Below are 57,010 nucleotides of genomic sequence, written 5' to 3' on the forward strand. Positions count from 1 at the left end.
GTGCAGTGGCTCGGCCCGGCGCTGGTCACCCCGGCGGTGATCGGGGCGTACGTATGGATGTGGGCCGGTTTCGCGTCGTGCGGGAGCCGTGAGGGATCAGCAGGTCGGCTCGGGGTCGGGTCGGCGGGCCGGGGTCAGCAGGCGGGTACGGTGGCCGAGACCGGGACACCGTGCTCGGCGGCGAGTCGCTGGAGGTCTTCCAGCTCCGCCTGTTCCACTTCCGCGAGGAAGTCGTCGCCCGTCTCGCGGGCGTGCATGAGGTCCGACTGCGTGGACCTGATGCGCTGCAGGAGACCCGCGGTGAATGCGTCCATGATGGGTTCGCCCCCTCTTCGTGGGTCGGCGGCGGCACGTGGCTGTCCGCCGTCAGGGAGTGGATGGGGTGTGAGGACGTCCTCCCCGGCACCCTGGGCCCAGAAACCTCTCCAGGCCAGGGAATCCTCACTTCCGCCCCGTGGGCCCCTCCACGAGCCGCCTTACAGCCGGTTTACGGCCGAAACGTGCAGGATGGGCGACGCAATACACGTGTGCCCTTCTGGGCTCGGAGGAAGGAAACGACGTGCGCGTACTCGTCGTCGAGGACGAGCAGCTGCTCGCCGATGCGGTGGCCACCGGACTGCGCCGGGAGGCCATGGCCGTGGACGTCGTGTACGACGGCGCCGCCGCCCTGGAGCGGGTCGGCGTGAACGACTACGACGTGGTCGTGCTCGACCGGGACCTCCCGCTCGTGCACGGCGACGACGTGTGCCGGAAGATCGTCGAGCTCGGCATGCCCACCCGCGTGCTCATGCTGACCGCCTCGGGTGACGTCAGCGACCGGGTGGAGGGCCTGGAGCTCGGGGCGGACGACTACCTGCCCAAGCCCTTCGCCTTCACCGAGCTGACCGCCCGCGTGCGGGCCCTCGGCCGGCGCACGACCGTCGCGCTGCCGCCCGTACTGGAGCGCGCCGGGATCAAGCTGGACCCGAACCGGCGCGAGGTGTTCCGCGAGGGCAAGGAGGTCCAGCTGGCCCCGAAGGAGTTCGCGGTGCTGGAGGTCCTCATGCGCAGCGAGGGGACCGTCGTCTCCGCCGAGCAGCTGCTGGAGAAGGCCTGGGACGAGAACACCGACCCGTTCACCAACGTCGTACGGGTGACGGTCATGACCCTGCGGCGCAAGCTCGGGGAGCCGCCGGTCATCGTCACCGTGCCCGGTTCCGGATACCGGATCTGACCCGCGTGGCAACCAGCCCGGCGCCACCGACGGCGCCACCGAAACCGACCTGGGACCCCGGCCAGCCCGAGGGTCCCTTCCCGTGGCTGCGCCCGACCATCCGGATACGCCTCACGCTGCTCTACGGCGGGATGTTCCTGATCGCGGGCATCCTGCTGCTGTCGATCATCTACCTGCTGGCGGCGCAGGCGCTGCGCCAGGGCAACGCCCTCATGTACGAGATCGTCGACGGGCAGAACGTCCAGGTCACCAGCACCACCTGCCCGGTGTCGCGGATCAACCAGCTCGAACAGTTCAACACCGCGATGAAGGCCTGCGCGCTGGAGCAGCGCCGGCACGCCCTGGACGACCTGCTCAGCCGGTCGCTGATGGCCCTGCTGGGGCTGAGCATCATCGCCTTCGCCTTCGGCTACGCGATGGCCGGCCGGGTGCTCTCGCCGCTGGGCAAGATCACCCGTACCGCCCGCCGGGTGGTCGGCACCGACCTGACCCGGCGGATCGAGCTGGACGGGCCGGACGACGAGCTCAAGGAGCTCGCCGACACCTTCGACGAGATGCTCGACCGGCTGGAGCGGGCCTTCACGGCGCAGCAGAGGTTCGTCGCGAACGCCTCGCACGAGCTGCGCACGCCGCTCGCGATCAACCGGACCCTGCTGGAGGTGCACCTCTCCGATCCGGGGGCCCCGGTGGAGCTCCAGCAGCTCGGCAAGACCCTGCTCGCCACCAACGAGCGCAGCGAGCAGCTGGTCGAGGGCCTGCTGCTGCTGGCCCGGAGCGAGAACCAGATAGTCGAGCGCAAGCCCGTGGACCTGGCGGAGGTGGCCTCGCGCGCCGTCGACCAGGTGCGGGGCGAGGCCGAGGCGAAGGGCGTGGAGATCCGCGGCGAGCGCGCGCCGGCCGTCGTCCAGGGCAACGGCGTGCTGCTGGAGCGGATCGCCCTCAACCTGGTGCAGAACGCCGTCCGGTACAACGTGCCGGAGGACGGCTGGGTGGAGGTCACGACCGAGGCCCAGCACGGTCAGGCGGTGCTCCTGGTATCGAACACGGGTCCCGTTGTTCCCGCGTACGAGGTGGACAACCTCTTCGAGCCCTTCAGACGGCTGCGTACGGAGCGCACGGGCAGTGACAAGGGTGTCGGGCTCGGTCTGTCGATCGCGCGCTCTGTGGCGCGCGCACACGGCGGAAGGATCCAGGCAACACCCCGGGAAGGCGGTGGCCTCGTGATGCGTGTCACTCTTCCCTTGTGAGTGCTGCACTCCGTGTTCGCTGCTGGCTGAACGCTTGTCCTTTGAAAGCAATTGCTCCTGTGTGATCGATCACAGTAGCGAGTGTCGATGCATGTGCGTTCAGTGACCCTGGGGCGGCCGGAAAGCCCGGGAAGTCCGGGTTTCCGGCCCCCCGTATGGCGGGAAATACACGGGGTGGCGTTTGTGCAAGACGGCCCCCGGACCGTGTACGGTCCCGGTCGTCATCCCAGCCAATCGCCCCTTCAGGTGGGCGGCTGGGTGTCGATTGAGTAACAGACCTTGATGTGAGGCAAAATCTCCGCCTCAGGTCGGGCACAAGTCCGGCCTCTCGTGCGTTACGTGCGCTGAGACACCGCTAACACCCAGAGGGGGAGAGCGAACAATGGCAACGGACTACGACACCCCGCGCAAGACCGACGACGACGTCGACAACGACAGCATTGAAGAGCTGAAGGCCCGACGTAACGACAAGTCGTCCTCGGCCTCGGACATGGACGAATTCGACTCGGCCGAGAGCCTGGAGCTTCCCGGTGCGGACCTCTCCAATGAGGAGCTGGCCGTCCGGGTCCTGCCCAAGCAGGCCGATGAGTTCACCTGCATGAGCTGCTTCCTGGTGCACCACCGCAGCCAGCTGGCGCGCGAGAAGAACGGTCAGCCGATCTGTCGCGACTGCGACTGAGAGGCGTCGGCCGTGGCTGGCTCGACACCCTTTCGGAAGCGACGCTTCCGGAAGTCTGGTGATCCGGCGGAGGCGCAGGTGGCACCCCCGGACCCGGAAACGGGTTCCGGAGCCCCCGGCGGCTCCGCCAGTGATGCGATCGCCGTGCCCTCCGACACCGCCCCGGCGGTGCCGTCGGTCACAGAGCCCGGCGAGGGGGCCCGGCCCAGGCCTGGGGCCCATCGGCTGCAAGCCGTCAAGAAGGGTGTACGCAGGGGCGGCGAAAGTGTCCGGCACGCCGCCCTGTACATCACCGAGAGAGTCATGGAGAACGCACCGCGCGTTCCGGTTCGGGACCTCGCGACCCTGCGCGCGCAGTTCCCGGGCCTCGGCCCCGATCAGCTTGCCGACAAGCTGATCTCGGGCGCCGCCAACGCCGCCTCGACCGTCGGCGCCGGGATCGGCGCGGCGGCCATGCTGCCCGTCCCGCCCGCGATGCCGGCGGAACTGGCGGCGGAGATCACCGGGGTCGCCGCGATCGAGCTGAAGCTCGTCGCCGAACTCCACGAGGTGTACGGGCTCCGCGCCCCCGGCAACCTCGGACAGCGCAGCTACGCCTACCTGGCCGCCTGGACGGAGGAACGCGGGGTCGACCTGACCAGGCCGTCGACGCTGAACGTCGCGCTCGGCGGGCAGATGAAGCGCGAACTGCGCCAGCAGATCATGAAGCGGATGTTCCGCAGCCTCCCCAACCTGATGCCGTTCATGGTGGGCGCCGCCGTCGGCGCGGTCATGAACCGGCGCGACACCCGCAAGCTCGCCGAGAAGGTCCGTGACGACCTGCGCAGCAGGGCCGTGGCGTGGGATGCCCTGCCCGCCCTGCCGCCCCTGGAGCAGCCCGCACAGCCCCTTCCCGAGGCCACCAGGGCCGCACTGGAAGGTCGGGATCCGGGCCCGTTCGGCTGAGCCCGGCCCCCGCCGGGGACACGGGTGCTATCCGGCCGGGACGGCCTGGGCCTTCGCCGCGCGGATCGCCGCGACCAGGGCTCCGGGCTCGCGGGTGGAGACGTAGACGTACGGGGTCGGGTCCGCCGGGTCCGTGACCTCGACGCGGACCGCGGTCGGCACGTAGCTGCGCAGCAGCATGAAGGCGCGCGGGTCCGCCTTGTACGTGCGCCAGGCGCGCGACTCCTCGGCGTCCAGGACCTCCGGCTCACCCAGCGCGGTCACCGGGATCCGCGCGTCCCCGACCGCCAGCGCCCCGTTCACGACGCGCACGCGCGCGGAACCGTACGAGCTCACCAGCAGCCCGCTCAGCGCGGTGCCCCCGACCAGGCCGGCCAGCAGCGGCATCGTGCCCAGCGGCAGCAGCATCAGCGCGCACGCGAGGCCGGTCAGTACGGCGATGCCCCACCAGGTGCGGGGGGCGGTCAGGCGTTCGTCGTGGTGCGCGGGGGAGAGCTGCATGCGCTCAAGCCTGCCACGAGGCGACCGGTGGGTAGCCGCGCGGGTAAGGTCTGCGGCTGTGAGTGGACGAAACACAGCGTTGACGCCCCCGGCCGATGCCACCGCACCGGTCCGGCACCCCGATGCCCCGGCACCCGGCGAGCTCCTCGGTGCGCACTACGAGCACTGTTTCGGCTGTGGCGAGGGCCAGCCGCACGGACTCCACCTGGAGGCCCGCGCGGGCGAGGGCGTGCGCATCACCGCGGAGTTCACCGTCAAGCCCGCACACCAGGGCGCTCCCGGCCTCGCCCACGGCGGGGTGCTCGCCACCGCGCTCGACGAGACGCTGGGCTCCCTGAACTGGCTGCTGCGCGTCATCGCGGTGACGGGGCGGCTGGAGACCGACTTCGTACGGCCCGTGCCCGTGGACACCGTGCTGTACCTGGAGGCCGAGGTCACCGCCGTCGCCGGGCGGAAGATCTACTGCACCGCCGTCGGCCGGATAGGCGGTCCGCAGGGCCCGGTCGCCGTGCGCGCCGACGCCCTCTTCATCGAGGTGAAGGTCGACCACTTCATCGACAACGGACGGCCCGAGGAGATCCGGGCGGCGATGGCCGACCCGGACCAGGTCAGGCGCGCACGCGCCTTCGAGGTGAACCCCTGATGTCCCTGAACCACAACGGACCCCGCCACGAGGTCGACGTGCTGATCCGGCGCGTCGATCCGGAGGTCCCCCTTCCCGCGTACGGCCACCCCGGCGACGCCGGCTGCGACCTGGTGACGACCCAGGCCGCGGAGCTGGCGCCCGGCGAGCGGACCGTGCTGCCCACCGGAGTGTCCATCGCCCTGCCCGACGGGTACGCGGCCTTCGTGCACCCCAGGTCCGGACTGGCCGCACGCTGCGGGCTCGCCCTCGTGAATGCCCCGGGGACGGTGGATGCCGGGTACCGTGGGGAGATCAAGGTGATCGTGGTCAATCTCGACCCTCGCGAGAGCGTCCGGTTCGAGCGTTTCGACCGCATTGCCCAGCTGGTTGTCCAGCGGGTCGAGAAGGTGCGCTTCCACGAGGTGGCGGAACTTCCCGGCTCTGCCCGGGCCGAGGGGGGTTTCGGCTCCACCGGCGGTCATGCGGCCGTGGCCGGATCCGGGGCTGGTCAGCAGGGTGGGAATGGCTACGCTTCGGTCGTTACCGACCGGGAAGGACAGTGACGTGTTCGGACGTCGCAAGAAGAACGACTCCGCCCAGGACGGCGGCGCGGCCGAGCAGGTCGTAGACGGCGTCGGCTCCGGTGAGCCGGACGACGCGGGCGAGCAGGACGACGCTGCCACACCGCGCCGGGTGAACCTGCCGCCCGCCCCGCGGCCCGACGGCCCCTGGGACATCTCCGAGGTGCTCGGGAACCCGGCCGACGGCCGGGTCGACCTGGGCGGCATCCTCGTGCCCGGTGTCGAGGGCATGGAACTGCGCGTCGAGGTCGCGGGTGACGCGATCGTGGCCGCGACCGTGGTCCTCGGCGACAGCGCCGTGCAGCTGCAGGCCTTCGCCGCGCCCAAGAAGGAAGGCATCTGGGGCGAGGTCCGCGAAGAGATCGCCGCGGGCATCACCCAGCAGGGCGGCATCATCGACGAGGCCCAGGGTTCCCTGGGCTGGGAGCTGCGCGCACAGGTGCCCGTACCGCTCCCGGACGGGCAGACCGGCGCCCAGCTGGTCCGCTTCGTCGGCGTCGACGGTCCGCGCTGGTTCCTGCGCGGCGTCATCTCCGGCCAGGGCGCGGTGCGCCCCGAGTCGGCGGGCGTGCTGGAGCAGATCTTCCGGGACACCGTCGTCGTCCGCGGCGACGGCCCGATGGCCCCCCGCGACCCGATCGTCCTGAAGCTGCCGAACGACGCCCAGATGGTGCCGGACGGCGTGCAGACGGACGAGCAGGAAGGCTCCCGCTTCGGCGGCGGCATGGGCCAGCTGGAGCGCGGCCCGGAGATCACCGAGGTCCGCTGACCCCGGACGGCCCCGCGCGCACAGGGGGCCGTCGCATGTTTTCGGCCGGTGGGCCCCACTCCCTCGGGGTGGGGCCCACCGGCTTTCGCGTGCCCGCCGGAGAGCCCGCCCGCCCGTGCCCGCCTCGGTCGGCCGCACGGGGACCCCGCCCTCGGCGTCAGGGATCCGTCAGGGATCGCCGCCCTGACGGTCATCGGTGCGTGGACATCCCGGGCGTCCCCGAGAATGGGCGCATGGGACGCGGCAAGCTCAGGATCTATCTCGGCGCGGCACCCGGTGTGGGCAAGACCTACGCGATGCTCTCCGAGGGCCACCGCAGGGTGGAGCGGGGCGCGGACCTCGTCGTCGGCTTCGTCGAGCACCACGGGCGGCCGCGTACGGAGGTCATGCTGCACGGTCTCGAACGGGTGGAGCGCAAGGCCCTCACCTACCGCGGGGCCTCCTTCACCGAGATGGACGTGGACGCGCTGCTCGCCCGCGGGCCCGCCATCGCGCTCGTCGACGAACTCGCCCACACCAACGTGCCCGGCTCGCGCAACGCCAAGCGCTGGCAGGACGTTGAGGAGCTGCTGCGGGCCGGGATCGACGTGGTGTCCACCGTCAACATCCAGCACCTGGAGTCCCTGGGGGACGTGGTCGAGTCGATCACCGGTGTGCGGCAGCGGGAGACCGTGCCCGACGAGGTGGTCCGCCGGGCCGACCAGATCGAGCTGGTCGACATGTCTCCGCAGGCGCTGCGCCGGCGGATGGCGCACGGGAACATATACAAGCCCGAAAAGGTCGACGCGGCCCTGTCCAACTACTTCCGGCCCGGCAACCTCACCGCCCTGCGCGAGCTCGCGCTGCTGTGGGTCGCCGACCGGGCGGACGAGTACCTCCAGCAGTACCGCGGTGAGCACGGCATCCGCTCGACCTGGCAGGCGCGCGAGCGGATCGTCGTCGGGCTGACCGGCGGGCCGGAGGGGCGCACGCTCATCCGGCGCGCCTCGCGGATGGCGGCCAAGGGCTCGGGCAGCGAGATCCTCGCCGTCTACATCGCCCGCAGCGACGGGCTGACCGCGGCCTCGCCGAAGGAGCTCGCGGTCCAGCGGACGCTGGTCGAGGACCTGGGCGGAACGTTTCACCATGTGATCGGCGACGACATCCCGGACGCGCTGCTGGAGTTCGCGCGCGGGGTCAACGCCACCCAGATCGTGCTCGGCTCCAGCCGCCGCCGCTCGTGGCAGTACGTCTTCGGCCCCGGCGTCGGCGCGAGCGTGGCCCGCGACTCGGGACCCGACCTCGACGTGCACATCGTCACGCACGAGGAGGTCGCCAAGGGGCGCGGACTGCCCGTGGTCCGCTCGGCGGCCCGGCTCGGACGGCCCCGGATCCTCGCCGGCTGGCTGGTGGGCGTGGTCCTCCCGCCGCTGCTGTGCCTGCTGCTGACGCATGCCGCCTGGGACCCCGGGCTCGCCAACGACATGCTGCTCTTCCTGGCGCTGACGGTCGCGGCGGCGCTGCTCGGCGGCCTCTGGCCGGCCCTCGCCTCCGCCGCCGTCGGCTCGCTGCTGCTGAACTACTACTTCGCCCCGCCGCTGCACCGGTTCGCCATCTCCGACGCCCGGAACATCGTCGCCATCATCGTCTTCGTCGGGGTGGCCGTCTCCGTGGCCTCCGTGGTCGACCTGGCCGCGCGGCGCACCCACCAGGCGGCCCGGCTGCGCGCCGAGTCCGAGATCCTCTCCTTCCTGGCCGGCAGCGTGCTGCGCGGCGAGACCACGCTGGACGCGCTGCTGGAGCGGGTGCGCGAGACCTTCGCGATGGAGTCCGTGGCGCTGCTGGAACGGGCCGACGACGTGGATCCCTGGAAACCGGCCGGCAGCGTCGGCCCGAGCCCCGCCGAGCGGCCCGAGGACGCCGATGTGGACATGCCCATCGGCGACGACATGGCGCTGGCCCTGTCCGGCCGGGTCCTGCCCGCCGAGGACCGCCGGGTGCTGGGCGCCTTCGCGGCCCAGGCGGCCGTGGTCCTGGACCGCCAGCGGCTCGTCGGCGAGGCCGAGGAGGCCCGCCGGCTGGCCGAGGGCAACCGGATCCGGACCGCGCTGCTGGCCGCCGTCAGCCATGACCTCCGTACGCCGCTCGCCTCCATCAAGGCATCGGTGACCTCCTTGCGCTCCGACGACGTGGAGTGGTCCGAGGAGGACCGGGCCGAGCTCCTGGAAGGCATCGAGGACGGCGCCGACCGCCTCGACCACCTGGTGGGCAACCTGCTCGACATGTCCCGGCTGCAGACCGGCACCGTCACCCCGCTCATCCGGGAGATCTACCTCGACGAGGTGGTCCCGATGGCGCTGGGCGGCGTACCGGAGGACAGCGTGGTGCTGGACGTGCCCGAGACGTTGCCGATGGTCGCGGTGGACCCGGGGCTGCTGGAGCGGTCCGTGGCCAACGTGGTGGAGAACGCCGTCAAGTACAGCCCGCCCGGGCAACCGGTGCTGGTGGCGGCCAGCTGCCTCGGCGACCGCGTCGAGGTACGCGTCGTCGACCGCGGGCCGGGGGTGCCCGAGGAGGCCAAGGACCGGATCTTCGCCCCCTTCCAGCGGTACGGGGACGCCCCGCGCGGGGCCGGCGTGGGCCTCGGGCTCGCGGTCGCCCGCGGGTTCGCCGAGGCCATGGACGGCACCCTGACGGCCGAGGACACCCCGGGCGGAGGGCTGACGATGGTGCTCACCCTGCGCGCGGTGCCCCCCGGACCCGTGGCGGAAGGCCCGATCGAACCGACGGAACACATGGCACGTGATCACAACAGTGATCGGATGACGCGACAGAAGGCAGGACCTCAATGACCCGGGTGCTCGTGGTGGAAGACGAGCCGCAGATCGTCCGAGCCCTTGTGATCAATCTGAAGGCACGCAAGTACGAGGTCGACGCCGCCGCCGACGGCGCGAGCGCGCTGGAGCTCGCGGCGGCCCGTCACCCCGACGTGGTCGTCCTCGACCTCGGGCTGCCCGACATGGACGGCATCGAGGTGATCAAGGGGCTGCGCGGCTGGACCCGCGTGCCGATCCTCGTCCTCTCCGCCCGCCACACGTCCGACGAGAAGGTCGAGGCGCTGGACGCGGGGGCCGACGACTACGTCACCAAGCCCTTCGGCATGGACGAGCTGCTGGCCCGGCTGCGCGCCGCGGTCCGCCGCGCCGAGCCCTCGGCCGGTTCCGGCGAGGGCGAGGTGGTCGTGGAGACCGAGGGCTTCACGGTGGACCTGGCCGCGAAGAAGGCCGTGCGCGAGGGGCGCGACGTACGCCTGACGCCGACCGAGTGGCACCTGCTGGAGGTGCTGGTCCGCAACTGCGGCAAGCTGGTCAGCCAGAAGCAGCTGCTCCAGGAGGTCTGGGGGCCCTCGTACGGCACCGAGACCAACTATCTGCGGGTCTACATGGCCCAACTGCGGCGCAAGCTGGAGGCGGACCCCTCGCATCCCCGGCACTTCATCACCGAACCGGGCATGGGATACCGCTTCGAGAGGTAGTGGGCACGCCGGTAGGCTTCCTTGTATGAGTGCTGAACCGCGTCCCGAGAAGCCCGCGAAGCCGGCCAGGCCGGCGGGCCGGTTCCGCCGGATGATCGAGCGGCTGTCCACCTCGCAGGAGGAGCTGCATTCGGCGGAGCTGCAGGAGGACGCAGAAGCCGCGGGGTGCACGCGGATCTGCGACTGCCACGACCGCCAGATAGTCAAGGTGACCGGAACCCTGCGTACGGTCACCCTGCGGCCGCGGGCGGGCGTCCCCGCACTGGAAGCGGAGCTGTTCGACGGCTCCGCCGCACTGGACGTGGTCTGGCTCGGGCGTCGCTCGATCGTGGGAATCGAGCCGGGCCGGCGCATGATCGCCTCCGGGCGCATCTCGATGAGTCATGGCCGTCGGGTGCTCTTCAACCCGAAGTACGAACTCCGACCGCTCGGACAGGAGCACTGACCGGTGACGTCATTCGACAAACCGACCACCCCGGAACCCGCCGCCACGCCGTCCGAGGACCAGAGCGCGGTGACGCAGGCGGCGCTGTTCGACGCCTTCGGAGGCATCCGGGGCACCGTGGAGACGATGCTCCCCGGGCTGCTCTTCGTCATGATCTACACGATCAACAAGGACCTGAAGTGGTCCGCCTTCGCCGCGGGCGCCGTCGCGGTGCTCCTGGTGATCGTGCGGCTGCTGCGCAAGGACACGGTGAAGCACGCCTTCAGCGGGGTCTTCGGCGTGGGCGTGGGCGTGGCCTTCGCGCTCTTCACGGGCAGCCCGAAGGGCTTCTACCTGCCGGGCATGATCTACGGAGCCGGGCTCGGGGTGGCCTTCACGCTCTCCGCGCTCGTGGGCTTCCCGCTGCTGGGCGTGATCCTGGGCCCGGTGTTCAAGGAGAACCTGTCCTGGCGCACCCGCAACCCCGGGCGCAAGAAGGCGTACACCAAGGCCAGCCTGGCCTGGGGCCTGATCTTCCTCGCCAAGTACGCGATCCTCTTCCCGCTGTACTGGTGGGGTGACGCGACGCAGCTGGGCTGGGTGCTGATCGCGCTGAAGCTGCCGCCGATGGTGCTCGCGGTGTACTTCACCTGGGTCTTCCTGGCGAAGGCGCCGCCGCCGATCGACGTGATCGCGGAGTGGGAGGCGAAGGAGGCCGCGGAGGCCGCCGCCAAGGGGCCGAAGGCCTGACCGCCGCAGGCGGGAAGGGGCGGTACCGGCCACTCGGGCCGGTACCGCCCCTTCGTGCTGCGGGCCCCGCGCGCAGGGCGGGCGGCCCTGCGTGCGCGGCCGGAAGCCCGAAGGGGCGCGCCTCACAGGGCGCGCCCCCTTCGTCGTCGAGCGTGCCCGCAGGGCCAAGGGCTAGCCGCGGGCCTGGAGGAGGTCCTCCAGCTGTTCCTCGCGGGCCTGGGCGGCCACGAAGAGGAGCTCGTCGCCCGGCTCCAGGGTCTCCTCGCCGTGCGGGGTGAGGACCCGGTTGCCGCGGATGATCGTGACCAGCGAGGTGTCCTCGGGCCAGGTGATCTCGCTGATCTGGGTGCCCGCGACCGAGGAGTCGGCCGGCAGGGTCAGCTCGACGAGGTTGGCGTCGCCGTGGCTGAAGCGCAGCAGCCGTACCAGATCGCCGACGCTGACGGCCTCCTCGACCAGGGCCGACATCAGGCGCGGCGTGGAGACGGCGACGTCGACGCCCCAGGACTCGTTGAAGAGCCACTCGTTCTTCGGGTTGTTCACACGGGCCACCACGCGCGGCACCCCGTACTCGGTCTTGGCGAGCAGCGACACGACGAGGTTGACCTTGTCGTCGCCGGTCGCCGCGATGACCACGTTGCAGCGCTGGAGCGCCGCCTCGTCGAGCGAGGTGATCTCGCAGGCGTCGGCCAGCAGCCACTCGGCCTGCGGCACCCGCTCCACCGAGATGGCGGTCGGCGCCTTGTCGACCAGCAGCACCTCGTGGCCGTTCTCCAGCAGTTCGCCCGCGATGGAGCGACCCACCGCGCCTGCCCCGGCGATCGCGACCCTCATGCGTGTGCCTCCTCAGGCCCTTCGGCGAACGCCGCCTCGACCTTGTCGATCTCGTCCGTGCGCATCATCACGTGGACGAGGTCGCCCTCCTGGAGGACGGTCGCCGACGTGGGCAGCATGGCCTCGCCCAAGCGGGTGAGGAAAGCGACGCGGACGCCGGTCTCCTCCTGGAGCTTGCTGACCTTGTGCCCGATCCAGGCGGCGGAGGTGTGCACCTCGGCGAGCTGCACCCCGCCGCTCGGGTCGCGCCACAGCGGCTCGGCTCCCGACGGCAGCAGCCGGCGCAGCATCTGGTCGGCGGTCCACCGCACGGTGGCGACGGTGGGGATGCCGAGGCGCTGGTAGACCTCGGCGCGCTTGGGGTCGTAGATACGGGCGGCGACGTTCTCGACGCCGAACATCTCCCGGGCCACGCGGGCAGCGATGATGTTGGAATTGTCACCACTGCTGACGGCGGCGAAGGCGCCCGCGTCCTCGATTCCCGCCTCCCTCAGGGTGTCCTGGTCGAAGCCGACCCCGGTGACGCGGCGGCCGCCGAATCCGGCGCCGAGCCGGCGGAATGCGGTGGGGTCCTGGTCGACGACGGCGACCGTGTGTCCCTGCTGTTCCAGGGTTTGCGCGAGGGCGGAGCCCACTCTTCCGCAGCCCATAATGACGATGTGCACGGCCGTCCTTCCGGCTGTCAGCGACTCGCTGGTTCCCAGCCTCATTGCATGCTCTGGTTTAACAGGGTCTCAGACCATGGCCCAAGCTACACACGGGTGGTCACCGATGGGACCTCTTCGGTCGCGGTCCCGTGGTCCCGCGGGTGTACAGGCGACGTATGGGCGACGTATGCGCCGCGTATGGGCGGCGCAATGCCGTACGGCGGGGTGCGGGTTCGTCAGGCTGATTTCGAACGCTTACGATCCTCTGCGTGTCCAAACTGACCGACGTGCCCAAACGGATCCTGATCGGCCGGGCGCTACGCAGCGACCGCCTCGGAGAAACCCTCCTGCCCAAGCGGATCGCCCTTCCCGTCTTCGCCTCCGACCCGCTCTCCTCCGTGGCATATGCCCCTGGCGAGGTCCTGCTGGTCCTGTCGATCGCGGGCGTGTCGGCGTACCAGTACAGCCCGTGGATCGCACTCGCGGTCGTCGTACTGATGTTCACCGTCGTGGCCTCCTACCGGCAGAACGTCCACGCCTACCCGAGCGGTGGCGGCGACTACGAGGTGGCCAACACCAACCTCGGACCCAGGGCCGGTCTGACCGTCGCGAGCGCCCTGCTCGTCGACTACGTCCTGACCGTCGCCGTGTCGATCTCCTCCGGAGTCGAGAACCTCGGCTCCGCGGTGCATTTCGTCATCGAGCACAAGGTGCTCTCGGCGACCGTCATGATCCTTCTGCTCACGCTGATGAACCTGCGCGGAGTGAAGGAATCCGGCAAGCTCTTCGCGATCCCGACCTATGTGTTCGTCGCCGCCGTGTTCGCCATGATCGCCTGGGGTGCCTGGAAGGGCATCGTCCTCGGCGAGACCCTGACGGCGCCGACCGCCGACCTGGAGATCAAACCCGAGCAACAGGGGCTGGCCGGCTTCGCGATGGTCTTCCTGCTGCTCAGGGCCTTCTCGTCCGGCTGTGCGGCCCTGACGGGCGTCGAGGCCATCAGCAACGGCGTACCCGCCTTCCGCAAGCCCAAGAGCAAGAACGCCGCGTCCACCCTCGCCTACATGGGCGGCCTGGCGGTCACCATGTTCTGCGGGATCATCGGCCTGGCCATGGCCAGCGACGTCCGGATGGCCGAGAACCCCGCCGAGGACCTGCTGGCGAACGGCGTCCCGGTCGGCCCCGAGTACATCCAGAACCCGGTGATCTCGCAGGTGGCCGAGGCCGTCTTCGGCGACGGCAGCTTCCTCTTCATCCTGCTGGCCGCGGCCACCGCGCTGGTGCTCTTCCTGGCCGCGAACACCGCGTACAACGGCTTCCCGCTGCTCGGCTCGATCCTCGCGCAGGACCGCTACCTGCCGCGCCAGCTGCACACCCGCGGCGACCGGCTCGCCTTCTCCAACGGCATCGTGCTCCTCGCCGGCGCGGCCATCCTGCTCGTCTGGATCTACGACGCGGACTCGACCAAGCTGATCCAGCTCTACATCGTCGGCGTGTTCGTCTCCTTCACGCTGAGCCAGATCGGCATGGTCCGGCACTGGAACCGCCACCTGAAGTCGGAGCGCGACACCGCCGCCCGCCGCCGGATGCACCGCTCCCGGGCGATCAACGCCTTCGGCGCCTTCTTCACCGGCATGGTGCTGGTCATCGTCCTCGCCACGAAGTTCACCCACGGTGCGTGGGTCGCCCTGCTCGGCATGCTGATCTTCTACGGAACGATGAGCGCGATCCGGAAGCACTACGACCGGGTCTCCGCCGAGATCGCCGCCGCCGAGGGCCCCAGCGACGACAGCGTGCGGCCCTCCCGGGTCCACTCCATCGTCCTGGTCTCCAAGGTCCACAAGCCCACGCTGCGGGCCCTGGCCTTCGCCAAGCTGACCCGCTCGGACACCCTGGAAGCGCTCAGCATCAGCGTCGACCCCGCCGAGACCAAGGCGCTGCGCGACGAGTGGGACCGGCGCGGGATCAACGTCCCGCTGAAGATCCTCGACTCGCCGTACCGCGAGATCACCCGCCCGGTGGTCGAGTACGTGAAGGGCCTGCGCAGCGAGAACCCGCGCGACGCCGTCAGCGTCTACATCCCCGAGTACGTCGTCGGACGCTGGTACGAGCACCTGCTGCACAACCAGAGCGCGCTGCGCCTCAAGGGCCGGCTGCTCTTCACCCCCGGTGTGATGGTCACCTCGGTGCCCTACCAGCTGGAGTCCTCGGAGCTCGCCAAGAAGCGGGCGAAGAAGCGCCAGGACTGGAACGCCCCGGGCGCCGTGCGCCGCGGCCCGGTGGACACCCCGAGGCCCCCGAAGGAGCCCGCCTCGAAGCGCTGAGCCGGTTGGTGAACGGCCGGACGAGATCCACGTAAACTGGTGGGTCGGTCGTCCGGCCGTTCCCCGTTTTCAGGTTTTTGGAGTCTCCCCACCATGACGAGCGCCGAGCAGAACGAGAAGCAGTCACTGGTGGGGGAGGAGTACGAGGTCGAGGTCGGCCCCGTCGCGCACGGTGGGCACTGCATCGCCCGTACCGAGGACGGCCGTGTCCTGTTCGTCCGCCACACCCTGCCCGGCGAGAAGGTCGTCGCGAAGGTCACCGAGGGCGACGTCGACTCCCGCTACCTGCGCGCCGACGCGATCACCGTGCTCGACGCCTCCAAGGACCGCGTCGAGGCCCCCTGCCCGTACGCCGGCCCCGGCAAGTGCGGCGGCTGCGACTGGCAGCACGCCAAGCCGGGCGCGCAGCGCCGGCTCAAGGGCGAGGTCGTCGCCGAGCAGCTGAAGCGGCTCGCCGGACTCACCCCGGAGGAAGCCGGCTGGGACGGCACCGTCATGCCCGCCGAGGGCGACAAGCTGCCGGCCGGTCAGGTGCCGCAGTGGCGCACCCGCGTGCAGTTCGCGATCGACGAGGACGGCAACGCGGGCCTGCGCAAGCACCGCTCGCACGACATCGAACTGATCGACCACTGCATGATCGCCGCCCCGGGTGTCTCGGAGCTCGGCATCGAGCAGCAGGACTGGCCGCAGATGGCCACGGTCGAGGCCATCGCCGCGACCGGCTCCCAGGACCGCCAGGTCGTCCTGACCCCGCGCCCGGGCGGCCGCCTGCCCCTGGTGGAGCTGGACAAGCCCGTCTCCGTCCTCCGCGTCGAGGAGAAGGACGGCGGGGTCCACCGCGTCCACGGCCGCCCCTTCGTACGGGAGCGCGCGGACGGCCGTACGTACCGCGTGGGCATGGGCGGCTTCTGGCAGGTCCACCCGCAGGCCGCCGACACCCTCATCAAGGCCGTCATGCAGGGCCTGATGCCGCGCAAGGGCGAGATGGCACTTGACCTGTACTGCGGCGTCGGCATCTTCGCGGGCGCGCTCGCGGAGCGCCTCGGCGAGACGGGCGCGGTGCTCGGCATCGAGTCGACGAAGCGCGCGGTCGAGGACGCCCGGCACAACCTGGCGGACTTCCCGCGGGTCCGTGTGGAGCAGGGCAAGGTCGAGCAGATCCTCCCGAAGACCGGCATCACCGAGTGCGACCTGGTCGTCCTGGACCCGCCCCGCGCGGGCGCCGGCAAGCAGACGGTCCGCCACATCGCGGGCCTCTCGGCCCGCCGCGTCGCGTACGTGGCGTGCGACCCGGCAGCCCTGGCCCGCGACCTGGGCTACTTCAAGGAAGCCGGCTACCGAGTCCGCACCCTCCGCGTCTTCGACCTCTTCCCGATGACCCATCATGTCGAGTGTGTCGCGATCCTTGAGCCCGTTGGGAAGGGCCTCTGACCTGCGCGTTAGGGCAGTGTGCATTATGTGCGCTGTGGGCGTTGTGGGCGATATCTTGACGCTGATTCGACGCTCGTGACGCACGTTTGACGCACGCCGTCGGCGGTGTCTGACGAGCCGTCAGGCGTGGAAGGGCGCGTCCCGCAGCGGATTGTGATCTTGCTGTGGGAGGCGCCCCTTTCCGGTAGTGGGCGACCGATCCGGTCGGTGTCAGGCCCGCGCTCCACCTTCTCTCTCTGATTACGCTCTGCGACAATTCGCGCGAGCAGCACCACGGGGTACGTCCACGTGCCTCGACGTCGGTGGTCAGCAAGCCGCTCATCACCGGTGGCCTGCTCGTTCTGGCCGCGGGCCTGCTGTGGCTGTCGCCGGCCCGCCCGACAGGCACCTTCGTCGTCGACGTCCTGCCCGCCTCCCTGGTTGCGGCCCTCGGCATGGCCCTCGCCTACATCCCGACCCTCATGTCGGCCATGGCCGGCGCACCGCAGGAGCAGGCCGGCCTCGCCTCCGGCATCGTCAACACCACCTACCAGGTCGGCTCCGCCCCCCGGCCTCGCCGCCCTGACCGCTCTCGCCACATCCCAGGGAGCGGGCAAGCTCGGCGACCTGTCCGTCCTGACCGACGGTTTCAGCGCAGCCCTTCTGGCCGCGGGTATCGCGGCCGCCGGCACCCTCGCCCCGATGCGCGGCAAGCCAGGTGCTGTAGATGCGCCGTTGGAGCAGGCTTCGACGGGGGACGGGGCCGAGCGAGCCGGCCGGCTCCTCGACGGGAACTGACTCGGAGGGGACGGCGCGGCAGGACGGCGGTGGCCGCCCGCCGCTGTGCCGTACCTCCCTAGGTTCAGGTCAGGCAGCCACGGCCTGACGTTCCCCCTCGGCCTGAGCAGGTGATAGCCGACCGCTGCGGTGCAGTGCGTACAGTGCGGCCGCGCTTACCAGGCCGAGTGCACCCAGCGATGCCCAGGGCAGGGCGGGGACTCCGGCTTCGCGCGCGGCGTCCAGTGCCATGCCCGTGAGCAGGTTGCCGAGCGTGATGCCGATTCCGCAGATGGTGTTGTAGAGGCCGTAGTGCGTGGCCACGAGACGGTTCTGCGCCAGGCGGACGATGGTGTCCATCTCGAAGGGGTAGGCGATCATCGTGCCGAGGGCCAGCAGCAGGGCGGACGCCGCTGACGGCACGGCGGCCAGCAGCCACAGGCCGGCCCCACCGTTCGGGACCGGCACGGCGGATGCCGCAAGGAGGGGGACGAACGCCGTCCCCATCGCCAGTAGCCCCCAGGTGAGCGCTCGGCCCGGTTCCATCCGGGCCTTGCACCAGGCGGTGACCTTCGTCTGGAGGATGATCGTGCTCAGCCCCGAGACCGCGAAGAGGATCGCCACCGCGGCCGTGCCGAACCGCCCTTCACCCCCCAGACGCCGGACCTCCAGCGGCAGGGACAGGTAGACCTGGAAGGACAGCACGTACGAGCCGATCATGGCCAGGGAGAACAGCAGGAACGGACGGTTCCTGAAGATCCCCCGCCACTGCCGTAGGACACCTTCGCGCGTTCCCTCCGCGGTGTCGGTGTGGTCCGCGCGGCGGGCAGGCAGCACCCGGATCTGGATGATGCTCAGGACCGCGAAGATCGCTGCTGCCGTCAGGCAGGTGACGCTGAAATCGACGCCGGTCAGGACCATGCCGACCAGCGGGCCGAGCAGGATGCCCGCCTGATAGAAGACGTTGAACAGGGCGAACGCCTCCACGCGGCGCTCGCCCGCGTCGGCCGCCAGGTAGGCGCGGGAGGCGGGGTTGAACAGGGCGCCGGCCAGCCCCGTCGCGGCGGAAGCGGCGAGCAGGGCGGGGACGGATTCCACGAGCCCGAGGGTCGCGAAGCCCGCGGTGCGCAGCACGAGCCCGGCGATGATCAAGGGCTTGTAGCCCAAACGGTCGGCCAGCGTCCCGCCGATGAGAAACATCCCCTGCTGGCTGAAGTTGCGCATGCCGAGAATCAGTCCTACCAGCCAGCCCGCCAGGCCGAGCGGCCCGGCCAGATAGGTGGCCAGGTAGGGCATCAGCATGTAGAAGCCGAGGTTGATGGTGAACTGATTGACCATCAACAGCCGGACGCTGCGGTCGTAGGAGCGGACCTCGGCGATCGTGTCCTTCACCGGGCCTGCCCACACTCTTGCGTCGCGTTCTTCACGCCGGTCTCACTGACGGCGTCGGTCCCGCGTTCTCCGTCGAGGGTGAGCGGGTCGACGACTGTGGTGCAGCGGGTCCAGCGGGTGACCTCCTTCTCGTCCAGGCGGCCGATCAGGTCCGGTTCCGGCGCGGGCGCGGAATCGAGCAGGCCGTGGGCGGCGCAGTAGCCGTCGTCGTAGACGGTGCCGAGGTACCGCTGGGGACCGTCGGGGAAAACCGCCGCGATGCGCGCGTCCTTCGGAAGCGACCGGGCCAGCCAGCCGGCGACCAGTGCGACCGCGCCGACGCTCCACCCGCCCGTGGCGTAGTGGGAACCGGCCAGCTGGCGGCAGGTCCACACCGCCTCCGCCGGGGAGACCCAGTGCACCTCGCCGAAGTTTTCGTAGGCGACGTTGCGGGGGTAGATGCTCGACCCCAAACCGCGCATCAGCCGAGGCCGGGCGGGCTGCCCGAAGATCGTCGAGCCGATGGTATCCACCCCCACCAGCGTCAGATCCGGGTAGAGCTGTCGCAGTACGCGCGAGATCCCCCCGGAATGGCCGCCGGTTCCGACACTGCACACCAGCACGTCGATGTGCTTGAGCTCGGTGGCCAGTTCGAGGGCGAGGGGGGTGTAGGCGGAGGTGTTGTCCGGGTTGTTGTACTGGTCCGGGCACCAGGAGTCCGGGTGCTGTCCCATCAGCTGCGTCACGCGGTCGCGGCGTGCCTGTTGCCAGCCGCCGGTGGGGTGCGGCTCGGAGACCACGTTGACCTGGGCGCCGTACGCGACCAGGAGCCGGGTCATGGACGGCTCAAGGCCTGGGTCGGTGACCAGGGTGACCGGGTGTCCGTAGGCCATGCCGGCCAGAGCGAGGCCCAGGCCCAGGGTTCCGCTCGTGGACTCGATGATCCTCGCGCCGGGCTTCAGGTCGCCGCGGGCGCGGGCCCGTTCGACCATGTGCAGGCCGGGACGGTCCTTGATGCCGCCGGGGTTGAAGCCCTCCAGCTTCGCCCAGAATCCGCGTCCTGTCGGCGTGAGGGGTTCGGAGATGCGCAGCAGCGGCGTGTTGCCGACCAGTTCTGACAGGGCCGTGCGGCCGGTGGCTGACGTTTCGGTGGTCGAAGAATGCATGGCTGTGCCTTCGTTCGTGGTGGCGTCGACTACTCGTTCGGAGGGCATGCCGTGTTCGGTGGGCATCAGGAACAGTGGTTCGGGCCCGGGGGACGGCATGCGGCAGCCGTGAGCGGCTGCGGGACGAGCGGTCTAGATCCGCCACCGGCAGACGTCGGCCAGCGTGGAGCGACCGGTGCGGGCTATGGACGATCTACCGGTGGGGGGCGCCGGCGTGCTCGCCGGCTCGGCCCGCACCGTCCCAGGGGCCAAGTCGAGAAGGGCTGCGGTCGCCTCGGCCGGGCGCTGCACCGCGCTTGAGGCCCAAGTGGTCAGGCAGGGAGAAGCGCAGGCGGCACCGTGCTCGTGCTGAGGGCGGTCCGGGAACCGGGGATCGTCGGAGGGCCCCTCGTGTCCGGCCGGCGTGGCCGGCGCGGACAGAGAGAGGTGCTGGTGACCGTCGCTGACGAGGTACGAGGAACAGTGGACGGCAGCCAGCAGCAGCACGCTCAACGCGCAGGCAAGCAGGACGCCCGGCCAGGACGGAACCCGGCGGGGGAGGCGTGGCAGAGGCAGGCGGAGCACAGGTCCTCCGTGCGGCAGTCACTTCCTCGGCCGGCGGACGGGGAAGCGACGTGGGCGGGTGCGCGCGGGGGCAGCGGGATTCAAGCGCCAGAGGCCGAGACGGTTGAACATATCGCCGTCTTGGGGGCAGATCCGTGAACTCCGCAGCGCATGGGGTGTCGTCGGAAGGCTCCGACGCCTACACCTGAAGGACGGCCTGTGATCTGAGGTGCGCCGCGGGCGTGGCAGGAGATCGCTTCGACTGTTCAGCCGGTCGCGCACGCCCCGGGGTCAGGGAAGCCTGCCCCTCGTCCAGTGCGTCGGTGAGGACGGGCTTGTCCGCCGTACACGACGGTGCGTTCGAGCGGCGCGCCGCACCCTCGTCCGTGGAGTGGCCTTCGGCGTCGGAGCAGCCCGCATCAGACGCCGCTGTCGGGCCTGCCGTATCCGCGAGGGAGACGGAGGCGACCGTCGTGGCGGCTCCTGCGCCGTGTTCGGGCAACGAGCAGCACACGCTGAGCAGGGCGATGAGGAGCAAGGCCAGCCCGGCGGTGACCAGTCGACAAGCCTGCGAGAGGGTCGACTGGCCGCCAGAATGCGACCAAGCTGTAATCACGCCGTGATCATAACCAGCATTCACGGGGTCCTGGGTGCCGCTTCCGGAAGAGCGTGCGATCCAACTGCCCGCGTGAGCAAGGGTCGTAGGAAGTGATGAGCGCCGCGGTTGAGGACCGACCCGGGATGCTCAGAGCGCGGTGTAAGCGTTTCCCGTCCTGACGGGCCGCGTGGAGCGCTGGCGACGGATTGTGCACCCCCTCAACCGGGAGATTGGGACGCCGCCGTCTGCGCCATCGCCTCGAAGGTGCCTCCATGGAGAGCACGCCCGGCGGCGGCCACAGCCACGGCACCGCCGAAGAACCCGCCGCGGACGACCACGCCCCCGCCCCGGCGAGCCCTGCCGCACCCGCCTCCGGCGCCTCCCCCACCGCAAAGCCCAGCCCCTCGGTAGCAGCCGAGCGGACGCCGGGAAGGTCCTCCAGCTCTTCGTCGATGAGCAGGCCGCAGCTGGTGCAGTGCATGCCGTCGATGAGGAGCACCACCTGCTCGCCGGTCGCGGCCTCGGGCTTGTTCCGTTGCTGGCCGCTCGCCCTCGGCTGTGCCGCACGGCCGTCGGAGGAGTCCCTCAGTGGTGCCGGCTGCCTGCGCGATGCCCGGGCATGCAGCGCTCGCAGCGCACTGACGGAACGCCAGATCGCCGTGTACTCGGCAATCCTGGTTTTGGGCCTGGCACAGGGCCATTTCGTCTTCCAGAACCCGCTCCGCCTGCTGGCCGCCAGGGTCGTGGTCATGGAGGACGGCTACCAGATGGAGGTCTCAGCCGGCCGCCGCACTCGCCGTGAGGTCATTTCCGCCCTGTGCGCCTACGCCCGCGCCGTTACGGGCGTGACCGGCTGGGCAGGAGGCCGCGACCGTCTCGTCAGAGAACCGCGGGATCGTATGACCCGTCGGCCAGGCGCGGGGTGGGTGGCGGCTTCTGCCGGGCGGATACTCGATGATCGTGCCGTGGCGCCGGTGCGCTGCTGTCAACGGGCGTCCTGCGGCCGTGGGAGAAAGTGATGGGGGACATGAAGGACATGGAAGGTCCGGTTGTGCCGGAAGTGGTGGACAGTCCGGCTCTGCGGGCGCAGCCGTCCGGAGGGCTGGCGCGATGGCTGCTGCGGCACCAGGTGCAGCCGGTCGGGCCGGCAGCGGGTGAGGGGCACGCCGTCCCGCACGCGTGGTGGAAGGTGATGTGCCTGACCGGCGTCGACTACTTCTCCAGCCTCGCGTACGTCCCGGCGATCGCCGCCCTTGCCGCCGGGGCGGTATCGCCGCTGGCGACGCTGCTGATCGTGGGACTGACCCTGCTGGGGATGCTGCCCATGTACCGGCGGGTGGCGAAGGAGAGCCCGCACGGCGCCGGGTCGGTGGCGATGCTGGAGGACCTGCTGCCGTTCTGGTGGGGCAAGTTGTTCGTGCTGATCCTGCTCGGCTTCGTCGCCACCTCGTGGATCATCACGATCACCCTCTCCACCGCGGACGCCTCCGTCCACGTGGTGGAGAACCCCTTCTTCCCCGCGGTGCTGCACGGCCACGAGGTCGCTCTGACGGTCGCGCTGCTGCTGGTCCTGGGAGGGGTGTTCCTGCTGGGCTTCAGCGAAGCGGTCAGCGTGGCCATCCCCTTGGTCGCCATCTTCCTCGCCCTGAACGCGGTCGTCATCGGCATCGGCCTGACCCACGTCTTCACCACGCCGGGCGCCTGGACGGCGTGGACCGACGCCCTCGCAGCGGGCGGAGGCGGCTTCGGCGATCTGGTGGGCCCCGCGCTGCTCGCCTTCCCGCTGCTGGTGCTGGGCCTGTCGGGCTTCGAGACCGGCGTGAGCATGATGCCGCTCGTCGCCGCCGCCGGGGCGGATGAGGAGCAGCGGTTGCGCTCGCGGATCCGCAACACCCGCAGGCTGCTGACCACCGCCGCTCTCATCATGAGTGTCTACCTGCTGTCCGCGAGTTTCGTCACCACTCTCCTCATCCCGCACGAGCTGTTCGAGCCGGGCGGCGCCGCGAACGGCCGCGCGTTGGCGTGGCTGGCCCACGCGCACGTCGGAGAGGCGTTCGGCACTGTTTATGACATCAGCACGATCCTGATCCTGTGGTTCGCCGGCGCTTCCGCGATGGCGGGACTGGTCAACATCGTTCCCCGTTACCTGCCCGACTACGGCATGGCTCCCGAATGGGGACGCGCCGTGCGTCCCGTCGTGATCGTCTACACCGTCCTGTGCATCGTCATCACGATCGCCTTCGACGCCGACGTCGATGAGCAGGCCGGCGCCTACGCCACCGGCATTCTCGCCATGATGGTCTCCGGCGCCTTCGCGGTCACCGTCTCCGTCGCGCGTCACCGCCGCCGAGCCGCGACCGTCGGCTTCGCCCTGCTCACCGCCGTCCTGCTCTACGCCCTGGTCGCCAACATCATCGACAAGCCCGACGGCATCGTCATCTCCGGCTTCTTCATCGCCGGAATCATCATCGTGTCGCTGATCTCCCGCGTCTCACGCACGACCGAGCTGCGCGCCGACCGCATCGTCTTCGACGCCGACGCCCGCCGGTTCATCAACGACACCCTCGCCCACGACAACGCGATCAACCTCATCGCCAACCGTCGGCAGGCCGGTGACGTCGCCGAGTACAGCGACAAGGAACGCGAGCAGCGCGGCGTCAACCCAGTCCCCGGCCGCGCCGACGTCATCTTCCTCGAGATCGACGTCGTCGACCCGTCCGACTTCAGCGACACCCTCACCGTCCACGGGGCCGAGGTCGGCGGCCACCGGATCCTGCGCGCGGCCGCGCCGGCCGCGCCGAACGCCATCGCCGCCGTCCTGCTGGCCCTGCGCGATGCCACCGGCGTTCAGCCGCACTGCTACTTCGCCTGGGCCGAAGGCAGCCCGCTCGTGCACATGGTCCGCTACTTCCTCCTGGGACGCGGTGACACTGCTCCGGTCACCCGCGAGATCATCCGCAAACACGAACCCGACCCCGACCGCCGCCCCGGCATCCACGTCGGCGGCTGACCACCACAGCCACCCGCCGCTCCAGCCGGGCAGACCACAGGCAACGCGCCGGCGAGGAGGGGCAGGACCAGGGCATGCCACCAGCCACCAGCCACCAGCCACGGTCCGCTGTCTTCCGGGGTTCGGCGCTACACGGCCGCTGACTACCGTGCCACAGCGCTCGCAAGGCCTGACGGCCCGCCACTCGCAGGGCAGCCGGCCGAGGCTCCCTGGGACCCGGATCTACAGCAGGCCCTCTTGCAACTGGCTGTGCGGGTCGAGGAGGAGACGGTCCTCGACGTGCTGCTGCCCGACCTTGCGTGGCGGCGGTCGTGAGTGCCGGCGATGTGGCAGCCGGTGCGCGACGGCGTCTGGCTCGGCGTTACCTGGGATTCGGCGGCGGGGTCCGGCCGGTCAGTGGGCATGTTCGGCCCGACCTCGCAGCTGGGCATCGCGATCACCCCCGCGATCACGGCGGTACTGATCGTCCGTTACGGCTGGGTCGGCTGGGTCGTCCTGGCCGCCGTCATGGCCCCGGCGGGCCTGGCCGCACCGGCCGTGGCCCGCTGGGCCGAACGCTGCCGCCCGGACACCCCCGCACCGGTCCCGGCGGCGACGTAGCAGCGAAGCTCCCGGCGGACGGGCCCTTGTCCTGGGCAAGATCGTCGTACGCTGACCGGGCTCAGAGCAATCGGAGGACGAAGATGCGAGGACGACAGAAGGTCACCGTCGTCACGGGTGGCAGCCGCGGCATCGGGGCCGCGATCTGCCGGCGACTCGCGGCCGAGGGCCATGATGTGGTGGTCGGCTACCGGTCGAACGAGGCGGCCGCCCAGGCCGTCGCGGCCGAGGTGGAGGCGGCCGGCCAACGAGCCCTGGCCGTCGCCGTGGAGACCGCCGACGAGCACGGGGTCGCCGCGCTCTTCGAGACCGCGGCCACCGAGCTCGGGCCGGTCACCGGCCTGGTGAACAACGCGGGAGTGAGCGGCCCCAACGGGCGCCTCGCCGATGCCGACCCCGCCGGGATGCGGGCGGCCCTGGACGTCAACCTGTTCGGCTACCTGCTCTGCGCACGCCAGGCCGTCCGAGCGATGAGCGCCTCCGGCGGCGGCTGCGTCGTCAACGTCTCCTCGGCCGCGGCGACGCTCGGCTCCCCGGGGCAGTACGTGCACTACGCCGCCGCGAAGGCCGCGGTCGACGCCTTCACGGTGGGCCTGTCGAAGGAAGTCGCCGCCGACGGCATCCGGGTCAACTGCGTGGCTCCGGGCACGGTGTGGACGGACTTCCACGAGGACCCGCAGCGGCCCGCCAAGGTCGCCGGGAACATTCCGATGGGGCGGGCGGGCCGGCCGGACGAGATCGCCGGAGCCGTCGCGTGGCTGCTGTCCGACGATGCCGCGTACGCCACGGGGGCGGTGCTGCGGGTCGCCGGAGGCCTGTGACGCGCCCGATGAAGATCCGCGGCAAGGGGAAAAGGTGAGCGGAATGGCACTGTCCGGATCGGCTCTGGAGGAATCCGCGCGCGATGCTTCCGCCGGGCGCCTACGACTTCTACCCGGCCGGATCGGGAGGAGAACTGAGCCGCGACGAAGCGGCCGGCGCCTGGCGCTCGTACCGCTTTCTCCCGCGGGTCCTGCGCGACGTCTCACGGATCGACACCGGAAATCGAACTGCTAAGAGAGCGACTGAATTCACCGGTGCTCGCCGCACCGACCGCCTTCCACGCCATGGCGCACCCCGAAGGCGAAATCGTGCTGCCCCTGCCCCGGGACGCCCACGCGCTCGACGTGGGCGTGGACACCCGCGCCCGCGTCCCGGCAGGCGAGCGCGTCAACGGCCCGCAGTACGCCCTTGACCAGGACCGAAAGGCCCCGACTCCGCCCTGAGCCAGTCGATGGTCCGCAGGCCGATCGACGGAGGCATCCGTACCGGTACGGACGTACTGGCGGCTCTGGCGCTCGGCGCCGACGCGGTCCTGATCGGCCGCCCGGTCCTGTGGGCCCTGGCCGTCCGGGGCCGGGCGGGCGGACGGTCCCTGCTCGACTGCTACCGGACCGAACTCGCCGAAGCCCCGGCCCTCGTGGGCGCCCGCTCGCCCGAGGAAATCGACTTCGGCGTAGGGGACATTGCCGGGCAAATGGTCGGGTCCGGCGCCAACGTGCCGGCTGCGGGGAATCGGCAGTCAGGCTGATGCGTGGCTAAAGCGCAATTAAATCCGGGCCGGTGGGGTCGGCCAACTTTGGCGGGGAATTTACCTTTGCGATCTTCCCCGTCGGTGTCCGTTGCGAGGCGGGACCGCGATCCCGTGCGGCATGAAGGGTAGATGTATCCTGAATATACCGATTCACCCCTTCGCCGTGTGGGGATTATACCGGCGCGGTCGGCGTACAAGTGCGGTTTACGAATCGACCGAAAGTTGACGATCGCCCTTCGGTCTGCCGATGATCGAACCGCTGTGCGGCTTCACGGGATCGGGGCGTAAATTGCGCTGCGTTTACGGCGGGGCTGCGGAGCGTGACAGTGTCTAATTTCAGGGGGACTGATCGCGTGAAGATACAAATTCTAGGCCCGCTCGAAGTGAAGACGGATCTGGGCGAGGAGGTCACGCCTCGGCCATTCAAGCTCCGGTCGCTTCTCGCTGCCCTGTGCGTGAGTTCCGGGCGGCCGGTCACCGCATCACACCTGATCAACGTCCTGTGGTCGGGCGAGCCACCGCGTACGGCGTCCACCGCCCTGCAGGTCTATGTTTCCAAACTGCGCAAGCATTTTCAGAGTTCCGGTATCGATCCGAGCGTGCTCAAGACGATGCCGGCCGGCTACATGCTCCGCCCCACCAGCCATGCGATGGACTGTGACGACTTCAACGCGCTGGTGGCGAAAGCCCGAACCGCCGTGGGATTCGGCCGCAAGGAAGAAGCGGCGAGTGAATTCTCCGCGGCGCTTTCCCTCTGGAACGGTCCGGCCCTGGCGGACCTCCGGGAGGTACCCGCTCTGCGGGATTATGCCCGGCAAATGGATGAGCGGCGTAATTCGGTATACGAGCAGTGGCTTGAACTCGAGATCAGCCTGGGGCGCCACTCGATGCTCACCGGCGAGTTGTACGGGCTCATCGCCGACAAACCGATCCGGGAGAATCTCTACTACCTCCTCATCATCGCCCTCTATCGCAGCGGCCGGATCTCCGAATGCCTGGACGTCTACAACCGCTTCCGCCACAGCCTGGTCGAGGAACTGGGCATGGAGCCCAGCCCTCGGCTGCAGGCCCTGCATCACGCCGTGCTGGCCCGGGAGCCGTGGCTGGAGCCTTCCGCCGCGCCGCTGGCGGCGGCCTGTGCGCCGTCGCTGTGACGCTTCCTCAGTCCGCCGTGCCGGGGCGTTCCGGCTCGTGCCCGTGCAGCAGGGCGGACAGATGCGCGCCGGCCTCGGCCGCCGCCCCTTCGGCGTCCGCGGCCCGCACCGCTTCGAGGAGCCTGCGGTGGGAGGCGAGACCGGTCTCGGCGCCGCACGGGTCCACGCACGTGATCACGCTGGCCAGCACGGCCTCGTAGAAACCGCGGTACAGAGCGGCGAGAACGCCGTTCCCGGTGTACTCCACCAGTGCCGTGTGGAACTCGGTGTCCTCCTGCGGCACGGCCTCCCAGCGCCCTTCGCGCGCCGCCGCTTCGCACGCCGAGAGGCGGGCCTCCAGGGCGCGCAGGCCGTCCTCGTCCCCCACGTGGGCCGCGAGCCGCGCCGCCTCGACCTCCAGCCCGCGCCGCACCTGGAGCACGTCGCGCAGCTCGCTCGTGCGCAGGCGGCCCAGCGCACCGGACAGCTCGCTGGTGGCCCGGACGTACGTGCCCCTGCCCTGCCGGACCTGGAGGAGCCCGGAATGCGACAGCGCCCGGACCGCCTCGCGAACGGTGTTGCGCGCCACCCGCAGTTCGCCGGTCAGCTCGGTCTCGGTGGGAACGCGGTGACCGACCGGCCAGACACCGGTGGTGATCTGCTGCCTCATGTGCTCGATCACCTGGTCGACCAGGAGCGCGCGGCGGACCGTCATCACGACGACAGCCTCGTCCGGAGCTCGGAATCCAGCAGCGAGAGGAAGGACTCCGCATTGTCCCGGAGGAAGAAGTGCCCGCCCTCGATCTCGTGATACCGGAAGTCCGCGGTGGTCTGCCCGGCCCAGGCGCGGACGTGTTCGACCGGCGCGAGCGCGTCCCCCGGGCTGGTGAAGGCGGTGAGCGGGCAGGGCAGCGGAGCCTGGACACGGTACTTGTAGGTGTCCACCACCGTCAGGTCGGCCCGCAGGGTCCGCACGACCATCGCGCGCAGTTGCCGGTCCTCGAAGACCCAGGCCGGTGTGCCGTGCATGTCCATGACCCGCTGGACGAACTCCTCCTCGGGAAGGTGGTGGATGGCCGGCCACGGCGGCGCGATCTGCGCCGCGCCGCGGCCCGACACCATGACGAACTCGGGTGCCGGGTGGCCTTCGGCGCGCAGCCACCGTGCGGTCTCGAAGGCGAGCAGGCTGCCCATGCTGTGCCCGAAGAGGGCGTACGGCCGGTCGGTGTGCCCGGCCAGCACGGCGCCGAGACCGGCGACCACGTCGTCGAGGCTGCGCAGCGGCTCCTCGCGGAAGCGCTCCTCACGTCCGGGCAGTTGGACGGCGTTGACCTCCACTCCGGCCGGAAGCCGGTGCGCCCAGCTGCGGTACATCGACGCTCCACCGCCCGCGTACGGGATGCAGAAGAGCCTCAGCCGGGCATCGGCGTCGGGCCGGGGGGTGATCAGCCACGGGCTCGAGAGGTTCGTGGTTTCCATGTGCTCTCCGGGACCTTTCGGGGTGGGTCGGTTCAGTGCGACGAGGGAGCCGGAAGCCGTCCGGCGCAGGCGTCCAGGGCGTCGGCGACCGTGCGCGTGTGCCGCACCGCCTCGAGCGACCGTCCCCGTACGAAGCCGCGCGCCCGGGCGGCGGCGAGCCAGTCGAGCAGGCCGCCGAAGTGGTCGTCGGGGTCGAGGAGGACGAGGGGTTTGTCGTGGACGCCGACCATGCGTTCCGTCCACGCGGTGAAGATCTCGTCGCAGGTGCCGAGGCCGCCCGGCAGCGCGAGCAGGGCGTCGGCTTCCTCGGTCATGCGCTGCTTGCGGGCACCGAAGCCTTCGGTGACGATCAGCCGGTCGCTGTCGTGGTCGGCGCGGTGCAGCAGCGAGTCCGAGACGATCCCCACCGTCTGCCCGCCGGCCGCCCGGGCGGCGGTGGCCACCGCGCCCATCATCGAGACGTGCTCGCCGCCGGAGACCAGCGTCCAGCCGCGGGCGGCGACGGCGGTGCCCACCTCTTCCGCCAGCTTCAGGTACCGGGCGTCGACCGACTCCGAGGCGCTGCAGAACACACACACCGAAAGATTCATGGAAGCCGTCCTGTCCGATCTGTTGTGCGAAGGAGTGGTGGCCGCGTGAAGGCCGTCGTCGACATGAGTGCGGAACTGCCGAAGGACACCGTCCACGTGTGGTGGGGAAGGGTGGGCGACGTGCGTCCGCACCACCGCGACCTGCTCGACGAGCAGGAGCGGGAACGCCTCGCCGAGATGCGCAGGGACGATGCCGCGGCCCGGTTCGTCATGGGCCGCACCCTGCTCCGGCTGGCCGTGGGCGGGTACACGGGCATCGCGCCCGGCGACGTGCCCGTCGTCCGGGAGTGCGACGGATGCGGAGGGCCGCACGGCAAACCCCGGGTGGCCGTGGGCGGGTCCGTCGAGGCGTCGCTGTCCCACTCGGGCGAGCACATCGTCCTCGCCGTGGCCCGGGAGACGCCCCTGGGCATCGACGTGGAGAGCGACGACGGAAGCGTCGACCTGCTGCGGCTCGCGCCCCGGGTGCTGTCGCCCGCGGAGCGCCCCGCCTACGAGGAGCTGCCGGCGGCGGCGCGCCGGCGGCGGCTGCTGTCCGTGTGGACCTGCAAGGAGGCGGCGCTGAAGGCGACCGGCGACGGACTGCGGTTCCCCATGCACCGGTTGGGCGTGGCGGATCCGGAGGGCGCGCCGCGTCTCACGCACTGGGAGGGCAGGCCGTGGCCGGCCGGGAGGATGCGGCTGGCCCGGCTCGACGCGCCACGCGGCTACACGGCGGTACTGGCCGTCCTCGGGTCGTCCGGCTTCACCGTCCGGCACGGGGACCTCGCGGACCTGTCCGGGGCGGGTACGGCTCATGAGCGGGCGGCCCGCTCCGCCGCCACCAGCCGCGCGGCCTCGGCGCGCAGCGCCACCTTGTTCACCTTGCCGACGCCGGCCAAGGGCAGGGCCTCCACCGGCACGAGCCGCTCCGGCAGCTTGTAGCGGGCCAGCCCCCTGCCCTCCAGGTGGCGCCGCAGCTCGCGAAGGGCCGGAGCGCCCTCCGCGGCTCCCACCACGAAGAGGCACACGGCCTCGCCGTACAGGGGGTGCGGCATCGCCACCGCGGCGGCGGCGCGGACGCCCGGATGGGTCAGGACCACTGCCTCCAGCTCGTCCGCGGGGATCTTCTCGCCGCCCCGGTTGATGACGTCCTTCACCCGCCCGGCGACCACCAGGTTGCCGCTGGGGTGGAGCCGTACCAGGTCGCCGGTGCGGTAGTGGCCGTCCGCGGTGAAGGAGCGGGCGTTGGTCTCGTCCTCGCCGTAGTAGCCGGCCAGCACGCTGGGGCCCCGGGTGAGGAGTTCACCGGTCTCGCCCGGGCCCACCGCGCGACCGGATGCGTCGACCACGAGGAGTTCGTCGCCGGCGGCCGAGGGGCGGCCCTGCGTCCCGTCCACCACCGCGTCCGGGTCGTCGAGCCGGGTGAAGTTCAGCAGGCCCTCGCTCATCCCGTAGACCTGCTGGACCTGGCAGCCCAGTTGCTCGCGCACCCTCCGGGCGGTGGTGGCGTCCAGCCGCGCACCGCCCACCTGGAGCACTTGAAGGCTGGTCAGGTCGAACTCGCCCGTCTCGGCGGCCGCGAGCCACTGCAGGAGGACCGCGGGGGCCAGGGCGCAGTGGGTGACCCCCTCGCGCTCGACGAGCGCCAGGGTTCGCCGCGGGTCGTCGGGGGAGTCGAGGACGATCCGGCCGCCGCGGGAGAGGGTGCCGAGGATGCCCGGGTGGCCGAGGACGAAGCTGTGCGACGCCGGCATCACCGCCAGGTAGACGGAGGACTCGGACAGCCCGGACACCTCGGCCGCGGAGCGGATCACGTGCCCGAACGCCTCGTGGGGGCGGGGAATCGCCTTCGGCGGGCCGGTGGTGCCGCTGGAGAGCAGGAACAGCGCGTTGTCCCGCGGACCGGGCCGCTCCGGGGCGTCGTCCGCGGCGTGGCGCGGCCCGCCCGGGGCGTCGACGCCGGGCAGCACACCGCCCAGGGTCAGCGAGGTGAGGTCGGCCAGGTCCGCCCGGACGGGCACGCCCTCGTCCGCCCCGGCCCGGTCCTCACGGGTCACGAGCAGCATGCGGATGCCCGGGTGCCGCTCCCGCAGGCGCTCGGCCATGGCCAGATGGTCGAAGCGGCGTGAGCGCAGCGGCACGGCCATCGCGACCGGCCGGGTGACGCTCAGGACGTGGTCGAGTTCGTGCTCGCGCAGTGCGGGCAGGGCCACCACGGGAGGCGCGCCGAGCCGGATCAGGGCGAGCGTGGTGACCACGTACTCCAGGCTGTTGGGCAGCTGGACGAGGACGGGGTCGCCGCGGCCGATGCCGAGGCGACGCAGCCGGGAAGCCGCCGCGTCGACGGCGGCGGCGAGTTCGCCGTACGTGAGGCGGTGGCCGGCGTCGACGACGGCGCAGCGGTCCGGGTACGCCGGTGAGGAGCCGAGGGCCACGTCGGTGACCAGCCGGGGCTGCCACCAGCCGCGGCGGCGGTACTCCTCGGCGCGCTCACCGGGGACGCGCACGATGCCGTCGGTCACCGGGCCACACTCCCCGACCCGGTCTCCTCGTCGATCACGCCGGCCAGTTCCGCCAGGGAGTAGTCGTGCTTGTCCCACAGGTCGACGTGGCTGCGCAGCCGCTCCTCGATCTCGAGCTCCAGCTGAGCGGTCTCGGTGGAGTCCAGACCGAGACCGGACCGCAGACGGCATCCGGGCGTCAGCTCCTCCTCCTGCACACCCAGTTCCATGAGAATGCTGCGCAGTTCATCGAGAGTCGCGTTCACAGAACCTCCTGGAGAAAGGCTTCTCCACATGGGATTGAGACGGTAAACCGAGTGCCTGGCGGCCGTGCGTCACGTGGTAAGCCGTCATGCTAGCGCCCTGATCGGTGCAATATTCGTCGGATCCGCGGGAGTTCTGCGGTTCTTTAGCGTTGGATATTCGGTCTTACCGGCGAATTTTAAGGGTGGTTTTAGATCGACCGTTTACTTTGATGTCCTAAGACAAATTGGATCCGCAGGCTTTCGGTTGGAAGGGCTTGAACAGATGACGGCGGAAGCAATTCCCGTGGTGGCCTCGTCCGGAGCGGAGTGGGCGGAGGGCGACCTGACCCCGTACGGAGGGGTGGCGGCCGATGCGGCCTGGCGCGATGAGGTGCTGCGGCTCGCCGAGCAGCACAACGCGGTGATTCTCGCGCACAACTACCAGCTCCCCGAGATCCAGGAAATCGCGCACCACGTGGGCGACTCGCTCGGGCTGAGCCGAATCGCCGCCGAGTGCGACGCCGACACCATCATCTTCTGCGGTGTCCACTTCATGGCGGAAACGGCCAAGATGCTCGCCCCCGAAAAGCGCGTCATCATTCCGGACGCCCGGGCCGGCTGCTCACTGGCCGACTCCATCACCGCCGAAGAGCTGCGTGCATGGAAAGCCGAACACCCGGGCGCCGTGGTGGTCTCGTACGTGAACACCACCGCCGAGGTGAAAGCGGAAACCGATATCTGCTGCACCTCCTCCAACGCGGTAGAGGTGGTCGAGTCGATCCCGGCCGACCGCGAGGTCCTCTTCTGCCCGGACCAGTTCCTCGGCGCCCACGTCAAACGGGAAACCGGCCGCGCGAACATGCACATCTGGGCCGGCGAGTGCCACGTGCACGCCGGTATCAACGGGGCCGAGCTGGCCGACCAGGCGGCCGCCAACCCCGGGGCCGAACTCTTCGTCCACCCCGAGTGCGGCTGCGCCACCTCCGCCCTCTACCTCGCGGGCGAGGGCATCGTGCCCAAGGAGCGCGTGAAGATCCTCTCCACGGGCGGGATGCTCGACGCGGCCCGCGAGACCGGGGCGAGCTCCGTCCTGGTGGCCACCGAGATCGGCATGCTGCACCAGCTGCGCAAGGCGGCGCCGGAGATCGACTTCCGCGCCGTCAACGAGCGCGCCTCCTGCCGCTACATGAAGATGATCACGCCTGCCGCCCTGCTGCGCGCACTGCGCGAGGGCGCCGACGAAGTGCACGTGGACCCGGAGGTCGCCGCTCGCGGCCGGGCGTCCGTACAGCGGATGATCGCCATCGGCCGGCCGGGCGGTGGCGAATGACCGGTCCGCGCTGGGAGGCTCGCGCGGACCTCGTGGTGGTGGGGACCGGAGTCGCGGGCCTCACCGCCGCTCTCACCGCCGGCGAACTCGGGCTGCGGGTCCTGGTGGTGACCAAGGGCGGCCCCGGCGACGGCAACACCCCGCACGCACAGGGCGGAGTGGCCGTCGTACTGCCCGCCGCCCACGAGCCCGGGGACACCGTCCAGCGGCACGCCCGGGACACCCGCGTCGCCGGGGCCGGACTGTGCGAGGAGGACGCGGTCGAGCAGATCGTCACGTACGGTCCGGACGCCGTCGAGCGGCTGCGCCGGACCGGCGCCCGGTTCGACACCGGCGACGACAACACCCTGGCCCGCACGCGCGAGGGCGGTCACAGCGCCTTCCGCATCCTGCGCGCCGGCGGCGACGCGACCGGAGCCGAGGTCGAACGGGCCCTGCTCGCGGCCGCCCGGGACCACCGCGTCGCCGTGCTGACCGGACACACCGCCCTGGACGTGCTGCGCACCCCGGGCGGAGAGGTGGCGGGCCTCGCGGTGCTGGACTCGGCCGCGGTACCGGGCCTGATCAGCGCCCCGGCCGTGCTGCTGGCCACGGGCGGTCTCGGACAGCTGTACCAGGCCACCTCCAACGCGGAGGGCGCCACCGGCGACGGACTCGCCCTGGCGCTGCGCGGGGGAGCGAGCCTGGCGGACCTCGAATTCGTCCAGTTCCATCCGACCGTGCTGTTCACCGGCTCCGGTGCGCGCGGCCGCCGCCCCCTGGTCACCGAGGCCGTCCGCGGCGAGGGCGGCATCCTGGTGGACAGCCGGGGAGAGCGCGTGATGGCCGGCGTGCACCCGCTCGCCGACCTCGCCCCGCGGGACGTGGTGTCCGCCGCCATCGCCCGCAGCATGGCGCAGACGGGAAGCGACCACGTCCTGCTGGACGCCACCCACTTCGGGCCGGAGGCCTTCCGGCGGCGTTTCCCGACCGTCCACGCGATGTGCGCCGCCGTCGGCGTCGACCCGGCACGCGAGCCCATACCGGTCGCGCCCGCCGCCCACTTCGCGTGCGGCGGGGTCGTGGCGACCGTCGACGGCCGCACCGACGTGCGCGGGCTGTACGCGGCCGGCGAGGTCGCGCGCACCGGACTGCACGGGGCCAACCGGCTCGCCTCCAACAGCCTGTTGGAAGGGCTCGTCGTGGGGGAGCGGGCGGCGCGGGCAGTCGCGGCCGACCTCCGTGACCGCACCGCGCCGGCACCGGACACGGCCTCGTGGCCGAACCGCCCGGCGGCCGTGGCGGACCGTTGCGTCCTGCAAGGGGCGATGAGCCGCCACGCGGGCATCGGCCGCACCGCGGCCGGCCTGGCGGAGGCCGCACACGTCATCGCCGCCGACGCCCGTCATCGCCCGCTCGACGCGACCTCGACGGTCGAGGACGCGGCGCTCACCCTGGTGGCCGGAGCCCTCCTCGGCGCCGCGGCCGAGCGCCGCGAGACGCGGGGCTGCCACGTGCGCACCGACTTCCCCGGCACCGACGACATCACCTGGGGCCGCTCGACGACCGTGCGTCTCGACGCGGCCACCGGCCGGCCGGCCATCCACCGTCCCGTTCCCGTGGGAGGAGCAGCATGATCGCCGATGCCTGGTCGTCCGCGACCGACGAACGCCTGCGCGCCGCCGGCATCGACACCGAGGACGCCCGCCGTGTCGTCGCCGTTGCGCTCCGGGAGGACCTCCGTTACGGTGCCGACGCCACCACCGACGCCACCGTGCCCGCCGATGCCGTCACCGAGGCCGTCGTGGCCTCCCGTCAGGCGGGAGTGCTGGCCGGCGTACCGGTGGCGCTGGCCGTGCTCGACCTCGTCACCGCCGGACGGTTCGAGGTGACCGAGTACCGCACGGACGGCGACCGGACCGGCCCGGGCGACGTGGCGCTCCGGCTGACCGCGCCCACCCGCGAACTGCTCCTCGCCGAGCGCACCATGCTCAACCTCCTGTGTCATCTCTCCGGCATCGCCACCCTCACGGCCCGGTGGAACGACGCGCTGGCGGGCACCGGCTGCACGGTCCGCGACAGTCGCAAGACCCTGCCGGGGCTGCGCCTGCTGGAGAAGTACGCGGTGCGCCGCGGCGGCGGCGAGAACCACCGCTTCGGCCTCGGCGACGCGGTCCTGATCAAGGACAACCACGTCGTCGCCGCCGGATCGGCGGGCGCCGCGCTGCGGGCCGCCCGCGCCCACGCGGCCGGACTGCCCTGCGAGATCGAGGTGACCACGCTCGCCGAGCTCGACGAGGTCCTGGCCCTCGGCGCCGACGAGGTGATGCTGGACAACTTCAGCGTCGAGGAGTGTGCCGAGGCGGTCCGCCGCCGTGACGCCGCCGCGCCCCGCACCCGCCTGGAGGCCTCCGGCGGCCTCACCCTCGACGTCGCCGCCGCATACGCCCGGACCGGCGTCGACCTGCTCGCCGTCGGAGCGCTGACCCACTCGGCGCCCGCCCTGGACCTGGGGCTGGACTTCGCCCCCCGCACAGAAGGAGGAGAGGGGCAGTAATGAGCCGACGTGAGACGGCCGCCGCCGCCGACACCGCCGACCGCCCCGCCGACGTTCCCGACCGCCGCATCGCGGTGGTCGGCATCGGCTGCCGGTTCCCCGGCGCCGACGGACCGGGTGCGTTCTGGCGCAACCTGCGGGACGGCACCGAGAGCGTCACGTTCTTCGACGAAGAGCAGCTGACGGCCGCGGGAGTGCCGCAGGCGCTGCGCGCCGACCCCGACTTCGTCCCGGCGCAGGCCGTGCTGGAGGACGAGTTCGGCTTCGACGCGGGCTTCTTCGGCATCAACCCCCGTGAGGCGGACATCATGGATCCGCAGCACCGGCTGATGCTCACGTGCGCCTGGGAAGCCCTCGAGGACAGCGGCCGCCGTCCCGACCAGCCCGGCGGCAAGGTCGGTGTCTTCGCCGGCGGCTACCGCAGCGACTACCTCCGGCACGTGCGCACCGACGGGGACGCGGCGGCGGAGTTCGCCCGCGACGTCGCCAACGACAGCGACTACCTGGCCACCCGGATCTCGTACAAGCTCAACCTGACCGGCCCGTCGGTGACCGTGCAGACCGCCTGCTCCACTTCGCTGGTCGCGGTGCACCTCGCCTGCCAGAGCCTGCTCCTCGGAGAGTCCGACACGGCCCTGGCCGGCGGTGCCACGGTCCGCTCGGGCCAGCAGAGGGGATACGTCTTCCAGCGCGGAGGCATCCTCTCCTCCGACGGGCACTGCCGTGCCTTCGACGCCGCCGCCGAGGGCACGGTCATCGGTGACGGCGTGGGCGTCGTCGTGCTGCGCCGGCTGGCCGACGCGATCGCCGACGGGGACCCGATCAGGGCCGTGATCCTCGGCTCGGCCGTCGGCAACGACGGTGCCGACCGCGTGGGTTTCACCGCCCCCGGCGTACAGGGCCAGTCCGAGGTCATCCGGACCGCCCTGGAACGTGCCGGTGTCCACCCCCACACCATCGGCTATGTCGAGGCGCACGGCAGCGGCACGCCGCTCGGCGACCGCATCGAGGTCGACGCGCTCAACCGCGCCTTCCGCGCCACCGGCTGGCGCGAGGGCGACTGCGCCCTCGGCTCCGTCAAGACGAACATCGGGCATACGCACGCGGCCGCCGGTATCGCCGGCCTGATCAAGACGGTCCTCTCGCTCCAGCACGCCCTGCTGCCGCCGACCCTCCACTTCGAGCAGGCCAACCCGCGCATCCGCTTCGCCCGCACCCCCTTCCGGGTCAACCACGAGCTCACGCCCTGGACGGCCGGATCCGGTCCCCTGCGGGCCGGGGTCAGTTCCTTCGGCCTGGGCGGCACGGGCGCGCACGTCGTCCTGGAACAGGCACCGGAGCCGGTCGCCGCCGAGGACGCCGGTCCCCGTGGCCGCCGGCACCTGCTGCCGGTGTCGGCCGGCACCCCGGAAGGCGCCGAACTCGCCGCCGAGCGGCTGGCCGCACACCTCGCGGACCACCCCGGCCTGCGGCTCGCCGACGTCGCCCGGACGCTCCAGAACGGCCGGAGCCACCTCCCGCACCGGCGGCTCGCGCTCGCCCGCGACCTCGACGGGGCGGTCGCCGCGCTGCGCGGCGCGTCGGCCGACGCCCTCTTCGCCGGCCAGGCGGCGGCGGACGCCCCTCCGGTCGCCCTGCTGCTGACCGGCCTGGGAGACCAGTACCCCCAGATGGGGCGTGAGCTCTACGAGAGCGAACCGGTCTTCCGCGCCGAGGTGGACCGCTGCGCGGCCCTGTTGAAGGAGCAGTCCGGCATCGATCTGCCGGCGCTGCTCTACCCCGGGCCCGCTCCCGCCGACGAGCCGGAGCAAGGCCCGGACCTGCGCAGGCTGCTCGGCCGCGGGGCGGCTCCGGTCGAGGGGCTCAGCGAGACCGAAGAGGCACAGCCGGCCCTGTTCGTCGTGGAGTACGCGCTGGCCAGACTGCTGGAGCACCGCGGGGTCCGGCCGAACGCCCTCATCGGCTACAGCCTGGGCGAGTACGTGGCGGCCTGCCTGTCGGGCGTGCTGACCCTGGAGGACGCGCTGAAGCTCGTGGCCGCCCGGGCCGAGCTGATCGGCCGGCTCGCGCCCGGAGCGATGCTCGCGGTGCCGCTGCCCGAGTCACGGGTGCGCCCCCTGCTCGACGGCCGGCTCTCCCTCGCCGCGGTGAACGGGCCGGACCTGTGCGTCCTGTCCGGCGAGCCGGACGCCGTCGCCGCCGTCGAGGCCGACCTCGCCGCCGAGGGAGTGGCCACCCGCCGGCTCAACGCCTCGCGCGCCTTCCACTCCGTCATGATGGAGCCGATGGTCGAGGAGTTCGCGAAGCTCGTCGCCGGCTTCACGCTCAAGCCGCCGACCATCCCGTACCTGTCCAACGTGACGGGTGACTGGATCACGGACGACGAGGCCACCGACCCCGACTACTGGGCACGGCACCTCCGCGAGCCCGTCCGGTTCGCCGACGGCGTCCGCACACTCTGGTCGGAGCCGACCAGGGTCCTCCTCGAGGTCGGCCCGGGCTCCACGCTCGGCGGCATCGCCCTGCGCAACCGTCCGGCCGAGGACGCCGCGGCACAGCTGGTGCTCGCCACGCTTCCCCCGTCCTTCGACCGCCGGTCGGCGGCCGACTTCCTGTACGGCACGATCGGCAAGCTCTGGCTCGCCGGAGTCCCGGTGAAGTGGCCCGTCACCGACGGGGATCCGGCCAGGATCGCCCTGCCCACCACCCCCTTCGAGCTGCGCGAGCACCGGGTCACCCCCCACTGGGAGACCCACCCGGCCGCGCCCGCGGCCCCCGCGCTCGTCCGCAAGGAGAACCTCGCCGAGTGGTTCTCCGTGCCGGGCTGGGAACCCCTGCCGCCCCTGCTCACCCTGCCGGACGCCGCCGACGGGCCCGCCACCTGGCTGGTGTTCCTCGACGACCAGGCGGTCGGCGACCACGTCGTCGCACGGCTGACCGAGCACGGCCACCGCGTGGTGACCGTGCGGCCCGGCGACGCGTGGCGGGGACCGGCCGACGGGCACTGCACCGTACGGCCCGACAGGGCCGAGGACTACGCCGCCCTGCTGCGGGAACTCGACCGGGCCGGCGCCCTGCCACGGCACGTCGTGCACTGCTGGAACGTGACCGGTCCGGAGAGCCGTCCGGACGCCGCCGAGCTCCGGTGGCGCGCCTTCGACAGCCTGCTGTTCCTGGCCCAGGCACTCGGCGGGACCGCCGCCGAGGAGGTGGCCGTCACGGTCGTCTCCGACCACCTCCATCCGCTGCACGGCAGCGGATCCCAGCCGCTCAAGGCCCTGCTGCTGGGCCCCACCCAGGTGTGGCCGCGCGAGTCGGCGGGCGTCGCCTGCCGCAGCGTGGACATCAGCCTCACCGCTCCGGCGAGCCGCCGCGACACGGCCCGCTCACTGGACGCGCTCGTGGCGCAGCTGCACCAGCCCGTCACCGACACCCAGATCGCGCTGCGCGGTACCGGCCGCTGGCGGCGGGTGTTCCTGCCCGCCCCGATGGAGGGCACGGAGCAGGACCACCCCCGGCTGCGGCGCGGCGGCACCTACGTGATCACCGGCGGCCTGGGCGGCATGGCCCTGGAACTGGCCGGCCACCTGGCCCGCACGGCCGGCGCCAACCTCGTACTGATCGGCCGCCACGGGCTGCCGCCCCGCGAGGAGTGGGACGCCCTGGCCGCCGCGACGGGCGCGGACGCCGCGCTCATCCGGCGCATCGAGCGGGTACGGCACCTGGAAGAGCTCGGCAGTCACGTCGAGGTCGTCCGCGCCGACATCACCGACGGCCCGGCGGTGGCCGCGGCGATGCGACGGGCCGCGGAGCGCTTCGGCGCCGTGCACGGCGTCGTCCATGCCGCGGGCGTGCCCGGTGGCGGCCTGATGCAGCTCAAGGACCCGGAGGCGGCCGCCGAGGTGCTGGCGCCGAAGGTGACCGGCACGCTCGCACTGCTCGACGCCTGCCGCGAGGTCGCCGCCGACCTGGACTTCGTCCTCCTGTGCTCCTCGCTGCTGTCCGTCACCGGCGGGCTCGGGCAGGTGGACTACTGCGCGGCCAATGCCTTCCTGGACGCCGTGGCCCACCACCACGACGCCCTCGGCGATCTGCCGGTCACGGCGGTCAACTGGGACGCCTGGCGCGAAGTGGGCATGGCCGAGCGCACCGTGGGCGGCGCCGCCGCGCAGGACACCACCACGGAGACCGGCCATCCGCTGCTGGGGCGGCGCCTCGTCGTCACCGAGCGGCACGCCGTCCACGCGGCCGACTTCAGCGCCGACCGCAGCTGGCTCGTCGACGAGCACCGGATGCTGGGCCACCCGGTCGTCCCCGGCACCGGTCACCTCGAACTGGTTCGGGCGGCGCTCGCCGACCACTCCGGCGCGGAGCTGCGCGAGCTGTCGGACGTCACCTTCTACGCCCCGATCGTGGTGGACGAGGACCGGCCCCGCGAGGTGCGGGTGGTCGTCGACCGCACCGGCGACGCCTACACGTTCTCGGTGGTCAGCCGCTATGACGGCAAGGCCGCCTGGCAACTCAACTCCACCGGCGGCGCGACCGTCGGAGACCGGGAGACCCCGGCCGGCGAGCACCTGGACATCGCGGCACTGACCGGGCCGAAGGGCCTGCGCCCGATGGATCCCCCCGCGCACGAGGGCCCGATGGGCTTCGGCGGCCGGTCCCTGTGCCTGGAGCGCATGTACGCCGGAGACCGGGAGTTCCTGGCCCTGTTGGCCCTGCCGGAGGAGTTCGCCCACGAGGTCCCGGAGCTGGCGCTCCATCCCTCCCTCATGGACCTCGCCACCGCCTTCGTCGGTGTCCACGTGGCGAAGGAGTTCCGCATCCCCATCTCCTACGGCCGGATCACCCAGTTCGCACCGCTCACCGCGCGCGTGTACAGCCATCACCGCTACGCCGTGGCCGACGACGCGGGTCTGGAGACCCTCTCCGCCGACGTGACGATCACCGACGAGGAAGGCCGCGTGCTGGTCACCGTTGAAGGCTTCGTACTGAAGCGGACCGGTGACCTCACCGACCGGCTGGCGGGCCTGCGCGACGGCACGTCCGAGGAGATCGTCGCCTACCGCTTCGCCGAGGCGGAGCAGGAGCGCGAGGCACCCGGCGTCGCCTTCCTGCGGCAGCAGCTGGAGCAGGGCATCCTGCCGGGCGAGGGCGTGGCGGCCTTCGACCGGATCCTGGCGGCGGCCCCGGGCCCTCAGGTCGCCGTGTGCACCCAGGACCTCGGCGCGGTCATGGCCCAGGTGCTGACCGAAGGCGCACAGCCGCGGGGGACCACGGCGGGCGGTGCCCCGGCCGGCCCCGCCCATCCCCGGCCGCACCTGATGACGCCGTACACCGCACCGTGCGGTGACACCGAGAGCGCACTGGCCGCGCTCTGGCAGGACCTGCTGGGCCTGGACCGGGTCGGCGCGCGCGACAACTTCTTCGACCTGGGCGGGCATTCCCTGCTGGGCATCCAGCTCGCGGCGCGGCTCCGCACCGACCTGGGCGTCGACGTGGCCGTCGGCACCGTCTTCAACGCGCTCACGGTCGCCGAGCTCGCCACGGTCGTGGACCGGATGAGGGCGGAAGCCCGGTGACGGCCGGCCGTCCGGTGGCCCCTGCGGAGGGCGAACGCAACGACATAGGCATGGAGGAGAACGTGGAAGCACTGCGTACGGTCGGCGTGGCCGGCGCCGGGGTGATGGGCCGCGAGGTGGCCCAGGTACTGGCCCAGAACGGACTGGACGTCATCCTCGTCGACATATCCGAGGAGGCGCTGACGGGGGCCCGCACCGCCATCGAGCAGAAGGTCCGCTTCCAGCGGCTGCTGGGCGCCGGCGGACCGGTGGTGCCGGTGGCCGAGGTACTGAAGCGCATCACCTTCACCACCGACTACAGCGGGTTCACCGAGGTGGACTTCGTCATCGAGAACGTCACCGAGGACTGGGAGACGAAACAGCGGGTGTACGCGGAGATCGACCAGCTCTGCCCGGAGCACGCGGTCTTCGCGGTGAACACCTCGTGCATCCCGATCACCAAGGTCGGCGGCTCGGTGTCGCGCCCGGACCGGGTCATCGGCACCCACTTCATGAACCCGGTCACGCAGAAGCCGGTCGTCGAGGTGATCCGGGGGCACCACACCTCGGAGGCGACCATCGACACCACGCGGCGGCTGCTCGCGGCGATGGGCAAGGAGGGCATCGTCGTGAACGACGCGCCCGGCTTCGTGTCCAACCGCGTCCTCATGCTGACCATCAACGAGGCGGTCTTCCTCCTCCAGGACGGTGTGAGCACCGCAGAGGACATCGACCGGATCTTCGTGACCTGCTTCGGCCACACGATGGGACCGCTGGAGACGGCCGACCTGATCGGACTGGACACGATCCTGCTCTCGATCGAGGGCCTGTACGCGAGCTTCGCCGACAGCAAGTACCGGCCGTGCCCGCTGCTGCAGCGGATGGTCCACGCGGGCCTGCACGGACGCAAGAGCGGTCGCGGTTTCTACGACTACGGCGGCCGGGCCACCGCCTGACCGGGCCCGCCCCGCCTCCTTCTTTTTGCTTCTTCCCACCGCACACCATCACAGAGAGGTCCCGATGGACGCCATCAAGTCCGCCACCAGGGAATTCATCGGCAAGTACGTGCGCAACCGCGAGCTCGCCGACAGCGACGACCTGTTCGCCTCCGGGTACGTCAACTCGCTCTTCATCATGCAACTGGTGATGTTCGTCGAGAGCGAGCTGGCGACCCCGGTCGCCGACGACGACCTGGAGATGGACAACTTCCGCAGCGTGGACGCCGTGGCCGCCTTCGTGGCGCGCAAGGCGACGGCCGGGCATGCCGCCTGACGGCCACGGGGGACGCACGATGCAGTTGACGGCACGGCAGGAGAGCCTGTTCGCGGAAGCCCGGTCCTACGTGGCACAGGACATCGCTCCGTACGCCGGATCATGGGACGAGAACCAGGCCGTGCCCGAGGAGGCCGTCACCGGATTCGCCGCGCGCGGCCACCTCGGCGCACTGGTGCCCCGGGAGTACGGCGGCGCCGGGCTCGACGCGGTCTCCTTCGGTCTGCTGAACGAGGCGGTCGGCTACGGCTGTTCGTCGATGCGCAGCCTGCTGACCGTGCACAGCATGGTGGTGCACGCGGTGACCCGTTGGGGCAGCGAGCGGCAGCGCGCCCACTGGCTGCCCCGCCTCGCGAGTGGCGAGAGCGTCGGCGCCTTCGGCCTCTCCGAGCCCGAAGCCGGCAGCGACGCCGGGCGGCTGCGCACCACCGCGGAACGCCTGCCGGCGGGCGGCTACACCCTGACCGGGCACAAGATGTGGACCACCTTCGGGCAGCGGGCGGACGTCTACCTGGTGTTCGCCCGCCTGGACGGTCAGATCACCGCGTTCCTCGTCGGACGCGACGCGCCCGGGCTGGAGGTCGTGCCCGTCACCGGCATGCTGGGCACCCGGGCCTCCCTCCTCGCCGAGCTGCGGATGGAGGACTGCCGGGTGCCGGCCGACGCCGTCGTGGGACGGCCCGGATTCGGTCTGGCCGCGGTGGCCACCAGCGCGCTCGACATCGGCCGGTACAGCGTGGCGTGGGGGTGCGTCGGCCTGCTCGCCGCGTGCGCGGACGCGTCCATGGCGCACGCGGACGAGCGCGTCCAGTTCGGCAAGCCCCTGGGCGAGCACCAGCTGGTGCGCCGCATGATCGCCGACATGGTCACCGACACGACCGCGGCCCGGCTGCTGTGTCTGCGGGCGGGCCGGCTGAAGGACGCCGGCGACCCGGCGACCGTGGACGCGACCTGGATGGCCAAGTACTTCAGCTCGGTCAAGGCGTTCCGCGCGGCGGCGGACACCGTACAGATCTTCGGGGCCGCGGGCTGCGCGGAGGGCCACCCGGCCCAGCGCATGCTGCGGGACGCGAAGGTCATGGAAATCATCGAAGGAAGCACCCAAGTGCAGCAGGACTACCTGGCGCAGGCCGCTCTGCGGGAGCGTGCCCTGTGAGCGAGACCCGCAAGACCGTGAAGTGCGTCGTGTGGGACCTGGACAACACCGTCTGGGACGGTGTGCTCCTGGAGGACGAGCAGGTCACGCTGCTGCCCGGCGTCGCCGACACGATCCGCACCCTCGACGCGCGCGGCGTCCTCCACTCGATCGCCAGCCGCAACGACCACGCGGCGGCCATGGCCCGGCTCGAGGAGCTCGGCCTGGCCGAGTACTTCCTGCACCCGCAGATCAACTGGGGTGCCAAGTCCGCGTCCTTGCGCTCCGTGGCCGAGGCGCTGAACATCGGCCTGGACGCGATCGCCTTCATCGACGACCAGCCCTTCGAGCGGGACGAGGTCTCCTTCGAACTGCCGCAGGTGCGCTGCCTGGACGTCGCCGTGCTGCCCGAACTGACGCGGATGCCGGAACTGATGCCGCGGTTCGCCACGGAGGACTCCCGGCGCCGCCGCGAGATGTACCGGGCGGACCAGGTCCGCAAGGAATCCGAGGAGAAGTTCGACGGCGCCCAGGACGAGTTCCTGGCCGGCCTGGGCATGCGGTTCGAGATCACTCCCGCGGGCGCGGCCGACCTCCAGCGCGCCGAGGAACTCACCGTCCGCACCAACCAGTTGAACACGACCGGCGTCACCTACTCCTACGAGGAGCTCGATGCCTTCCGCACCTCGGACCGCCACCTCCTGCTGACCGCCTCCCTGACCGACCGGTACGGCCCGTACGGAACCATCGGACTGGCCCTGGTCGAGACCGGCGAGGAGGACTGGCACCTCCGGCTCCTGCTGATGTCCTGCCGGGTGATGTCGCGCGGCGTGGGCACCGTCCTGATCAACCACGTCAAGCGGCGGGCCCGGGACGCGGGCGCCCGTCTGATCGCGGACTTCGTGCCGACCGACCGCAACCGGATGATGTACGTCTCCTTCAAGTTCAACGGCTTCGACGAGATCTCCCGCGAGGACCGCCTGGTCCGGTTCGCCGCCGACCTGTCGTCCATCCCCCCGGACCCCGCGTACCTCGAGGTCCGGGCGTCCGCCTGACCCGGTTGAGGCGGCCGGCTCCCGCCTCGTCACACCCGTTTTCGCACACCTAGGACACATCGTGACTCTCTCCCAGAAGAAGGCGCTGGTCACCGGAGGCTCGCGCGGCATCGGCCGCGGGGTCGTCGAGCGGCTCGCCGCAGAAGGCGCCGACGTGGCCTTCACCTACCGCGAGCGGGAGGCGCAGGCCAAGGAGGTCGTGGCGGCCGTCGAGGCCGCGGGCCGCACCGCGCACGCCATCCGCGTGGACCTCACCGAGGTCGCCGAGGTGCGCCGCACCGTGCGGGAGGCACACCGGCTCCTGGGCGGTCTGGACATCCTCGTGAACAATGCCGCGGCGGCGGCCACCGCGACGCGCATCGACGCGACGACGGAGGAGCAGTTCGACGGGGCGATGGCGGTCAACGCCCGTGCCGTGTTCTTCGCCCTCCAGGAGGCGTCGCGGCTGATGAACGACGGCGGCCGCGTCATCAACCTCTCGACCGCCAACACCGCGCTGCCGGTGCCCGGCGTGGCGCTGCACGCGGGCAGCAAGGCGGCCGTCGAGCAGTACACCCGCGTGGCGGCCCAGGAGCTCGGCCCGCGCGGCATCACGGTCAACGCGATCTCGCCCGGTGCCACCGACACCGAGCTGCTGCGGGCCAACATCACCCAGGAGGGCATGGAGCTGGCCGTCAAGATGACGCCGCTGGGCCGGATCGGCGAGCCCGCGGACATCGCCGGCGTGGTGGCCTTCCTCTGCGGCCCGGACGGCGGCTTCGTCAGCGGCCAGAACCTGCGCGTGACCGGAGGCATGGTCTGATCACACCGCGCTGATCACACCGCGTCCCGCAGACGCCGAGAGCCCGACAGGTCGGACGACCTGTCGGGCTCTCGGCTGTTCCGGGACGCGGACTCAGGCCGCGCTCAGCTCCTTGGCCGCGGGTTCCCCGGCCTTGTCCGTGGGCGCCTCGCGCTCGCGCCGTACCGCCAGGCGCTCGCGCCACGGCCGGACGCGCCGGAAGAGCGCCTCGTAGTCGGCGTCGCGCAGGATCACGGCGTCGACGGCCATCATGACGAGGCCGAACGACATCAGGCCCATGCCGGCCATGATGCCGATGTGCATCCCCGCGATGCCCAGGACGACCCCCTCACGCAGCCAGCGACGTGAGGTGAACGCCGCCGGAAGGACGAGCAGTTGCACGACGATGACGAAGTAGGTGACCAGCGTCGTCAGCACCACGCTGTCCATCAGCTGGGGGAAGGCCGAGCTGTACGTGTACTGCCAGACGTTGCTGATGTAGTACAGCGCCGTGCCCTCCTGCCACTGCGGCGCGGCCACCTTCCACAGGGCGGAGACGACGTAGACCACGCACGCCTGGAAGACGATCAGCACGGCCGCCGTGTTGTGCAGCGAGGTGCGCAGGTGCGGCCGGCCGGCGCGCTGCTCCAGCCGGGCGCGGACGCCCTTCGCCAGGGGGCTGAAGCGGGCGTTGACCGTGGCGCCCATCAGCAGGATCAGCACGATGCCGGTGAGTGCGTCGCCGCCTTCCCACAAGGTGTAGTTGCGGTGGTGGATGGAGGTCATGAACACCGCGTGCACGATCGTCAGGCTGCGCGAGCCGAGCACCGTCCACGCGAGGGAGACCACCAGCCCGGCGAAGAACACGAGGTTGAACCAGGTGCCGCTGTCGCTGAGCGCGTACAGCGAGAAGATGTGCTTCTCCTCGACCAGGGCCTTGAAGCCCGCGAAGCCGGAGTAGCCTTCCGGCCCCCAGAGGAACTCCCGGTAGGGGATGTTGGAGACGTAGTACAGCGTGGTGCTCAGGCCCAGCAGGATGCGGCAGAGCGAGAGGCCGACGAGGTACTTCGGATGGCTGGAGACACCGCGCAGCGCACGCGCGGCGAACTTCTTCAGCTTGTCCATGGCTGGGCTCCAGGCTGGTAGTCGAACCATCCGAGGTCGGTGAACACCTCGGGGCGAGGCTGCTCGGGCGAGTGGCGTGCGGCGAAGCGCTGCACGGGCGTGTACGTGTAGTAGGCGCGCAGCCGGGTGATCCTGCCGTCCAGGTGGAGTTCGTCCACCAACGGCGACAGGACGGTGGCCGCGTCCTTCTTCGCCGCCTCCCGCAGGGCCGTCAGCTCGCTCTGCTGACCGGAGAAGTCGGAGAGGGCCTTCCTGCGCGCCTCGTCGACGGCGGCCTCCTTCTCGTGCAGGCTGCCCTGCTCGACGCCGAGGTACAGGCCGACCGCGCCCATGCGGTTCGGCGCGAGGCGGATCTCGCGCGCGGTGCCGGCCATCTTGCGGGACAGCGACGCCGGCTCGGTGGTGTGCGTGCCGGCCGCGTTCTCGTACTCGACCTGGTAGAAGACCTCGCCGTTGTAGTCCACCGAGTACGGCGCGAGGAGCATCCAGCTCTGCCGGAAGTAGGTGTCGGCGACGGGTGCCACCGCCTTGTACGCCTCGGTCCGCGCGGGCGAGACCGGGGCGTTGACGATGAGCGTCATACCGACGAACGCCAGACCGAGCAGGGGCGGCAACCCCATGCTCAGCAGCCTCCACCGGCTCGTTTCGGCGCGTGGTGCCGTCATGACCGGGGCTCCTCCTCCTGCGCGGCGGGCCGGGGGCGGGTGCTGCCGCCGATGCCCCAGAGATGGGCGGGGACCGGGGTGAGGACGATCCACGTCTGGTCCCGGATTTCCTCACCGAACACGTTCACCGTCGCCTGGGTGAGCTGTTCGACCAGCTCCCGTTCGGTCTGTTCGGTGAGGCGCTGTTCGAAGATCTTGACCTCGATGAATGGCATGGTGGGTCCTGTCTGTTCAGACGGCGGCGGCCGCGGCGCCGCCGGGGTTCGGGGTCGCGCCCGTGACGGCGGTGAGGGCGGCGGTCAGGGCGTCGACGAGGTGATCGACCTGGGAGTCCAGCAGTCCCGGGTGGCAGGGCAGGTTCATGTGCTGCTCGAACCAGAGCCGTTCCGCGACCGGGCACTCGCCGGGACCGTGTCCGCGGAAGCGCCACTCCGGCGTCAGGTGCAGGGGGAAGTAGCGCAGCTGGACCTCCACGCCCCGCTCGTCGAGCTCGCGCAGCAGCGCGTCGCGCATCTCGCGGTCGTGTACGAGGAAGGTGTAGAGGTGGTAGGCGTGCCGGACGCCCTCCGGTACGGCGAGCGGCCGGGCCTGCGGGAACGCCGAGACGACCTCGTCCAGCCGGCGGGCGATCAGCCGGCGGCGTTCCACCAGCTCGTCGAGGCGGTCGAGTTGGGCCAGACCCACCGCGGCCGCCGCCTCGGACATCGTGGCGTTCGTGCCGGCGTTGCGGATGCCGGAACAGGCGCGGTCGTAGATCTCGTCGGCGAACATCATCCACGGCAGCGCGGCCGGCGCCGCCGCGGGGTCCGCCCCGTGCCGGACGTAGTCGCCGTCCACCTCGTTGTTGCGGTAGCGGCCCACCCGCTCCGCCCAGTCGTCGCGCTCCAGGGTGATCATGCCGCCCTCGCCGAGGGTGGTGATGTTCTTGGTGGAGTGGAAGCTGAAGGTCGAGATGTCGGCCAGCGAGCCGGGCCGGCGGCCGTGGTAGTCGGCGCCGAGCGCGTGGGCGCTGTCCTCGATCACCGTGATCCCGCGGGGCCGGGTGAGCTTCATGACGGCGTCCATGTCGGCCGGGCAGCCGCCGTAGTGGACCAGGATCACCGCCCGGGTCCGGTCGGTGAGCAACGGTTCCAGCGCGGCCGGGTCCATGTTCAGGGTGAGCGGGTCGATGTCGCAGAACCTGACCTCGACGTTCAGGTCGAGGAGCGGCTGGATGCTGGCCTGGAAGGTCTGCGGTGTCACCACGACCTCGTCGCCCGGCGCCAGGTCCAGCAGCCGGATGGCGATTTCCAGGGCCACGGTCCCGCTCGTCACCGACAGGGCGTGCCGGGCGCCGACGTAGCGGGCGAAGGCTTCCTCGAAGGCCTCCCGCCACCCCCCGGCGGAGAGCGTGGCGCCGGAGGACACGAGCTGCCCCAGGACGTCCAGTTCGCGTTCGCCGATGACGCTGCCTCGACGGCCGCCCGGCACGGCGTAGCGTTGCTGCATGCGGAGGTACCCCCATGACTGAAAGGCGTCCCGCACCGTGCGGGACGTGGGCTGATGGGTGCCCGCGTGACGGGGCCGGCGGTGTGGGGCACGCGGGCGTTCGTGGCCGTACGGCCGATGTCGTCCCGGCCCGGTGCGGGCCGGGCCCGGCTGTCAGCCGGCGGTGGCCATGCGCTGCGCGAGTTCCGCGGACAGCGCCTTCTTGTCGACCTTGCGCAGTCCCGTCAGGGGGAAGGCGTCGATCACCTCGAGGCGGTCCGGGAGCTTGTACTCCGCCAGTCCGCGGGCCCGCAGCAGGCGCTTGAGCTCGGGTAGGCGGGGCGGTTCACCGGCGGGGACGATGAAGGCGCACACGCGCTCGCCCATGAGCTCGTCGGGCATCGCCACCACCGCCGCCTGCTGGATCCCCTCGTGCGCGGCGGTGACGTGCCGCTCCACTTCGGTCGCCGAGACCTTGTCGCCGCCTCGGATGATGACGTCCTTGACCCGGCCCTGGACGACCATGTCCCCATCGTCGGTGAGGCGCACGAGGTCACCGCTGCGGTAGAAGCCGTCCTCGGTGAAGGCGCGGGCGTTGTGCTCCTCGGCCCGGTAGTAGCCGGGCAGGGTGTACGGCCCGCGGGTCAGCAGCTCCCCGGTCTCGCCGTGGGCGACGGGGCGGCCCTCGGTGTCCACCACGCGGATCTCGTCCGCGGGGGAGATGGGCCGGCCCTGGGTGGTGAGCACCCGGTCGAGGGGGTCGTCGTAGCGGGTGAAGGTCAGCAGGCCCTCGGCCATCCCGAACACCTGCTGGAGCCGGCAGCCGAGGGTCGGGGTGACGCGTGCGGCCACCTCGGGGTGGAGTTTGGCGCTGCCGATCTGCAGGACCTGGAGACTGCTCAGGTCCCGCTCGCTCCACTCGGCGGCGTCCAGCCACATGTGGGCGATGGTCGGCACGCACGAGGTCATGGTGACCCGCTCCCGCTCGATGAGCGCGAAGCACTCGTCGGGGTTGGGCGTCCTGGCCAGCACGACCGTGCCGCCCTTGCTCAGGGTGCCCAGCACGCCCGGGCAGCCCCAGGTGAAGTTGAACTCGATCGGCAGGACGGCGAGGTAGACGGTGTCGCCGTCGAGCTCGCAGACCTCCGAGGCCGCGCGGATCTGGTAGCCGTAGTCCTCGTGGGTCCGCGGGATCAGCTTGGGGAGCGCGGTCGTGCCGCCGGACAGCAGGAAGAAGGCGGCGTCCGCCGGGTCCGCGCCGGCCGGCGCGTCCTGGGCCGGGACCGGGGCCCCGGTCGCCCACAGCTCGTCCAGTGAGCTGTGGGGGCCGGGGTCACCGAGGACGAACACCTCGCGCAGGGTCGGCACCGAGGCGAGGACCTCCGTGGCCAGTTCGCGGTGGTCGAAGCCCTGGTGGACGTCGGGCACCACGTAGGCGGCGGCGCCGGAGTGCGCGCACAGGTGGCTGATCTCGTTGTGCCGGTGCGCGGGGAGCGCGAAGACGGGCAGTGCGCCGAGCCGAAAGAGACCGAAGCAGACGGCGACGAACTCCGGGGTGTTGGGGAGCTGGACCACGATCCGGTCGCCCGGCCGGATGCCGCGCGAGGCGAAGCCCGCCGCGAGCCGGTCCGCCCACGCGTCGAGCTCGGCGTACGTGACACGCCGGTCGCCGCCGACGAGGGCGGTCCGGCCGCCGTACGCGGCCGCCCAGCCGCGCAGCAGCTGCCCCAACGTCTCCCCTCGCCAGTACCCGGCCTCCCGGTATGCCGCCGCGGTGGCCTCAGGCCAGGGAACGCATCCGTCAAGCATTTTAGGTCCTTTTCTCCAGCCATCGCAAACGACGGCTTCCGAGGCTGATATTTTGGTGATGTTAACCGAGGCCCCAAGGTTCGGAAACCGCGAATATCGGACGCTTTAGGATGCGACGCAGTACATCAATAGCTCTTCTTAAGAGTCTTTTTAGAGGTGGCGGCTAGGATCCATTCAAGTCAGTCGTCAGACGGATCCGAACGGTGCGGTGCAGCGAAATTGAGTAACCAGGGTGTAATTCCGGAGAACAAGCCTGAGCTGCAGCGTATGCTCGCAGAGCGGCTCGGGGTCAATCCATCCGAAGTGGTGGACGACGTCAATCTCCAGGATCTCGGCATGGACTCGATCGGCGTCATGGGTATCGTCTCAAGCTGGCAGCGGAACGGCCTTCAGGTCGACATCGCCGAATTCACCGCAGCGCCCAGCCTCAAGGCCTGGTGGCAGCTCATCTCCCCGTAGTTCCCGGGATGGTCCCGCGGAACGAAACATGTCATCCATCAGTAATCCATCGGAGTCATGATGCAATTCGGCGTGAATTTCTTTCCCGTTGTCGACCCGGCGAAGAAGAGCGCGAGCGACTACTTCGACGAGGCCCTGAGGCTGGTGAGCCTGGCCGAGGAGCTCGGCTTCGAGCACGCGCAGTGCGTGGAGCACTACTTCTCCCCGTACGGCGGCTACATGCCCGACCCGGTCACCTTCCTCACCGCGGCCGCCGCGCGCACCAGCCGGATCCGCATCGGCACCGGAGCGGTCATCCCCGCATTCACCCACCCGCTGAAGCTGGCCGGCAAGCTCGCGATGCTGGACAACCTCTCCCACGGGCGGCTCGACGTGGGCTTCGGCCGTGCCTTCCTGCCGCAGGAGTTCGAGGCCTTCGGCATCGACATCGACGAGAGCCGGGCGCGGTTCGCCGAGGGCGTCGAGGTCTGCCGTCGCCTGTGGTCGGAGCGCGACGTGGTGTGGGAGGGCTCCTTCCACCGGTTCGGGCCCGTCACGATGCTTCCGGAAACCGTGCAGAAGCCGCACCCGCCGATCTTCATCGCCTCTGCGATGAGCCCCGACTCCTGCGCCGCCGCGGGCCGTGCCGGCCACCACCTCCAGGTGGTGCCGTCCGTGACCTCCCGCGAGCAACTCCAGTCGATGCTGGCGGGCTACCGCGAGGCCTGGCGGGAGGCCGGCCACCCGGGCACCCCGCGCATCCAGATCAAGTACACCTGCTACGTGGCCGAGGACCGTGCCACGGCGCTCGATCTCGCCGAGACGTTCGAGGTCAACTACGTCGAGCACATGGCCGAGGCGGTGGCGAGCTGGGGCCGGACGCGCAGCGACGCCTACCAGGGCTACGAGAAGTTCGTGGAGAAGGTCAAGAAGTACGACTTCCGGCAGTCGCACGCCGACAACAAGGTGCTGGCCGGGACCCCGGACGAGGTGCGCGAGCAGATCGCCGTGCTCGTCGACTGGTTCGGCGCCGACCCGACGCTCAGCCTCCAGTTCAACCCCGGCCACATGCCCTACGAGGACGCCGAGCGCGCCATGAAGCTCTTCGCCGAGCACGTGATGCCCGCGTTCACCGGCCTGGAGCACACCGTATGACCCACGCCCTCGACGCCGACGTCGCGGTGGTGGGCCTGGGTGCCTGGGGCTCCTCCGCCCTGTGGCAGCTGGCCTCGCGCGGTGTGCGGGTGCTCGGCTTCGAGCGGTATGGCCTGGGCCACCCCTTCGGCGCGTCGCACGGCGGCAGCAGGATGTTCCGCGTCACCTGTCTGGAGCACCCCGCTCTCGTGCCCCTGGCGAAGCGGTCGCGGGAGCTGTGGCAGCAGCTGGAAACCCTCACGGGCCGCACCCTCTTCGACCAGGTGGGCGCGGTCCTCATGGGCCCCGCGGACGGACACATCGCGGGCGGTTCGCTGCGGGCCGCCCGGGAGCACGACCTGCCCGTGGACACCCTGACCGCCGCCGAACTGAGCCGGTGGCTGCCCCAGCACGCGGCCTTCCAGGACGGCGACATCGGGGTCCGCGAGCCGGAGGCCGGGCTGATCAGGCCGGAGGAGGCCGTCCGGGCCGCCGTCGGCGCGGCGGCCGCGGCCGGTGCCCGGGTCTTCACCGACACCCGGGTCACCGAGGTCGAACCGACCGCGGACGGGGCGGTGGTCCGCACCCCCGTCCGCGACTTCCGGGTCGGCCAGGTCGTGGTGACGGCGGGCCCCTGGCTCGACACGCTCGTACCCGGTCTGCCCCTGGAGACCGTGCGCGTCCCCCAGACGTGGTTCCGGCCGACAGGCGACCCCACGCCCTTCACCCTCGACCGGCTGCCGCCCTTCATGCGGGAGCTCGGCGGGCGCGGCGCCATCTGGGGCCACGGTTCCCGCGGCGGCCCCGACGTCAAACTCGGCCTGGAGGACGGCGGAAGCGCCTTCCGGGTCACCCCCGCCGACGACTGTGACCGCGGAGTCACCCCCGAGGACTGGACCGCGGTGGCGGGCCTGCTGTCCGAGGCCGTCCCCGGCATGGGGGCCGCGCCCTCGCGCACGGAGGTCGGCATGTTCGCCCGCACCCCCGACGGACAGTTCCTCATCGGCCGGCCGCACGGCGACCCGCGACTGGTCATCGGCGGCGGCTGCAACTTCCACGGCTTCAAGCACTCCACCGGCATCGGGGAGGCGCTGGCCGACATCGTCCTCGGCCGGCAGACCAGCTGTCCGCTGGACTTCACCGATCCCAACCGATTCCTGTAAGTCCTCGCCGGGAGAAAGTCTCAAGCATGCGTGACAGGGAAGAGACGCGCCGGCCGCTCACCGGAGCCCAGCTCGGTGTGTGGTTCGCCCAGCAGGTCGATCCTGCCAACGCGGCCTACAACACCGCCCAGTACGTCGAGGTCGAAGGCCCCGCCGACGCGGCCCGCCTCGAGCGGGCGCTGCGGCGCGCGCTGGCCGAAACCGATGCCCTCAACATGCGGTTCGCCGTGCACGACGGGCAGCCCTGGCAGCTGCCGGCACCGACGGCCGCCGAGCCCTGCCTCGACGTGGTCGACCTGAGCGCCGCGGCCGACCCGGCGGCCGCCGCCGACCGCTGGATGCGCGAGGACGCCGCCACCACCGTGGACCTGCTGCGCGGACCGCTGTTCCGCAACGCCCTGCTCGTCCTCGGATCCGACCGGTTCCGCTGGTACCTGCGCTGCCACCACGCCCTCCTGGACGGGTACGGCTTCCAGCTGCTGGCCGCGCGCACCGCCGAGATCCACACCGCCGAGGCGGCCGGGACCGAGCCCCGCCCGCGCTGGTTCGGCGCCCTCGGCGACCTCGCCGACGCCGAGGCCGACTACCGGTCGTCCGAACGCTTCGGGGCCGACCGCGCCTACTGGGCCGAGCGGATGGCCGGCGCCCCGGACGCCGTCACCCTCGCCCGCCGGCCCTTCGACGGCCCGGCCGTCGACCCCCTCACCGCCGGCCCCGCCCGCGTCCCCGCCGGTCAGCGGGAGGACCGGGCCGACCTCGTGATCGCCGCGCTCGCGGGCTATCTGCACCGCATGACGCAGGCCGAGGACATCACGCTGGGCATCCCCGTGGCCGGACGCTGGGGCGTCGCCGCCAAGACCCCCGGCGTCGTCGTCAACGTGCTGCCCCTGCGGCTGTCGGTGCCGCGGGGCATCACCGTCGCCGCCCTGCTGGCGCACACCTCCGAGCGGTTGCGCGAGCTCCGCCGCCACCAGCGGTACCGCAGCGAGGACGTCCTGCGCGACCTCAGCATGGTCGGACGGCAGCTGACCGGTCCGCTGGTCAACTTCAAGTACTACGACCGGGAGCTGAACTTCGCCCAGGGCCGGGCGACCGTCGCCACGGTCGCCCCCGGCCCCATCGACGACCTCTCCGTCGTCGTCGGCGACGACCCGGAGACCGGCGTCCTCACCGTCGCCTTCGAGGCCAACCCGACCCGCTACGACGAGGCGGAACTCGCCGCCCACCACCGGCGGTTCACCGGATACCTCGCCGCCCTCGCCGAAGCGGCCCCCGGCACCCCGCTCGGCCGGGTACCCGTGCCCGCCGCGGCCCCGCGCCCCGCCGCCGGCCCCACACCGGTCCCCGCACCGCGCGGCGCCACCCTCCACGAGGCCTTCGAGGCGCAGGCCGCACGCACGCCCGACCGCACCGCGGTGACCAGCGGCGAGACCCGACTCGACTACCGGCAACTCAACGAGCGCGCCAACCGCCTCGCGCGTCTGCTGCTGAGCCGGGGCCTGGGCCCCGGCCGGCTCGCCGCCCTGGCCCTGCCGCGCGGCGCGGACCTGGTGACCGCGCTGCTCGCCGTACTCAAGACGGGCGCGGCCTACCTGCCGCTCGACCCCCAGTACCCCGTGGACCGCCTGCGGTTCACGCTCGACGACGCCGCACCGGCCCTGGTGCTCTCCGACGCCGCCGGCGCCGACCGCGTGCGCGGCGGCGCGGACCTGCTGCTCCTGGACGACCCGGCGGTCACCGCCGAGCTGAACGGGCTTCCCGGTACCGGCCTGAGCGCCGGGGAACGCCCGCCCGGCGCCGGCCCGCAGAGCCTGGCCTACGTCATCTACACCTCCGGCTCCACCGGCCGGCCCAAGGGCGTGGCGGTCACCCACCACAACGTCCTGCGCCTCTTCCAGCGGACGGACCACTGGTTCGGCTTCGGCCCCGAGGACGTGTGGACGCTCTTCCACTCCTACGCGTTCGACTTCTCCGTGTGGGAGATCTGGGGACCCCTGCTGCACGGCGGGCGCCTCGTCGTGGTGCCCTTCGACACCAGCCGCTCCCCGGCCGACTTCCTGCGGCTGCTCGTCCGGGAACGCGTCACCGTCCTCAACCAGACCCCCTCGGCCTTCTACCAGCTCGTCGCGGCCGAGCGGGAACGCCCGGACCTCTCGGGGCGGCTGGCGCTGCGCTACGTCGTCTTCGGCGGCGAGGCGCTGGAGACGCACCGCCTGGAGGACTGGTACGCCCGCCACGGCGACCACGCGCCGCGCCTGGTCAACATGTACGGCATCACCGAGACCACCGTGCACGTCACCTACGCCGCCCTCGACCGCGAGACGGTGCGCGCCGCCCGGGGCAGCGTGATCGGCGAGCCGATCCCGGACCTCGACGTGTACGTGCTGGACCGCGAGCTGCGGCCGGTGCCGGAAGGCGCCACCGGCGAGATCTACGTGGCCGGCCCGGGCCTGGCCCGGGGCTACCTCGGACGCCCGGGTCTGACCGCCGAACGCTTCGTGGCCGACCCCTTCGGCGCCCCCGGCAGCCGGATGTACCGTACCGGCGACCTGGCGTGCGTCCTCGACGACGGCAGCCTGTACCACCTCGGGCGGGCGGACGGCCAGGTGAAGATACGGGGCTTCCGCATCGAACCCGGCGAGATCGAGGCCGCGTTCGAACGCCACCCGGAGGTCGGCCAGGCCGCCGTGGTCGTCCGTGAGGACCGGCCCGGCGACAAGCGTCTCGTGGCGTACGTGGTGCCGGCGGCCGGCGCGCGGCCCGACGCGGCCGGGCTGCGCCGGCACGCGGCGCGGATCCTGCCCGCACACATGGTCCCCTCCGCCGTCGCCCTGCTCGACGCGCTGCCGCTGACCGCGAACGGCAAGCTCGACCAGCGGGCCCTGCCCGCGGCCGCCTTCTCCGAAGCCTCCGCCGGCACCCCCGCGGCGGCCGGGGACACCTCGCGCGAGGCGACCGTCGGCACGCTGTTCGCCGAGATCCTGGGCCTCCCCGCGGTCGGTCCCGAGGACAACTTCTTCGACCTGGGCGGACACTCGCTGCTCGCCGCCCGGCTCATCTCCCGCATCCGGACCGAACTGGGCGTGGAACTCGCCATCGGCGCGCTGTTCGAGAACCCGACGGTCGCCGGGATCGCCGGCCTCCTCGGCGACGCGGACTCGGCCGTGCCCGCCCTGCTGCCGGCGGCGCGCCCCCACCGGGTGCCGCTGTCCTTCAGCCAGAGCAGGCTGTGGTTCCTCAACCAGGTCGAGGGCCTTTCCGCCACGTACAACGTCCCGCTGGCGATCCGGCTGTCCGGTCCGCTCGACGGGAAGGCGCTCGACGCCGCCCTGGGAGACGTGATCGACCGGCACGAGAGCCTGCGTACGGTCTTCCCGCAGACCGGGGGCGTCCCGCACCAGCACGTCCTGCCCGCGGGCGACCGCCCGGTGGGGACGGTCGTCGTCGAGTGCCCGCCCGAGGAGCAGCCGGACCGGATGCGGGCGGCCCTGGCCCAGGGCTTCGC

The 57,010-nt window shown here is 71.5% G+C and carries 49 protein-coding genes and 3 pseudogenes (1 of these 52 cut by a window edge); 36 read left to right on the forward strand and 16 right to left on the reverse strand.

What is annotated here, in order from left to right:
* Positions 1-134: 134 nt before the first annotated feature.
* Positions 135-314 carry a hypothetical protein gene (locus tag ACZ4VT_RS10460; RefSeq protein ID WP_319728675.1) on the reverse strand — a complete coding sequence of 60 codons (180 nt, stop codon included), beginning with the start codon at positions 312-314 and terminating at the stop codon, positions 135-137.
* Between the two features lie 245 nt (positions 315-559).
* Here ACZ4VT_RS10460 and ACZ4VT_RS10465 point away from each other — a divergent pair, with 245 nt between their 5' ends.
* From ACZ4VT_RS10465 to ACZ4VT_RS10480, 4 genes are all read left to right on the forward strand, one after another.
* Positions 560-1,213, forward strand: a complete 654-nt coding sequence (locus ACZ4VT_RS10465) for a response regulator transcription factor (RefSeq protein ID WP_030008767.1) — start codon at positions 560-562, stop codon at positions 1,211-1,213.
* A gap of 5 nt (positions 1,214-1,218) precedes the next feature.
* On the forward strand, positions 1,219-2,460 hold the full coding sequence (locus ACZ4VT_RS10470) for a sensor histidine kinase (RefSeq protein WP_351288732.1): 1,242 nt from the start codon (positions 1,219-1,221) through the stop codon (positions 2,458-2,460).
* 382 nt (positions 2,461-2,842) lie between these two features.
* Complete coding sequence (locus ACZ4VT_RS10475) at positions 2,843-3,139, forward strand: DUF4193 domain-containing protein (protein ID WP_267723728.1); 297 nt, start codon at positions 2,843-2,845, stop codon at positions 3,137-3,139.
* A gap of 12 nt (positions 3,140-3,151) precedes the next feature.
* Positions 3,152-4,084 (forward strand): hypothetical protein, encoded by a 933-nt coding sequence (locus ACZ4VT_RS10480; RefSeq protein WP_467948327.1) that lies wholly within the window; start codon positions 3,152-3,154, stop codon positions 4,082-4,084.
* Positions 4,085-4,111: 27 nt separating this feature from the next.
* On the opposite strand, the gene ACZ4VT_RS10485 is transcribed toward ACZ4VT_RS10480, so the two are convergent.
* Positions 4,112-4,585, reverse strand: coding sequence for a DUF3093 domain-containing protein (locus ACZ4VT_RS10485; protein ID WP_467948329.1), 474 nt, complete (start codon positions 4,583-4,585; stop codon positions 4,112-4,114).
* Positions 4,586-4,643: 58 nt separating this feature from the next.
* Here ACZ4VT_RS10485 and ACZ4VT_RS10490 point away from each other — a divergent pair, with 58 nt between their 5' ends.
* The 7 genes from ACZ4VT_RS10490 (at position 4,644) to ACZ4VT_RS10520 (ending at position 11,248) form a co-directional block, all read left to right on the forward strand.
* Positions 4,644-5,228 carry a PaaI family thioesterase gene (locus ACZ4VT_RS10490; protein WP_467948331.1) on the forward strand — a complete coding sequence of 195 codons (585 nt, stop codon included), beginning with the start codon at positions 4,644-4,646 and terminating at the stop codon, positions 5,226-5,228.
* Positions 5,228-5,773, forward strand: coding sequence for a dUTP diphosphatase (gene dut, locus ACZ4VT_RS10495; protein ID WP_467948332.1), 546 nt, complete (start codon positions 5,228-5,230; stop codon positions 5,771-5,773). Before ACZ4VT_RS10490 ends, dut begins: the two co-directional genes overlap by 1 nt.
* Position 5,774: 1 nt before the next feature.
* Positions 5,775-6,560: a DUF3710 domain-containing protein gene (locus ACZ4VT_RS10500; protein WP_467948334.1), complete on the forward strand. Its 786-nt coding sequence runs from the start codon at positions 5,775-5,777 to the stop codon at positions 6,558-6,560.
* A 233-nt stretch (positions 6,561-6,793) separates the two neighbouring features.
* Positions 6,794-9,391, forward strand: a complete 2,598-nt coding sequence (locus tag ACZ4VT_RS10505) for a DUF4118 domain-containing protein (protein WP_467948336.1) — start codon at positions 6,794-6,796, stop codon at positions 9,389-9,391.
* On the forward strand, positions 9,388-10,074 hold the full coding sequence (locus tag ACZ4VT_RS10510) for a response regulator (protein WP_467948338.1): 687 nt from the start codon (positions 9,388-9,390) through the stop codon (positions 10,072-10,074). The genes ACZ4VT_RS10505 and ACZ4VT_RS10510 overlap by 4 nt, the downstream gene beginning before the upstream one ends.
* A 25-nt stretch (positions 10,075-10,099) precedes the next feature.
* A complete protein-coding gene (locus ACZ4VT_RS10515) occupies positions 10,100-10,519 on the forward strand; it encodes an OB-fold nucleic acid binding domain-containing protein (protein WP_125816976.1) in 420 nt (139 codons plus the stop codon).
* A gap of 3 nt (positions 10,520-10,522) precedes the next feature.
* Positions 10,523-11,248, forward strand: a complete 726-nt coding sequence (locus tag ACZ4VT_RS10520; protein WP_361770634.1) for a DUF3159 domain-containing protein — start codon at positions 10,523-10,525, stop codon at positions 11,246-11,248.
* Positions 11,249-11,419: 171 nt separating this feature from the next.
* On the opposite strand, the gene ACZ4VT_RS10525 is transcribed toward ACZ4VT_RS10520, so the two are convergent.
* The gene (locus ACZ4VT_RS10525; RefSeq protein WP_030709508.1) at positions 11,420-12,082 is read right to left on the reverse strand and encodes a potassium channel family protein; all 663 of its coding nucleotides are present in this window, start codon (positions 12,080-12,082) and stop codon (positions 11,420-11,422) included.
* Positions 12,079-12,747: a potassium channel family protein gene (locus tag ACZ4VT_RS10530; RefSeq protein WP_030385679.1), complete on the reverse strand. Its 669-nt coding sequence runs from the start codon at positions 12,745-12,747 to the stop codon at positions 12,079-12,081. The genes ACZ4VT_RS10525 and ACZ4VT_RS10530 overlap by 4 nt, the downstream gene beginning before the upstream one ends.
* 251 nt (positions 12,748-12,998) lie before the next feature.
* On the opposite strand from ACZ4VT_RS10530, the gene ACZ4VT_RS10535 reads away from it, so the two are divergent.
* The 3 genes and pseudogenes from ACZ4VT_RS10535 to ACZ4VT_RS10545 form a co-directional block, all read left to right on the forward strand.
* Positions 12,999-15,053: an APC family permease gene (locus ACZ4VT_RS10535; protein ID WP_467948341.1), complete on the forward strand. Its 2,055-nt coding sequence runs from the start codon at positions 12,999-13,001 to the stop codon at positions 15,051-15,053.
* A gap of 93 nt (positions 15,054-15,146) precedes the next feature.
* Positions 15,147-16,484, forward strand: coding sequence for a class I SAM-dependent RNA methyltransferase (locus ACZ4VT_RS10540; RefSeq protein WP_467948342.1), 1,338 nt, complete (start codon positions 15,147-15,149; stop codon positions 16,482-16,484).
* A 311-nt stretch (positions 16,485-16,795) separates the two neighbouring features.
* Positions 16,796-17,261: pseudogene (locus ACZ4VT_RS10545) on the forward strand (MFS transporter); the annotation flags it as partial.
* 69 nt (positions 17,262-17,330) lie between these two features.
* Here ACZ4VT_RS10545 and ACZ4VT_RS10550 read toward each other — a convergent pair.
* A complete protein-coding gene (locus ACZ4VT_RS10550; protein WP_467948412.1) occupies positions 17,331-18,578 on the reverse strand; it encodes an MDR family MFS transporter in 1,248 nt (415 codons plus the stop codon).
* 50 nt (positions 18,579-18,628) lie between these two features.
* Entirely contained in the window at positions 18,629-19,777 is a 1,149-nt protein-coding gene (locus ACZ4VT_RS10555) for a PLP-dependent cysteine synthase family protein (RefSeq protein ID WP_467948344.1), read from the reverse strand.
* A 2,159-nt stretch (positions 19,778-21,936) separates the two neighbouring features.
* On the opposite strand from ACZ4VT_RS10555, the gene ACZ4VT_RS10560 reads away from it, so the two are divergent.
* The 8 genes and pseudogenes from ACZ4VT_RS10560 to ACZ4VT_RS10595 all read left to right on the forward strand — a co-directional run bounded on the left by ACZ4VT_RS10560 (position 21,937) and on the right by ACZ4VT_RS10595 (position 27,255).
* Positions 21,937-23,928 (forward strand): APC family permease, encoded by a 1,992-nt coding sequence (locus tag ACZ4VT_RS10560; RefSeq protein ID WP_467948346.1) that lies wholly within the window; start codon positions 21,937-21,939, stop codon positions 23,926-23,928.
* Between the two features lie 108 nt (positions 23,929-24,036).
* A complete protein-coding gene (locus ACZ4VT_RS10565) occupies positions 24,037-24,243 on the forward strand; it encodes a DUF2399 domain-containing protein (protein ID WP_467948414.1) in 207 nt (68 codons plus the stop codon).
* A gap of 21 nt (positions 24,244-24,264) precedes the next feature.
* Positions 24,265-24,528 (forward strand): hypothetical protein, encoded by a 264-nt coding sequence (locus tag ACZ4VT_RS10570; RefSeq protein WP_467948348.1) that lies wholly within the window; start codon positions 24,265-24,267, stop codon positions 24,526-24,528.
* 83 nt (positions 24,529-24,611) lie between these two features.
* Positions 24,612-25,349 carry an SDR family NAD(P)-dependent oxidoreductase gene (locus ACZ4VT_RS10575; protein WP_467948350.1) on the forward strand — a complete coding sequence of 246 codons (738 nt, stop codon included), beginning with the start codon at positions 24,612-24,614 and terminating at the stop codon, positions 25,347-25,349.
* An 83-nt stretch (positions 25,350-25,432) separates the two neighbouring features.
* Positions 25,433-25,558: pseudogene (locus ACZ4VT_RS10580) on the forward strand (alpha-hydroxy acid oxidase); the annotation flags it as partial.
* Between the two features lie 46 nt (positions 25,559-25,604).
* Positions 25,605-25,793, forward strand: coding sequence for a hypothetical protein (locus ACZ4VT_RS10585; protein ID WP_467948417.1), 189 nt, complete (start codon positions 25,605-25,607; stop codon positions 25,791-25,793).
* 8 nt (positions 25,794-25,801) lie between these two features.
* On the forward strand, positions 25,802-26,098 hold the full coding sequence (locus ACZ4VT_RS10590; RefSeq protein ID WP_467948352.1) for an alpha-hydroxy-acid oxidizing protein: 297 nt from the start codon (positions 25,802-25,804) through the stop codon (positions 26,096-26,098).
* Between the two features lie 356 nt (positions 26,099-26,454).
* Positions 26,455-27,255: an AfsR/SARP family transcriptional regulator gene (locus tag ACZ4VT_RS10595; RefSeq protein ID WP_467948354.1), complete on the forward strand. Its 801-nt coding sequence runs from the start codon at positions 26,455-26,457 to the stop codon at positions 27,253-27,255.
* A gap of 7 nt (positions 27,256-27,262) precedes the next feature.
* Here ACZ4VT_RS10595 and ACZ4VT_RS10600 read toward each other — a convergent pair whose 3' ends face one another.
* The 3 genes from ACZ4VT_RS10600 to ACZ4VT_RS10610 are packed head-to-tail and all read right to left on the reverse strand — an operon-like array spanning position 27,263 to position 29,303.
* The gene (locus tag ACZ4VT_RS10600; RefSeq protein WP_467948416.1) at positions 27,263-27,949 is read right to left on the reverse strand and encodes a FadR/GntR family transcriptional regulator; all 687 of its coding nucleotides are present in this window, start codon (positions 27,947-27,949) and stop codon (positions 27,263-27,265) included.
* Positions 27,949-28,713 carry a thioesterase II family protein gene (locus tag ACZ4VT_RS10605; protein ID WP_467948356.1) on the reverse strand — a complete coding sequence of 255 codons (765 nt, stop codon included), beginning with the start codon at positions 28,711-28,713 and terminating at the stop codon, positions 27,949-27,951. Before ACZ4VT_RS10605 ends, ACZ4VT_RS10600 begins: the two co-directional genes overlap by 1 nt.
* A 32-nt stretch (positions 28,714-28,745) precedes the next feature.
* Positions 28,746-29,303: an LOG family protein gene (locus ACZ4VT_RS10610; protein ID WP_362804474.1), complete on the reverse strand. Its 558-nt coding sequence runs from the start codon at positions 29,301-29,303 to the stop codon at positions 28,746-28,748.
* 210 nt (positions 29,304-29,513) lie between these two features.
* On the opposite strand from ACZ4VT_RS10610, the pseudogene ACZ4VT_RS10615 reads away from it, so the two are divergent.
* Positions 29,514-29,933: pseudogene (locus ACZ4VT_RS10615) on the forward strand (4'-phosphopantetheinyl transferase family protein); the annotation flags it as partial.
* Between the two features lie 164 nt (positions 29,934-30,097).
* Here ACZ4VT_RS10615 and ACZ4VT_RS10620 read toward each other — a convergent pair.
* Positions 30,098-31,807, reverse strand: coding sequence for a (2,3-dihydroxybenzoyl)adenylate synthase (locus ACZ4VT_RS10620; RefSeq protein ID WP_467948358.1), 1,710 nt, complete (start codon positions 31,805-31,807; stop codon positions 30,098-30,100).
* Positions 31,804-32,052 (reverse strand): acyl carrier protein, encoded by a 249-nt coding sequence (locus ACZ4VT_RS10625; RefSeq protein ID WP_467948359.1) that lies wholly within the window; start codon positions 32,050-32,052, stop codon positions 31,804-31,806. Before ACZ4VT_RS10625 ends, ACZ4VT_RS10620 begins: the two co-directional genes overlap by 4 nt.
* Before the next feature lie 262 nt (positions 32,053-32,314).
* On the opposite strand from ACZ4VT_RS10625, the gene nadA reads away from it, so the two are divergent.
* The 9 genes from nadA to ACZ4VT_RS10670 all read left to right on the forward strand — a co-directional run bounded on the left by nadA (position 32,315) and on the right by ACZ4VT_RS10670 (position 45,725).
* The gene (gene nadA / locus ACZ4VT_RS10630) at positions 32,315-33,361 is read left to right on the forward strand and encodes a quinolinate synthase NadA (protein ID WP_467948361.1); all 1,047 of its coding nucleotides are present in this window, start codon (positions 32,315-32,317) and stop codon (positions 33,359-33,361) included.
* Entirely contained in the window at positions 33,358-34,977 is a 1,620-nt protein-coding gene (locus ACZ4VT_RS10635) for an L-aspartate oxidase (protein WP_467948362.1), read from the forward strand. The genes nadA and ACZ4VT_RS10635 overlap by 4 nt, the downstream gene beginning before the upstream one ends.
* Positions 34,974-35,897 (forward strand): carboxylating nicotinate-nucleotide diphosphorylase, encoded by a 924-nt coding sequence (gene nadC, locus ACZ4VT_RS10640; protein ID WP_467948364.1) that lies wholly within the window; start codon positions 34,974-34,976, stop codon positions 35,895-35,897. The genes ACZ4VT_RS10635 and nadC overlap by 4 nt, the downstream gene beginning before the upstream one ends.
* On the forward strand, positions 35,897-41,482 hold the full coding sequence (locus tag ACZ4VT_RS10645) for an SDR family oxidoreductase (RefSeq protein WP_467948365.1): 5,586 nt from the start codon (positions 35,897-35,899) through the stop codon (positions 41,480-41,482). Before nadC ends, ACZ4VT_RS10645 begins: the two co-directional genes overlap by 1 nt.
* A gap of 50 nt (positions 41,483-41,532) precedes the next feature.
* Positions 41,533-42,417 carry a 3-hydroxyacyl-CoA dehydrogenase family protein gene (locus ACZ4VT_RS10650; RefSeq protein ID WP_467948367.1) on the forward strand — a complete coding sequence of 295 codons (885 nt, stop codon included), beginning with the start codon at positions 41,533-41,535 and terminating at the stop codon, positions 42,415-42,417.
* A gap of 64 nt (positions 42,418-42,481) precedes the next feature.
* Positions 42,482-42,733, forward strand: coding sequence for an acyl carrier protein (locus tag ACZ4VT_RS10655; RefSeq protein WP_467948369.1), 252 nt, complete (start codon positions 42,482-42,484; stop codon positions 42,731-42,733).
* Positions 42,734-42,752: 19 nt separating this feature from the next.
* On the forward strand, positions 42,753-43,889 hold the full coding sequence (locus tag ACZ4VT_RS10660; protein ID WP_467948371.1) for an acyl-CoA dehydrogenase family protein: 1,137 nt from the start codon (positions 42,753-42,755) through the stop codon (positions 43,887-43,889).
* Positions 43,886-44,923 carry an HAD-IIIC family phosphatase gene (locus ACZ4VT_RS10665; protein WP_467948373.1) on the forward strand — a complete coding sequence of 346 codons (1,038 nt, stop codon included), beginning with the start codon at positions 43,886-43,888 and terminating at the stop codon, positions 44,921-44,923. The genes ACZ4VT_RS10660 and ACZ4VT_RS10665 overlap by 4 nt, the downstream gene beginning before the upstream one ends.
* Before the next feature lie 61 nt (positions 44,924-44,984).
* On the forward strand, positions 44,985-45,725 hold the full coding sequence (locus ACZ4VT_RS10670) for an SDR family oxidoreductase (RefSeq protein ID WP_467948374.1): 741 nt from the start codon (positions 44,985-44,987) through the stop codon (positions 45,723-45,725).
* 93 nt (positions 45,726-45,818) lie between these two features.
* On the opposite strand, the gene ACZ4VT_RS10675 is transcribed toward ACZ4VT_RS10670, so the two are convergent.
* The 5 genes from ACZ4VT_RS10675 to ACZ4VT_RS10695 all read right to left on the reverse strand — a co-directional run bounded on the left by ACZ4VT_RS10675 (position 45,819) and on the right by ACZ4VT_RS10695 (position 50,770).
* Positions 45,819-46,829 (reverse strand): hypothetical protein, encoded by a 1,011-nt coding sequence (locus ACZ4VT_RS10675; protein ID WP_467948375.1) that lies wholly within the window; start codon positions 46,827-46,829, stop codon positions 45,819-45,821.
* Positions 46,817-47,494, reverse strand: a complete 678-nt coding sequence (locus ACZ4VT_RS10680) for a DUF5819 family protein (RefSeq protein WP_467948377.1) — start codon at positions 47,492-47,494, stop codon at positions 46,817-46,819. Before ACZ4VT_RS10680 ends, ACZ4VT_RS10675 begins: the two co-directional genes overlap by 13 nt.
* Positions 47,491-47,709, reverse strand: coding sequence for a tautomerase family protein (locus ACZ4VT_RS10685; RefSeq protein ID WP_362804437.1), 219 nt, complete (start codon positions 47,707-47,709; stop codon positions 47,491-47,493). The genes ACZ4VT_RS10680 and ACZ4VT_RS10685 overlap by 4 nt, the downstream gene beginning before the upstream one ends.
* 16 nt (positions 47,710-47,725) lie before the next feature.
* On the reverse strand, positions 47,726-48,982 hold the full coding sequence (locus ACZ4VT_RS10690; protein WP_467948378.1) for a DegT/DnrJ/EryC1/StrS family aminotransferase: 1,257 nt from the start codon (positions 48,980-48,982) through the stop codon (positions 47,726-47,728).
* A gap of 153 nt (positions 48,983-49,135) precedes the next feature.
* On the reverse strand, positions 49,136-50,770 hold the full coding sequence (locus ACZ4VT_RS10695) for a (2,3-dihydroxybenzoyl)adenylate synthase (protein WP_467948380.1): 1,635 nt from the start codon (positions 50,768-50,770) through the stop codon (positions 49,136-49,138).
* A gap of 267 nt (positions 50,771-51,037) precedes the next feature.
* Between ACZ4VT_RS10695 and ACZ4VT_RS10700 the strand changes: the two genes are divergently transcribed.
* The 4 genes from ACZ4VT_RS10700 to ACZ4VT_RS10715 all read left to right on the forward strand — a co-directional run.
* Positions 51,038-51,229 carry a phosphopantetheine-binding protein gene (locus ACZ4VT_RS10700; protein WP_467948381.1) on the forward strand — a complete coding sequence of 64 codons (192 nt, stop codon included), beginning with the start codon at positions 51,038-51,040 and terminating at the stop codon, positions 51,227-51,229.
* Positions 51,230-51,301: 72 nt separating this feature from the next.
* Positions 51,302-52,363 carry an LLM class flavin-dependent oxidoreductase gene (locus ACZ4VT_RS10705; RefSeq protein WP_467948383.1) on the forward strand — a complete coding sequence of 354 codons (1,062 nt, stop codon included), beginning with the start codon at positions 51,302-51,304 and terminating at the stop codon, positions 52,361-52,363.
* Complete coding sequence (gene solA / locus ACZ4VT_RS10710) at positions 52,360-53,505, forward strand: N-methyl-L-tryptophan oxidase (RefSeq protein ID WP_467948384.1); 1,146 nt, start codon at positions 52,360-52,362, stop codon at positions 53,503-53,505. Before ACZ4VT_RS10705 ends, solA begins: the two co-directional genes overlap by 4 nt.
* Before the next feature lie 26 nt (positions 53,506-53,531).
* Positions 53,532-57,010, forward strand: the 5' portion of a protein-coding gene (locus ACZ4VT_RS10715) for an amino acid adenylation domain-containing protein (RefSeq protein WP_467948386.1). It continues 2,962 nt past the right edge of the window; 3,479 of the gene's 6,441 nt are visible here — the first part of the coding sequence; it begins with the start codon at positions 53,532-53,534; its stop codon lies beyond the right edge, outside the window.

The sequence above is a fragment of the Streptomyces sp. NPDC029164 genome, from assembly GCF_055563995.1.

What these genes read in the sequence shown, in the direction of transcription:
- ACZ4VT_RS10650 (WP_467948367.1), top strand. Translation starts at nt 41,533, where the DNA reads ATGGAGGAGAACGTGGAAGCACTGCGTACGGTCGGCGTGGCCGGCGCC.
- solA (WP_467948384.1), top strand. Translation starts at nt 52,360, where the DNA reads ATGACCCACGCCCTCGACGCCGACGTCGCGGTGGTGGGCCTGGGTGCC.
- ACZ4VT_RS10655 (WP_467948369.1), top strand. Translation starts at nt 42,482, where the DNA reads ATGGACGCCATCAAGTCCGCCACCAGGGAATTCATCGGCAAGTACGTG.
- nadA (WP_467948361.1), top strand. Translation starts at nt 32,315, where the DNA reads ATGACGGCGGAAGCAATTCCCGTGGTGGCCTCGTCCGGAGCGGAGTGG.
- ACZ4VT_RS10475 (WP_267723728.1), top strand. Translation starts at nt 2,843, where the DNA reads ATGGCAACGGACTACGACACCCCGCGCAAGACCGACGACGACGTCGAC.
- ACZ4VT_RS10645 (WP_467948365.1), top strand. Translation starts at nt 35,897, where the DNA reads ATGAGCCGACGTGAGACGGCCGCCGCCGCCGACACCGCCGACCGCCCC.
- nadC (WP_467948364.1), top strand. Translation starts at nt 34,974, where the DNA reads ATGATCGCCGATGCCTGGTCGTCCGCGACCGACGAACGCCTGCGCGCC.
- ACZ4VT_RS10690 (WP_467948378.1), bottom strand. Translation starts at nt 48,982, where the DNA reads ATGCAGCAACGCTACGCCGTGCCGGGCGGCCGTCGAGGCAGCGTCATC.
- ACZ4VT_RS10550 (WP_467948412.1), bottom strand. Translation starts at nt 18,578, where the DNA reads ATGGTCAATCAGTTCACCATCAACCTCGGCTTCTACATGCTGATGCCC.
- ACZ4VT_RS10510 (WP_467948338.1), top strand. Translation starts at nt 9,388, where the DNA reads ATGACCCGGGTGCTCGTGGTGGAAGACGAGCCGCAGATCGTCCGAGCC.
- ACZ4VT_RS10695 (WP_467948380.1), bottom strand. Translation starts at nt 50,770, where the DNA reads ATGCTTGACGGATGCGTTCCCTGGCCTGAGGCCACCGCGGCGGCATAC.
- ACZ4VT_RS10675 (WP_467948375.1), bottom strand. Translation starts at nt 46,829, where the DNA reads ATGGACAAGCTGAAGAAGTTCGCCGCGCGTGCGCTGCGCGGTGTCTCC.
- ACZ4VT_RS10560 (WP_467948346.1), top strand. Translation starts at nt 21,937, where the DNA reads ATGGGGGACATGAAGGACATGGAAGGTCCGGTTGTGCCGGAAGTGGTG.
- dut (WP_467948332.1), top strand. Translation starts at nt 5,228, where the DNA reads ATGTCCCTGAACCACAACGGACCCCGCCACGAGGTCGACGTGCTGATC.
- ACZ4VT_RS10525 (WP_030709508.1), bottom strand. Translation starts at nt 12,082, where the DNA reads ATGAGGGTCGCGATCGCCGGGGCAGGCGCGGTGGGTCGCTCCATCGCG.
- ACZ4VT_RS10590 (WP_467948352.1), top strand. Translation starts at nt 25,802, where the DNA reads ATGGTCCGCAGGCCGATCGACGGAGGCATCCGTACCGGTACGGACGTA.
- ACZ4VT_RS10575 (WP_467948350.1), top strand. Translation starts at nt 24,612, where the DNA reads ATGCGAGGACGACAGAAGGTCACCGTCGTCACGGGTGGCAGCCGCGGC.
- ACZ4VT_RS10460 (WP_319728675.1), bottom strand. Translation starts at nt 314, where the DNA reads ATGGACGCATTCACCGCGGGTCTCCTGCAGCGCATCAGGTCCACGCAG.
- ACZ4VT_RS10555 (WP_467948344.1), bottom strand. Translation starts at nt 19,777, where the DNA reads ATGCATTCTTCGACCACCGAAACGTCAGCCACCGGCCGCACGGCCCTG.
- ACZ4VT_RS10685 (WP_362804437.1), bottom strand. Translation starts at nt 47,709, where the DNA reads ATGCCATTCATCGAGGTCAAGATCTTCGAACAGCGCCTCACCGAACAG.
- ACZ4VT_RS10700 (WP_467948381.1), top strand. Translation starts at nt 51,038, where the DNA reads ATGCTCGCAGAGCGGCTCGGGGTCAATCCATCCGAAGTGGTGGACGAC.
- ACZ4VT_RS10485 (WP_467948329.1), bottom strand. Translation starts at nt 4,585, where the DNA reads ATGCAGCTCTCCCCCGCGCACCACGACGAACGCCTGACCGCCCCCCGC.
- ACZ4VT_RS10505 (WP_467948336.1), top strand. Translation starts at nt 6,794, where the DNA reads ATGGGACGCGGCAAGCTCAGGATCTATCTCGGCGCGGCACCCGGTGTG.
- ACZ4VT_RS10605 (WP_467948356.1), bottom strand. Translation starts at nt 28,713, where the DNA reads ATGGAAACCACGAACCTCTCGAGCCCGTGGCTGATCACCCCCCGGCCC.
- ACZ4VT_RS10680 (WP_467948377.1), bottom strand. Translation starts at nt 47,494, where the DNA reads ATGACGGCACCACGCGCCGAAACGAGCCGGTGGAGGCTGCTGAGCATG.
- ACZ4VT_RS10660 (WP_467948371.1), top strand. Translation starts at nt 42,753, where the DNA reads ATGCAGTTGACGGCACGGCAGGAGAGCCTGTTCGCGGAAGCCCGGTCC.
- ACZ4VT_RS10515 (WP_125816976.1), top strand. Translation starts at nt 10,100, where the DNA reads ATGAGTGCTGAACCGCGTCCCGAGAAGCCCGCGAAGCCGGCCAGGCCG.
- ACZ4VT_RS10600 (WP_467948416.1), bottom strand. Translation starts at nt 27,949, where the DNA reads ATGACGGTCCGCCGCGCGCTCCTGGTCGACCAGGTGATCGAGCACATG.
- ACZ4VT_RS10635 (WP_467948362.1), top strand. Translation starts at nt 33,358, where the DNA reads ATGACCGGTCCGCGCTGGGAGGCTCGCGCGGACCTCGTGGTGGTGGGG.
- ACZ4VT_RS10540 (WP_467948342.1), top strand. Translation starts at nt 15,147, where the DNA reads ATGACGAGCGCCGAGCAGAACGAGAAGCAGTCACTGGTGGGGGAGGAG.
- ACZ4VT_RS10610 (WP_362804474.1), bottom strand. Translation starts at nt 29,303, where the DNA reads ATGAATCTTTCGGTGTGTGTGTTCTGCAGCGCCTCGGAGTCGGTCGAC.